This is a genomic window from Pseudomonas sp. P4_B3 (genome assembly GCF_056402295.1).
This window is the reverse complement of record NZ_JBFUHR010000015.1, coordinates 1-56,097: the sequence shown is the minus strand read 5'-3', so window position 1 is coordinate 56,097 and position 56,097 is coordinate 1. Positions and strand designations below refer to the sequence as shown.

General features: G+C 56.1%; 57 protein-coding genes and 3 pseudogenes (1 of these 60 only partly in view). 17 read left to right on the top strand and 43 right to left on the bottom strand.

The genetic code is table 11. The features are described from left to right. The 5 genes from AC1DWG_RS18550 to AC1DWG_RS18530 all read right to left on the bottom strand — a co-directional run. Positions 1-622 carry the 5' portion of a methionine ABC transporter ATP-binding protein gene (locus AC1DWG_RS18550; protein ID WP_477788144.1) on the bottom strand. Its footprint begins 359 nt before the window's first position, so 622 of the gene's 981 nt are visible here — the first part of the coding sequence; the start codon lies at positions 620-622; the stop codon falls past the left edge of the window. Then, positions 619-1,443 (bottom strand): MetQ/NlpA family ABC transporter substrate-binding protein, encoded by an 825-nt coding sequence (locus tag AC1DWG_RS18545; RefSeq protein WP_477788143.1) that lies wholly within the window; start codon positions 1,441-1,443, stop codon positions 619-621. The genes AC1DWG_RS18550 and AC1DWG_RS18545 overlap by 4 nt, the downstream gene beginning before the upstream one ends. A 28-nt stretch (positions 1,444-1,471) precedes the next feature. Continuing rightward, on the bottom strand, positions 1,472-2,509 hold the full coding sequence (locus AC1DWG_RS18540; RefSeq protein ID WP_477788142.1) for an isopenicillin N synthase family dioxygenase: 1,038 nt from the start codon (positions 2,507-2,509) through the stop codon (positions 1,472-1,474). A 1,110-nt stretch (positions 2,510-3,619) separates the two neighbouring features. Further along, a complete protein-coding gene (locus tag AC1DWG_RS18535; protein WP_477788194.1) occupies positions 3,620-4,237 on the bottom strand; it encodes a nucleoside/nucleotide kinase family protein in 618 nt (205 codons plus the stop codon). Next, positions 4,158-4,400, bottom strand: a complete 243-nt coding sequence (locus AC1DWG_RS18530) for a hypothetical protein (protein WP_477754948.1) — start codon at positions 4,398-4,400, stop codon at positions 4,158-4,160. Before AC1DWG_RS18530 ends, AC1DWG_RS18535 begins: the two co-directional genes overlap by 80 nt. A 130-nt stretch (positions 4,401-4,530) precedes the next feature. On the opposite strand from AC1DWG_RS18530, the pseudogene AC1DWG_RS18525 reads away from it, so the two are divergent. Further along, a pseudogene (locus tag AC1DWG_RS18525) lies at positions 4,531-4,632 on the top strand (cupin); the annotation flags it as partial. Between the two features lie 52 nt (positions 4,633-4,684). Here AC1DWG_RS18525 and AC1DWG_RS18520 read toward each other — a convergent pair. The 4 genes from AC1DWG_RS18520 to AC1DWG_RS18505 all read right to left on the bottom strand — a co-directional run bounded on the left by AC1DWG_RS18520 (position 4,685) and on the right by AC1DWG_RS18505 (position 8,689). Continuing rightward, positions 4,685-5,584 (bottom strand): LysR family transcriptional regulator, encoded by a 900-nt coding sequence (locus AC1DWG_RS18520; RefSeq protein WP_477765033.1) that lies wholly within the window; start codon positions 5,582-5,584, stop codon positions 4,685-4,687. Positions 5,585-5,698: 114 nt separating this feature from the next. After that, positions 5,699-6,841 carry an FAD binding domain-containing protein gene (locus AC1DWG_RS18515; protein WP_477788141.1) on the bottom strand — a complete coding sequence of 381 codons (1,143 nt, stop codon included), beginning with the start codon at positions 6,839-6,841 and terminating at the stop codon, positions 5,699-5,701. Between the two features lie 53 nt (positions 6,842-6,894). Beyond that, a complete protein-coding gene (locus tag AC1DWG_RS18510; protein ID WP_477765035.1) occupies positions 6,895-8,007 on the bottom strand; it encodes an alkene reductase in 1,113 nt (370 codons plus the stop codon). A 37-nt stretch (positions 8,008-8,044) separates the two neighbouring features. Next, a complete protein-coding gene (locus tag AC1DWG_RS18505; protein WP_477788140.1) occupies positions 8,045-8,689 on the bottom strand; it encodes a DsbA family oxidoreductase in 645 nt (214 codons plus the stop codon). A 286-nt stretch (positions 8,690-8,975) separates the two neighbouring features. Here AC1DWG_RS18505 and AC1DWG_RS18500 point away from each other — a divergent pair, with 286 nt between their 5' ends. From AC1DWG_RS18500 to AC1DWG_RS18490, 3 genes are read left to right on the top strand one after another with little or no spacing between them, the layout of a single operon-like run. Then, positions 8,976-10,241, top strand: a complete 1,266-nt coding sequence (locus AC1DWG_RS18500) for a cytochrome c (RefSeq protein WP_477765037.1) — start codon at positions 8,976-8,978, stop codon at positions 10,239-10,241. A gap of 5 nt (positions 10,242-10,246) precedes the next feature. After that, positions 10,247-10,711 (top strand): (2Fe-2S)-binding protein, encoded by a 465-nt coding sequence (locus tag AC1DWG_RS18495; RefSeq protein ID WP_477765038.1) that lies wholly within the window; start codon positions 10,247-10,249, stop codon positions 10,709-10,711. Further along, the gene (locus AC1DWG_RS18490; protein ID WP_477788139.1) at positions 10,708-12,963 is read left to right on the top strand and encodes a xanthine dehydrogenase family protein molybdopterin-binding subunit; all 2,256 of its coding nucleotides are present in this window, start codon (positions 10,708-10,710) and stop codon (positions 12,961-12,963) included. The genes AC1DWG_RS18495 and AC1DWG_RS18490 overlap by 4 nt, the downstream gene beginning before the upstream one ends. A gap of 231 nt (positions 12,964-13,194) precedes the next feature. On the opposite strand, the gene AC1DWG_RS18485 is transcribed toward AC1DWG_RS18490, so the two are convergent. The 13 genes and pseudogenes from AC1DWG_RS18485 to AC1DWG_RS18425 all read right to left on the bottom strand — a co-directional run bounded on the left by AC1DWG_RS18485 (position 13,195) and on the right by AC1DWG_RS18425 (position 26,365). Further along, a complete protein-coding gene (locus tag AC1DWG_RS18485) occupies positions 13,195-14,532 on the bottom strand; it encodes an OprD family porin (protein WP_477788138.1) in 1,338 nt (445 codons plus the stop codon). A gap of 136 nt (positions 14,533-14,668) precedes the next feature. After that, positions 14,669-16,324 carry a cation acetate symporter gene (locus tag AC1DWG_RS18480; RefSeq protein WP_477765041.1) on the bottom strand — a complete coding sequence of 552 codons (1,656 nt, stop codon included), beginning with the start codon at positions 16,322-16,324 and terminating at the stop codon, positions 14,669-14,671. After that, positions 16,321-16,683 carry a DUF485 domain-containing protein gene (locus AC1DWG_RS18475; RefSeq protein WP_477788137.1) on the bottom strand — a complete coding sequence of 121 codons (363 nt, stop codon included), beginning with the start codon at positions 16,681-16,683 and terminating at the stop codon, positions 16,321-16,323. Before AC1DWG_RS18475 ends, AC1DWG_RS18480 begins: the two co-directional genes overlap by 4 nt. Positions 16,684-16,714: 31 nt before the next feature. Further along, a complete protein-coding gene (locus tag AC1DWG_RS18470) occupies positions 16,715-17,935 on the bottom strand; it encodes an FAD binding domain-containing protein (protein ID WP_477765042.1) in 1,221 nt (406 codons plus the stop codon). Beyond that, positions 17,932-18,414 carry a VOC family protein gene (locus tag AC1DWG_RS18465; protein WP_477757014.1) on the bottom strand — a complete coding sequence of 161 codons (483 nt, stop codon included), beginning with the start codon at positions 18,412-18,414 and terminating at the stop codon, positions 17,932-17,934. Before AC1DWG_RS18465 ends, AC1DWG_RS18470 begins: the two co-directional genes overlap by 4 nt. Before the next feature lie 289 nt (positions 18,415-18,703). Beyond that, positions 18,704-19,423, bottom strand: a complete 720-nt coding sequence (locus tag AC1DWG_RS18460) for a TetR/AcrR family transcriptional regulator (protein ID WP_477788136.1) — start codon at positions 19,421-19,423, stop codon at positions 18,704-18,706. Positions 19,424-19,514: 91 nt separating this feature from the next. Further along, on the bottom strand, positions 19,515-20,432 hold the full coding sequence (locus AC1DWG_RS18455) for a LysR family transcriptional regulator (RefSeq protein ID WP_477765044.1): 918 nt from the start codon (positions 20,430-20,432) through the stop codon (positions 19,515-19,517). A 115-nt stretch (positions 20,433-20,547) separates the two neighbouring features. After that, complete coding sequence (locus AC1DWG_RS18450; RefSeq protein ID WP_477765045.1) at positions 20,548-21,759, bottom strand: MFS transporter; 1,212 nt, start codon at positions 21,757-21,759, stop codon at positions 20,548-20,550. Positions 21,760-22,292: 533 nt separating this feature from the next. Continuing rightward, positions 22,293-23,483, bottom strand: coding sequence for an MFS transporter (locus AC1DWG_RS18445; RefSeq protein WP_477788135.1), 1,191 nt, complete (start codon positions 23,481-23,483; stop codon positions 22,293-22,295). 115 nt (positions 23,484-23,598) lie between these two features. Continuing rightward, positions 23,599-23,787: pseudogene (locus tag AC1DWG_RS18440) on the bottom strand (SAM-dependent methyltransferase); the annotation flags it as partial. Positions 23,788-23,870: 83 nt separating this feature from the next. Next, positions 23,871-23,996: pseudogene (locus tag AC1DWG_RS18435) on the bottom strand (hypothetical protein); the annotation flags it as partial. A 74-nt stretch (positions 23,997-24,070) separates the two neighbouring features. Then, positions 24,071-24,688 (bottom strand): LysE family translocator, encoded by a 618-nt coding sequence (locus tag AC1DWG_RS18430; RefSeq protein ID WP_477788134.1) that lies wholly within the window; start codon positions 24,686-24,688, stop codon positions 24,071-24,073. 249 nt (positions 24,689-24,937) lie between these two features. Further along, complete coding sequence (locus AC1DWG_RS18425) at positions 24,938-26,365, bottom strand: GGDEF domain-containing protein (RefSeq protein WP_477765047.1); 1,428 nt, start codon at positions 26,363-26,365, stop codon at positions 24,938-24,940. A 359-nt stretch (positions 26,366-26,724) separates the two neighbouring features. Here AC1DWG_RS18425 and AC1DWG_RS18420 point away from each other — a divergent pair, with 359 nt between their 5' ends. Together AC1DWG_RS18420 and AC1DWG_RS18415 are read left to right on the top strand one after the other, a co-directional pair. Further along, complete coding sequence (locus tag AC1DWG_RS18420) at positions 26,725-27,084, top strand: NAD(P)-dependent oxidoreductase (protein ID WP_477788133.1); 360 nt, start codon at positions 26,725-26,727, stop codon at positions 27,082-27,084. Positions 27,085-27,231: 147 nt separating this feature from the next. Then, positions 27,232-27,420, top strand: a complete 189-nt coding sequence (locus AC1DWG_RS18415) for a CopG family transcriptional regulator (protein ID WP_477757018.1) — start codon at positions 27,232-27,234, stop codon at positions 27,418-27,420. Between the two features lie 21 nt (positions 27,421-27,441). Here the strand turns inward: AC1DWG_RS18415 and AC1DWG_RS18410 are convergent, their stop codons facing one another. Next, complete coding sequence (locus AC1DWG_RS18410) at positions 27,442-29,103, bottom strand: SulP family inorganic anion transporter (protein WP_477760240.1); 1,662 nt, start codon at positions 29,101-29,103, stop codon at positions 27,442-27,444. A gap of 175 nt (positions 29,104-29,278) precedes the next feature. Between AC1DWG_RS18410 and AC1DWG_RS18405 the strand changes: the two genes are divergently transcribed. The 4 genes from AC1DWG_RS18405 (at position 29,279) to AC1DWG_RS18390 (ending at position 32,583) form a co-directional block, all read left to right on the top strand. Beyond that, entirely contained in the window at positions 29,279-29,509 is a 231-nt protein-coding gene (locus AC1DWG_RS18405) for a hypothetical protein (protein WP_046043128.1), read from the top strand. 243 nt (positions 29,510-29,752) lie between these two features. Next, positions 29,753-30,697: a chromate resistance protein ChrB domain-containing protein gene (locus AC1DWG_RS18400; protein WP_477765049.1), complete on the top strand. Its 945-nt coding sequence runs from the start codon at positions 29,753-29,755 to the stop codon at positions 30,695-30,697. Continuing rightward, entirely contained in the window at positions 30,690-32,048 is a 1,359-nt protein-coding gene (chrA, locus tag AC1DWG_RS18395; protein ID WP_477765050.1) for a chromate efflux transporter, read from the top strand. The genes AC1DWG_RS18400 and chrA overlap by 8 nt, the downstream gene beginning before the upstream one ends. Before the next feature lie 82 nt (positions 32,049-32,130). Beyond that, positions 32,131-32,583 (top strand): chromate resistance protein ChrB domain-containing protein, encoded by a 453-nt coding sequence (locus tag AC1DWG_RS18390; RefSeq protein ID WP_477760237.1) that lies wholly within the window; start codon positions 32,131-32,133, stop codon positions 32,581-32,583. A 20-nt stretch (positions 32,584-32,603) separates the two neighbouring features. Here AC1DWG_RS18390 and AC1DWG_RS18385 read toward each other — a convergent pair whose 3' ends face one another. The 6 genes from AC1DWG_RS18385 to AC1DWG_RS18360 all read right to left on the bottom strand — a co-directional run bounded on the left by AC1DWG_RS18385 (position 32,604) and on the right by AC1DWG_RS18360 (position 37,379). Next, positions 32,604-33,740: a nickel/cobalt efflux protein RcnA gene (locus tag AC1DWG_RS18385; RefSeq protein WP_477788132.1), complete on the bottom strand. Its 1,137-nt coding sequence runs from the start codon at positions 33,738-33,740 to the stop codon at positions 32,604-32,606. Positions 33,741-33,747: 7 nt separating this feature from the next. Beyond that, complete coding sequence (locus tag AC1DWG_RS18380) at positions 33,748-34,041, bottom strand: metal-sensing transcriptional repressor (RefSeq protein ID WP_477756175.1); 294 nt, start codon at positions 34,039-34,041, stop codon at positions 33,748-33,750. Between the two features lie 276 nt (positions 34,042-34,317). Further along, a complete protein-coding gene (locus tag AC1DWG_RS18375) occupies positions 34,318-35,049 on the bottom strand; it encodes an MBL fold metallo-hydrolase (RefSeq protein ID WP_477756176.1) in 732 nt (243 codons plus the stop codon). A gap of 8 nt (positions 35,050-35,057) precedes the next feature. Further along, complete coding sequence (locus tag AC1DWG_RS18370) at positions 35,058-35,834, bottom strand: amino acid ABC transporter ATP-binding protein (RefSeq protein WP_477788131.1); 777 nt, start codon at positions 35,832-35,834, stop codon at positions 35,058-35,060. Positions 35,835-35,865: 31 nt separating this feature from the next. After that, positions 35,866-36,546 carry an amino acid ABC transporter permease gene (locus AC1DWG_RS18365; protein ID WP_477788130.1) on the bottom strand — a complete coding sequence of 227 codons (681 nt, stop codon included), beginning with the start codon at positions 36,544-36,546 and terminating at the stop codon, positions 35,866-35,868. An 11-nt stretch (positions 36,547-36,557) separates the two neighbouring features. Then, positions 36,558-37,379 carry an ABC transporter substrate-binding protein gene (locus AC1DWG_RS18360; RefSeq protein ID WP_477756179.1) on the bottom strand — a complete coding sequence of 274 codons (822 nt, stop codon included), beginning with the start codon at positions 37,377-37,379 and terminating at the stop codon, positions 36,558-36,560. A gap of 137 nt (positions 37,380-37,516) precedes the next feature. Between AC1DWG_RS18360 and AC1DWG_RS18355 the strand changes: the two genes are divergently transcribed. Both AC1DWG_RS18355 and AC1DWG_RS18350 read left to right on the top strand, forming a co-directional pair. After that, positions 37,517-38,422, top strand: coding sequence for a LysR substrate-binding domain-containing protein (locus tag AC1DWG_RS18355; protein ID WP_477760236.1), 906 nt, complete (start codon positions 37,517-37,519; stop codon positions 38,420-38,422). A 434-nt stretch (positions 38,423-38,856) separates the two neighbouring features. Beyond that, a complete protein-coding gene (locus AC1DWG_RS18350; protein ID WP_477755691.1) occupies positions 38,857-39,762 on the top strand; it encodes a LysR family transcriptional regulator in 906 nt (301 codons plus the stop codon). An 8-nt stretch (positions 39,763-39,770) separates the two neighbouring features. Here AC1DWG_RS18350 and AC1DWG_RS18345 read toward each other — a convergent pair whose 3' ends face one another. The 3 genes from AC1DWG_RS18345 to AC1DWG_RS18335 form a co-directional block, all read right to left on the bottom strand. Then, positions 39,771-40,193, bottom strand: a complete 423-nt coding sequence (locus AC1DWG_RS18345; protein ID WP_477765054.1) for a VOC family protein — start codon at positions 40,191-40,193, stop codon at positions 39,771-39,773. 69 nt (positions 40,194-40,262) lie between these two features. Further along, positions 40,263-40,982: a hypothetical protein gene (locus AC1DWG_RS18340; RefSeq protein WP_477755685.1), complete on the bottom strand. Its 720-nt coding sequence runs from the start codon at positions 40,980-40,982 to the stop codon at positions 40,263-40,265. Between the two features lie 188 nt (positions 40,983-41,170). Further along, positions 41,171-41,701 carry a DMT family transporter gene (locus tag AC1DWG_RS18335; RefSeq protein WP_477788129.1) on the bottom strand — a complete coding sequence of 177 codons (531 nt, stop codon included), beginning with the start codon at positions 41,699-41,701 and terminating at the stop codon, positions 41,171-41,173. A 580-nt stretch (positions 41,702-42,281) separates the two neighbouring features. Between AC1DWG_RS18335 and AC1DWG_RS18330 the strand changes: the two genes are divergently transcribed. Beyond that, positions 42,282-42,596 carry a hypothetical protein gene (locus AC1DWG_RS18330; protein WP_477765056.1) on the top strand — a complete coding sequence of 105 codons (315 nt, stop codon included), beginning with the start codon at positions 42,282-42,284 and terminating at the stop codon, positions 42,594-42,596. 25 nt (positions 42,597-42,621) lie between these two features. On the opposite strand, the gene AC1DWG_RS18325 is transcribed toward AC1DWG_RS18330, so the two are convergent. Both AC1DWG_RS18325 and AC1DWG_RS18320 read right to left on the bottom strand, forming a co-directional pair. Beyond that, positions 42,622-43,191, bottom strand: coding sequence for a DJ-1/PfpI family protein (locus tag AC1DWG_RS18325; RefSeq protein ID WP_477765057.1), 570 nt, complete (start codon positions 43,189-43,191; stop codon positions 42,622-42,624). A 361-nt stretch (positions 43,192-43,552) separates the two neighbouring features. Then, a complete protein-coding gene (locus tag AC1DWG_RS18320) occupies positions 43,553-44,458 on the bottom strand; it encodes a hypothetical protein (RefSeq protein ID WP_477765058.1) in 906 nt (301 codons plus the stop codon). A gap of 567 nt (positions 44,459-45,025) precedes the next feature. Between AC1DWG_RS18320 and AC1DWG_RS18315 the strand changes: the two genes are divergently transcribed. Next, complete coding sequence (locus tag AC1DWG_RS18315; RefSeq protein WP_477765059.1) at positions 45,026-46,078, top strand: alpha/beta hydrolase family protein; 1,053 nt, start codon at positions 45,026-45,028, stop codon at positions 46,076-46,078. Between the two features lie 151 nt (positions 46,079-46,229). Here AC1DWG_RS18315 and AC1DWG_RS18310 read toward each other — a convergent pair whose 3' ends face one another. Continuing rightward, a complete protein-coding gene (locus tag AC1DWG_RS18310; RefSeq protein WP_401116737.1) occupies positions 46,230-46,571 on the bottom strand; it encodes a winged helix-turn-helix transcriptional regulator in 342 nt (113 codons plus the stop codon). A 97-nt stretch (positions 46,572-46,668) separates the two neighbouring features. Here AC1DWG_RS18310 and AC1DWG_RS18305 point away from each other — a divergent pair, with 97 nt between their 5' ends. Both AC1DWG_RS18305 and AC1DWG_RS18300 read left to right on the top strand, forming a co-directional pair. Beyond that, positions 46,669-46,995: a nuclear transport factor 2 family protein gene (locus AC1DWG_RS18305; protein ID WP_477788128.1), complete on the top strand. Its 327-nt coding sequence runs from the start codon at positions 46,669-46,671 to the stop codon at positions 46,993-46,995. Beyond that, complete coding sequence (locus AC1DWG_RS18300; RefSeq protein WP_477788127.1) at positions 46,995-47,774, top strand: SDR family oxidoreductase; 780 nt, start codon at positions 46,995-46,997, stop codon at positions 47,772-47,774. Before AC1DWG_RS18305 ends, AC1DWG_RS18300 begins: the two co-directional genes overlap by 1 nt. Positions 47,775-48,121: 347 nt before the next feature. Here AC1DWG_RS18300 and AC1DWG_RS18295 read toward each other — a convergent pair whose 3' ends face one another. The 7 genes from AC1DWG_RS18295 to AC1DWG_RS18265 form a co-directional block, all read right to left on the bottom strand. Then, positions 48,122-48,250 carry a hypothetical protein gene (locus tag AC1DWG_RS18295; protein WP_477788126.1) on the bottom strand — a complete coding sequence of 43 codons (129 nt, stop codon included), beginning with the start codon at positions 48,248-48,250 and terminating at the stop codon, positions 48,122-48,124. 115 nt (positions 48,251-48,365) lie between these two features. Next, entirely contained in the window at positions 48,366-49,304 is a 939-nt protein-coding gene (gene ctlX, locus AC1DWG_RS18290) for a citrulline utilization hydrolase CtlX (RefSeq protein ID WP_477788125.1), read from the bottom strand. 234 nt (positions 49,305-49,538) lie between these two features. Continuing rightward, a complete protein-coding gene (locus tag AC1DWG_RS18285) occupies positions 49,539-50,018 on the bottom strand; it encodes an Lrp/AsnC family transcriptional regulator (RefSeq protein ID WP_007974731.1) in 480 nt (159 codons plus the stop codon). A gap of 12 nt (positions 50,019-50,030) precedes the next feature. Continuing rightward, complete coding sequence (locus AC1DWG_RS18280; RefSeq protein ID WP_007986657.1) at positions 50,031-50,792, bottom strand: ABC transporter ATP-binding protein; 762 nt, start codon at positions 50,790-50,792, stop codon at positions 50,031-50,033. A 56-nt stretch (positions 50,793-50,848) separates the two neighbouring features. Beyond that, on the bottom strand, positions 50,849-51,559 hold the full coding sequence (locus AC1DWG_RS18275) for an ABC transporter permease (protein ID WP_477765064.1): 711 nt from the start codon (positions 51,557-51,559) through the stop codon (positions 50,849-50,851). Next, complete coding sequence (locus tag AC1DWG_RS18270; RefSeq protein WP_477765065.1) at positions 51,556-52,281, bottom strand: ABC transporter permease; 726 nt, start codon at positions 52,279-52,281, stop codon at positions 51,556-51,558. Before AC1DWG_RS18270 ends, AC1DWG_RS18275 begins: the two co-directional genes overlap by 4 nt. Positions 52,282-52,340: 59 nt before the next feature. Next, positions 52,341-53,120 (bottom strand): transporter substrate-binding domain-containing protein, encoded by a 780-nt coding sequence (locus AC1DWG_RS18265; protein WP_477788124.1) that lies wholly within the window; start codon positions 53,118-53,120, stop codon positions 52,341-52,343. A gap of 530 nt (positions 53,121-53,650) precedes the next feature. On the opposite strand from AC1DWG_RS18265, the gene AC1DWG_RS18260 reads away from it, so the two are divergent. Next, complete coding sequence (locus AC1DWG_RS18260; RefSeq protein ID WP_477765067.1) at positions 53,651-54,697, top strand: ornithine cyclodeaminase; 1,047 nt, start codon at positions 53,651-53,653, stop codon at positions 54,695-54,697. 144 nt (positions 54,698-54,841) lie between these two features. On the opposite strand, the gene AC1DWG_RS18255 is transcribed toward AC1DWG_RS18260, so the two are convergent. Next, complete coding sequence (locus AC1DWG_RS18255) at positions 54,842-55,954, bottom strand: CapA family protein (protein ID WP_477765068.1); 1,113 nt, start codon at positions 55,952-55,954, stop codon at positions 54,842-54,844. Positions 55,955-56,097: the final 143 nt, after the last annotated feature.

The window sequence follows — 56,097 nt, the reverse complement described above, 5'->3', positions numbered from 1 at the left end:
GATCACATATGGACTTGACCACGTCCAGCTCATGGGTGATCAGCACGATGGTCAACCCCAGTTGCCGATTGATATCGCGCAGCAGTTCAAGAATCGAAGCCGTGGTTTCCGGGTCGAGGGCGCTGGTGGCTTCATCCGACAGCAGATAAGCCGGTCGCGCCGCCAACGCACGGGCAATGCCAACCCGTTGTTTCTGCCCACCGGACAACTGCGAAGGAAACGCCCGGGCTTTATCGCTCAAGCCCACCAGTTCCAGCAGCTCCCTGACCCGTGCATGGCGCCGCGTTTTATCGACACGCGCGATTTCCAGCGGCACCGCGATGTTGTCGAACACGTTGCGCGAATGCAGCAGGTTAAAGCCCTGGAAGATCATGCCGATGCGCTGGCGTTGTCGGCGCAATTCGAGGTCGGACAAGGCTGTCAGGTCTTCACCGTCCAGCAGAATTCGCCCGGAACTCGGTCGTTCGAGCAGATTGAGGCAACGCAGTAGCGTCGATTTCCCTGCGCCGCTGCGCCCCAGAATCCCGTAGATCGCGCCGTCGGAAATGCTCAGGGACACGTTGTCCAACGCAGGTGCCTGCCCTGGCGAGTAGGTTTTGCTCAACTGCTCGACGACAATCATGGCTTGCTGGCCACCACGGTTACCGGATCGACCGGAATGACCGAACCCGCAAAGGTGTCGGTAATGAACTTGGCCACTTCAGGTGACGTCAGGTCTTTGGCGAGCTGTTTGATCCGTGGGTCGTCCTGCAACTTTGGCGTGGTCACGAGGATATTGGCGTACGGGTTGCCTTCGGCCTTTTCCAAGCCCAACGCATCTGTGGCCGGAGCCAGACCGGCGTCCAGCGCGTAGTTGCCGTTGATCACCGCAAGATCCACATCCTCCAGTGCGCGAGGAATCTGCGGCGACTCGATTTCGAGGATTTTCAGCTGCTTCGGGTTTTCGGCGATGTCTTTGGGTGTTGCCTGGTCAGTGGCCGGGTCGTTGAAACCGGCCTTGAGCTTGATCAGGCCATTGTCCTGAAGCAAGTACAGCGCGCGACTCAGGTTAGTGACGTTATTCGGCACCGCCACCGTGCCTTTTAGTGGTACCTGGTCAAGACTTTTGTGTCGGCGGGAGTAGATCCCCAACGGTTCGATATGCACCGTTGCTGCCACCGCGAAATTTTCGCCGAGGGCCTGCTCCTGAGATTTCAGATACGGCAAGTGCTGGAAGTAGTTCGCGTCCACATCACCGTGCGCCAGCAGTTCATTGGAGTTCACGCCGTTGGGGATCTCTATCACCTTGATGTTCAACTGCGGGTCGATTTTTTGTATGTACGCCAGAATCTGCGCATGAGGCACCGGGTCTGCCGCCACGCGTAATGGTTCCAGTGCCAATGCGCTTAGAGACGCAACCAGCCCGCCCAGTACGGCCAGAGTCAATCCTGTTTTCTTGAACATGTTCGTAATCCTTGATCGAGTAAAAGGGTCAGGCGCTGAGTGCGTAGGGGATCAGTACGTCCCCGTAAAATCGCTGGGCAACATCGGGATGGGAACGCAGGCGACCTTTGAGGTAGTTCCAGCCCACGTCGCGAAACAGCGGATTGCCGGGATCGCTCGCCGGGCCCCGTGCTTTGCGCAACAGCGCCGTCGGCAAGGGGTAAAGCGGTACCACCGCGTCCAGTTGCGCACCGAGGAAAAAGGCGATCGACAAACGCTCGCTGCCCTCGGGCGGCGACAGCACGCGATGCACCGTGGCGCGCAGATAACCGTTGGTGGCCAGCTCCAGCAATTCGCCGATGTTCACCACCAGAGTGTTGTCCCGAGGCAGCGCATCGATCCAACGCCCCTCCTCTATTTCCACCTGTAAGCCGGCTTGATGATCCTGCAGCAGGAAGCTCAGGAAACCTGAATCCTTGTGCGCCCCCACGCCCTGATTGCTTTCATCTGGCGCCTGCCCCGGATACCGCATCAGCTTGATGTGCTCATTGGGCTTATCGCCGTACAACTGATCGAATGATTCTTGCGGCAGCGACAACGCCTGGGCGAAAGCCCGGAGCAAGCGCAGCGACATTCCGGTCATGGCCTGTTGCCAATCCAGCAACAATGGCTTGAGCGCCGGCAACGCGGCTGGCCATTGATTGGGGCCTTGCAGGCGTGCCCAGTAAGGGCTGCTTTCATCCAGCGATAATGTGTCCCTTTCTGCCCCCAGATCGAACTGCTCGCGCAAATCCGGTTTACCACGGGTGATCTCCGACGCCGCGCGGTTGTAACCGCGAAAATGTGGGGAATTGATCATGCCGACGGCAGTCTTCTCACTGTCCGGCAGCGCAAAGAACTGGCGGGCATGGCTCTGCACCTGTTTCAACAAATCGGCATCAATGCCATGGCCGGTCAGGTAGAAAAAACCCACATCCCGTGCCGCATGACGCAGGTCGTCAAGAAACCCCTGACGCTGTGCCGCAGTGCCATCGAGTAATGACAGATCAAGAGTCGGTAAGGAGGTGATACCTCGTGTGTGCGCCATGTTTCACTCCATGTCTGACTGAACCTAAAATCCTTGCTTGAAGCTAAACGATCTTAAAAAACAGTAATAAATATCTTTTTAGCATTAGCTTAGGTTCGCTTCACAGGCGCGGCGCAGGTTGTGTTTTGGACTGGAGGGTGGTGGCTCAGGGAGATTCATGAATGCGGGACGTGAAAATTTCTGCCCTCTCAAAGCAGCGTTCTGATCAGTCATCCTTTGAAGGGGCACGCTATTCGTCAAACGTAACGGAGTGCTTGTATCGACTTGATTACTTGGCTGGCGCTTGCGAACCAGCCGCACCTGACTCTATGAGCGTGTGCCAAAGGAAGGATTGAGCTGGCTCGACTGGCCATCCCTCTGACCCAATCAGCAACGGAAAGCTAAGTCTTTTGTTGCGAATACAAGCCTCATGCCGCTAGCTGCGTAAAGCTTTCGAGTGACTGCTCCAGCCCCTCTCTGTCGCTTGTCTCTTGTGCGTGTATTGGTCAACCGGATGCAAACGGTGGTCACCACGAACGCAAATGCCTGGTCAGTAGCAATGCAATTTGGTGGTCATGTGCGATGCAATTACACAGCAGAGTTCGCGGCGAAAACTTAATTGCAAAAAAAGAAAATATGATGCTGAAAATGGTTTGACGTTTCAGGCTTGTACGCTGCCGGTGTTATCCCTTGGTATGAAGCCAATGTTACTTCACCGATATTTGAGTGAATTTCATTGACGTGAGAGTGAGCATCGACGCCATTAATGGGGCGAACGGCTTACGGCTTGTGCGGATAAAGATGCCTACATAGAGTTTAAGCGGCTGAATTAGAACGAGATTTACCCGGTTGATCTAGAGATCCTCTCTATACTGTAATTAACCGGAAAAACTGCGAAATATTCGTTGTTTTTTCCGGCTAATTGCAAAAATTGACCGGTAACGTCTTATTATCAATAAGTTAGCGGTTTCCGGTTAATAAACGACGCTGACACTACCAATCCCCGATCCCTGTTCGAGCCAACTCAATACCCCAGCTCCAGCAAACTTCGGCTCAGAGTTCGATGACAGGCACCCTGATCAAAGCATCAGCCGGCTACCGCTGCGGCGACAAATCAACCCTTCGATCCTGCTAACGATCTATATCTACGGCTATCTCAACCGCATCAAGGCCGGCGCAGCGAACTTCGCCTACGGGGCATCGAAGGACGCTATAGATCTCAGAAATCACCTGCATCGTTGCGTCTTCGATCGTTCCTTCATTACGGCATAAAACCCAGCCGTGATCTGCAATCGCTCGCTCGAACGCCTTGGTACAAGCAACATGTTCTTCCAGCTTATGGATCACAGTACTGCTCAGCCCACGCCGTCGTGCCGCTGCCCTCGCCCATGAAATTTCAGGGGCGGTGACAACCCCGACATGCAGGTCTGGCACTCGCACGTTTCGATCGATGTTCAACTGTAGAATCTCTGCAAACGGGACTATCCGGCGAAACGCGGCATCAGACGGGTACCAGCGATCGATCAAGATAATGCTGCCTGGTGGCTGTTTAGCCAGCACGTGCTGGGAAATCCAGGTACGGCTATCAGCAAAGCGCTCACAAACCTCCAACTCCAAATTCCGGGTGGGATTTCTGACGAGTTTGTTCACAAGGGTCATTGTTTCACCCCTATAGGGATCGCTTTTTTTCTCGCAAAGTCGGATCACCTTTTTGTTGTCTGCCCTCAGTACTTTCGTAACGGCTTCCAAAAGTGTGGTTTTGCCGGCTCCCTTGGGCCCATCTAGAGAAACAAACAGCGGACGATTCATTTTTCACATAACGATTGATATACGGTTTTTTTGCCCTGTTCGTTCGCTGGAACCGCTTGGCGCGACTACGCGAATCGAGTGGAGGGCCCTTATGAACAGATATTGATGAACACTCTAACCCGGTTTCTGGCTAACGGGTCTCAAAATCCAGGGTTACAGCCGCTTATGAACATCGGTCATCGCCCATAAGTTAAATGGTGTACTGAGACAGATCCCCACTGCAGGTTCTGAGGCACGTTCATTTCAACGAATCGGATCATGAAGCATTTTTGATCCCCACTCAGGATGCCGGCTTGCAGACCTATCTTCGCGCACTGGACATTCGGCTCAGCTGAAACCATGACACCGATGACGCCCGGGCTGGCTTGCCAAATGCACAGGACGTGCTCAGGGGGCGAGTATTTCCTGAAGAAACTCAATGAACACATTGATGCGACTGGAACCACGATGATTGGGCAGGTACAGCGCATTGATACAAGTGCTCGCACTGCCAGGGTTGACCTCATACTGCTCCAGCACGCGCGTCAGGCGACCTGCGCTGACATCGTCTCGCACCAGCCAATCAGCCAATAGCGTCACCCCACCCCCGGCCAACGCTGCCTCGCGCAGAATGTCGGCGTTGTTACTTTGCAGCCGTCCCTGCACATTCAAGCGAATGATTTCCTCATCGCCCTGGAATGTCCAACTGTGGTGGCCCGTACAGTAATCAAAACGCAGGCATTGATGCTCCAACAGATCACGGGGGTGTCGGGGCAGTCCGGTACGCGTCAGGTATTCGGGACTCGCCACAACCCAACGCTGGAAATCGCCCAGGCGCTTGCTGACGATGTCATCACTGACGACCGATGAACCAAGACGCACTGACACATCTATTTGCTCGCTGAGCAGGTCACTGACCTCGTCGCTCAGCGAGAGGCTGATCTCCAGGCCGGGATGACGATCCAGCAGTCGCCCCAGATGAGGAGCGATGATGCGTCGGCCGAACTCCACCGGGACGCTGGCCCGTAAGCGTCCTTGAGCTTTGCTGCCACGGTCGGTCACGACGGAATCCGCTTCGTCGATGGCCTCGAGGATCACCACTGCCTTTTCGTAATAGTTCTGCCCCGCCACCGTGACGCTTGTGTTGCGCGTGGTGCGGTTCAACAAGCTGGCGCCCAGCTCGCTTTCCAGCCCCGCTACCTGCCGAGTCACAGACGAAGTGGAGATACCAAGTTTGCGCGCCGCTGACGAATAACCACCACAGCGTACGGTTTCGACAAACATTTTGAGCGCCAGCAACTTATCCATAAACGGCGTCCGGGATAGAAAAGGAAAGGTAGCGACTGTGCATGACCAGGCGTCGTACGTCTTGCATGGCTGTGCTCAATCAGTAGTGGATCAAGCCCGATATGAGCCCCTGAATCAGGATGGAGTGATGCCCATGATCCGATTGCCCATGCTCACCCCCCTGTCCCCCATGCGCCTGCCTTCTGCAAGTTGCTGTTTTTGCCAGGCCTGCAGGGCTTTATCGAGGTCGCCAATGTTGTCGATTGCTTGCGCCAGGAACAGTGCATTGCGGGCCGCCTTGGCCGTGCTTGCGGCGGTATGAGGTCGCGGCACAAAAGCGGCATCGCCGGTCAACAGCACACGTCCGAACACCATTTGAGGAACGTTGAGATCAAGGATCGCCTGGACAAAAATGTCCTTGGTCTGGCGAATCAATTCGCGAAAAGCCGGGTTCGCATGCCGCTCCGCCATTTCCCGTATGTAAGCCTCCTGCTCCGCAGCCAAAGCCCCCGGTGGAATGGAGTGGCTACGCCGCTGGCCGTCGCGATCAGTGAGCACGGCGTCCAGTTCCAGCCCTTGCGCGGCTTTCAAATACCACAGCCAGTTGAACCGGCGCTCGCCAGGATCAACGGAGCCGTTCAAGCCCGGCACCATGTATTCCAACATCAGCGATCCAGGGTCCTGTTGAAAAACAAAATCCTGGTAAAGCTGCGTCTTGGCGAAGTCAGGAAGTCGGTCTTCATCGACAAGTCCACGCCAAACCACATAGCCCGAATAGCTATGTTGCGCCCCGGGCAACACTATACTTCGCACAGATGAACCCGCACCATCGGCCCCCACCAGCAGGTCTGCCTGGGCACGACTGCCGTCGGCAAAAAACGCGGTCACTCGGTGCTCATTCTGAGCCAGATCCACCAGCGTCTTGCCACGGTGATAATGCTCGACAGGAAATGCAGAAAATAACGAGCCGTACAGTGTGTTCCAAGACGTCTGCGTTTGCGGAATCGGTTCTTTATGCACGACGGTACCGGCTCGATCCAGATACAAACGATCATGGGACCGGACACCTAGCGCACGGGTATGTTGGATGCCCGCATAGCGGAAATGCTGCAAGACATCCGCTTGCAGAACAATGCCACCGCCACGGCTATCCATTGCCGCGGGGGATCGCTCGAAAACATCGACTTGCCAGCCAATCGCCCGCAACGCCGTGGCGGCAAACAGTCCTCCCAGAGAACCACCGATGACCAGGGCCTTTGGTACATCCGGACTCTTCATTACCCTTCTCCTTGCAGAGTGGTGATTCCCACACCAACCGGTTTTGAGCTGCGTTATGGCAGCGCCGGATAGTCGATGTACCCCTTGGCATCGCCACCAAAAAAGCTGTTACCGTCCGCCAGGTTGAGCTCGGTACGCCCGCGCAGGCGGGCGGGCAAGTCGGGGTTGGCAATGAACGGGCGACCGAAAGCGATGAGGTCGGCACGCCCCTGCGCGATGGCCAGTTCAGCGGTTTCTCCGGTGTAACCACCCGCCAGCATCAGAACGCCGTGGAAGTCAGTACGCAGCTGTTTGATGATGGCTTCCCAGCGCGGATCATTACTTTCATCGAGCACCGTGCCGACCATCATCGGTTCCACCAGGTGCAGGTAAGCGAGATTCCATTGATTGAGCCGGGAAGCAATGTAGCCAAAGGTCTGTTCCGGGGTGTCATCGCCCATCCCCATGAAACGTCCCATCGGTGTCAGGCGCACAGCAACGCGTTCGGCACCTATTTCTTCGGTCACCGCTTGCACGACTTCGAGCAGTAGCCGCGCACGGTTTTCAATACTTCCACCGTAGCGATCGCTACGCTGATTGCTATCGCTGTTGATAAATTGGTCCAGCAGGTAGCCATTGCCCGCGTGGATTTCCACGCCGTCCATACCGGCCAGAAGCGCATTGCGCGCGGCCTTGCGGAAGTCGGAAACGATCGCTTCGATCCCCGGAATGTCCAGTTCCTGAGGTACAGGTACATCACCCCACACCCCCTCACCCTTCTCATTCAGGATGAAGGTCTTGCCGGGGACCGGCTGTGCGGTCGGTGCCACCGGTAAGCCGCCGTCGGGTTGAAACACGGGGTGTGACACCCTCCCCACATGCCAGAGCTGCAGGAAAATGCGCCCACCCTCTGCGTGCACGGCTTCGCTGACCGCTTTCCAGCCGTGAATCTGCTCGTCGCTATGGATGCCGGGCGTCCAGGCGTAACCCTGACCCTGCTGCGAAATCTGAGTAGCCTCGGTAATGATCAACGCGGCACTGGCGCGCTGGCGGTAGTACTCGACGTTCATCGATGTCGGTACGTTGCCGGGCTGCCCCGCCCGTGAGCGAGTCAGAGGGGCCATGGCGACACGGTGATTGAGGTTGAGTTGGCCGAGTTTGATTGGGCTGAACAAGTGACGAGACATGATGATTTCCTGAATGGATCGGGATTGAACAAGCGGCTCAAGCTGCCTGGTTTCGTTTCAGTATCTGGATCATTATTTCGCTGGGTTGCGCGCCACTGATCACGTCATCCGCGATCTGAATACTCGGCACCGAGCGCACTCCGGACGCCTTGATTTGCTCTTCGAGTTTCAAGACTTCAGCAGTGCCTTCATCGGTGTTGAGAAAGTCGACAATGGCTCCTCGGTCCAGCCCTGTTTCGCCACCGATATCGGCCAACACATTAAGGTCGCCGATATCCCGCCCCTCGCCGAAGTACGCCTTGAAAATGGCCTTGACCAGGAATGAAGCGTCTTTACCCGCCTGTTGCTCCCGCCATACCAACCGATGCGCTGCCATGGTGTTGGGGGTTGTTTCGACACGCTCATAATGGAAGCCAAGGCCGACGGCCTTACCGGCGTGGGTGACCTGCGCGTCCATGGCCTGGCTGCGCGCCCAACTGCCGAATTTGCCAGAGCGATAGGCTTTACGATCCATGCCTCGAACAGGCATGTCCGGGTTCAATTGGTAAGGCAGGAAACTGATTTGGCGGTCAGTTGAAAAAACCGAAGCGGCAAGCGCGCGTTCGAGATTCACCTCACCGATCCAGCACCATGGGCAGATGAAGTCGTAAGTCACCTGAATAGTGGATGAGTGCAAACTCATGACGGTTTCCTTGGTTGAATGTTTTCACATCCCCAAGGTAAGCGTCCGGCGCCCCCCGGAGAATCCGCCTGCCACGCAACGTTGCTTTTCGCAAAACGCAACGATGAGGTGATCTGCGCGCCGGCGCACTGCCGTCGATGCGCCCGGCGCAATGTAGCGTTGCGCCTTGATGGGGTACTCCATCACAAGCGCCCTGTTTAAGCTCTCTGAGCAGAAAGTCGCCGTACGCCAATCGCACGCGGCGGATTGAAAAATCTGTCGTTTACTCAGTTCGAGAGGTTAGGCGATGAAGCGCAAGACGATCATCGGTGCCGTTCTGGCGCTTGGCGTGGTGGGGATAGGGTTCGCGTTCTGGATGATGTGGAGGCCGGAAATAGCTACTGCCGGCCAGCCTCAGAGTGCCGGACGYGAAACCCTGGACAGAGGCCGGCGCATCGTCGAAGCGGGAGACTGCGCGGTCTGCCACACGCGGCCAGGAGGCGATTACATGGCGGGCGGATTGCCATTGAAAACGCCCTTCGGAACACTTTTCACCACCAACATCACCCCGGACCGGGAAACCGGTATCGGCAAGTGGTCGCTGGAGGCCTTTGAACGAGCCATGCGTGAAGGCATCGCCCGCGACGGTCACTTTCTCTATCCGGCTTTCCCGTACGTGCATTATCGAAAGTTGAGTGATGCCGATATCGCGGATGCCTACGCCTTCCTGATGAGCGTGGACCCGGTCAAATACACCGCACCTGAAAACCATATGGTTTTCCCCATGAACTTCCGTGCGCTGGTGTCTTTCTGGAACTTGCTGTTCCTGCATGGGGATCCGTTGGAACCACTTCCCGACCGGTCAGCGCAATGGAACCGCGGACGCTATCTGGTCGAAGGCGCGGGACACTGTTCATCCTGCCATTCGCCCCTGAATCTGATAGGCGGCGAGAAGAGCAGCGAACTGTTCAACGGCAGTATCGTCGACGGCTGGACGGCCCCCTCCCTGCGCGGGATGGCCGAAGCGCAACACCCCTGGAATGAAGCCCAATTGGTCGCCTATCTGACGGGCAAGGTCGCCGAAGATCACAGTGCGGCGGCGGGCCCGATGTTGCCGGTCAGCCTGAGCATTGCGCAATTGCCGGTGGAAGATGCCCATACCATCGCCCGCTATATTCTTGACCTCAAAAAAACCTCTTCGGACGTGACGTTACCGCCCTGCTCCCCTGAGGCCAAGCCCAGTGCCAAGGCGTTGCCGGGTGCGTCGCTGTTCGACGGTGCCTGCGCAAGTTGCCACGGCTCCGCCGCCCCCATGCGCGCCATTGAATCGAGGCCCGCTCTGGCAAACACCAGCGCAGTGACGGCGGACTCGCCACGTAACCTGATCCAAACCATCCTGCAGGGCATCCCGATGTCCACCGCCGCTTCCAGCCACTACATGCCTGCGTTCGCAGACAGTCTGGATGACTCCCACCTCGCCGCAATTGCCGAGTACTTGCGCAACGAGAGCTGCCCGACCAGACCCTGGACGGACCTCGACAAGACAATCAAGAGCATTCGGGCTCAGGAGTAGCAACCGTGATCACACTCGACATCAACGGCAAGACGCATGAACTGGACATCCCGCAAGACATGCCGCTGCTGTATGCCCTGCGCAACCAGGTAGGGCTCAATGGCACGAAATTCGGTTGCGGTTTGGGTCAGTGCGGCGCTTGCACCGTTTTAGTGAACGATAAACCGGTTTTTTCATGCCTGACACCCTGCGGCGCGCTGGCGGGCAAATCAGTGCGCACAGTGGAGAGTCTGGGCAGCGCCGACAACCCGGGGCCGTTGCAGAAAGCCTTTATCGACGAACAGGCGGCCCAGTGTGGTTATTGCATCGCGGGGATGATCGTACGAGCGCAGGCTCTATTGGAGGCGAACCCTCATCCGGACGATGAAACGATCCGTCGCCACATGGCTCCCAACCTGTGCCGCTGTGGCACTCATGTGCGGATCCTTGCCGCTATCAAGTCGGTCATCGCGCAGGGAGACAAGGTATGAAATCCTCTGCGCAAAACGTCGATCTGAGCCGCCGCGCCTTCGTGATAAACGGCACGTTGGTGATGGGATTCGCAATGCTCCCGGGTATCCCGCGTGCCTTCGCTGACACCGAAGTGGACACCTTGGGGACGGCGATCCTGGCGCCGGATCTGCCAGGCAGCCTGCGGGCCACGCCCAATCTGGACGCCTGGATCCGCATAGACGCGAAAGACGGCATCACCGTCTACACCGGAAAAGTGGAGCTGGGCACTGGCGTCAAGACCGCGCTCCTGCAAATCGCCGCTGAACGCCTGGAAGTATCACCTGGTCTCATCCGTTTTCTCACTGCCGACACTGCGCTGACACCCAATGAGGGTTATACCGCCGGCAGCCATACGATCGTCGACAGCGGCACTGCATTGTTCAACGCCGCGGCCCAGGTGCGTCAGTTGTTACTCGAATCCGCGGCACGCCAATGGCGATGCAACATCGACAGCCTGAGCACGCGGGACGCTGTGATCTACGATGGGCAAGGCCGCAGCATGACCTACATACAAGCGGTGGTCGGGGTTCAATTGCATCGCTTCGCATCGGCGAGTTCCCCCTTCAAGCCAGCCAGCAGTTTCACCCTGATCGGCAAATCATTGCCTCGGCTGGACATCCCGGCCAAGGTCAGCGGCGGTGCGGCCTATGTGCAGGACATGCGCCTGCCCGATATGCTGCATGCTCGCGTGATACGTCCCCCCCGGCGCGGCAGTCAGCTACTGGACATTGACGAGGCCGCCCTCAACAAACTCCCCGGTGTGGTGAAGCTGGTCCGTAACGGCAGTTACCTCGCCGTGGTCGCCTCCGATGAATGGCTGGCGGTCAAAGCGATGCGCGAGGGCTACGGCACTGCCCGCTGGACAGAAGGTAATCCGCTACCTGACTCGACACATATCCATCAACTCCTCACCGAGCTGCCAGCGCGGCGCTACCCGGTGAGCGCCAAGGGTAACCTCACGCAACCTGAGTCGCGTGCGTACAAGGCACGGGTGACCAAGCAATACCTGATGCACGGTTCCATTGGGCCGTCTTGCGCTGTGGCGTGGTTCAAGGATGGGACGCTGACCGTCTGGACCCACACCCAGGGTGTTTATCCTCTGCGCATGGGCATCGCCGAGATGCTAGGTCTGCCTGTGCAGCAGGTACGCTGCATCCATGCTGAAGGCTCCGGCTGCTATGGTCACAACGGCGCCGATGACGCCGCCGCCGATGCCGCGTTGATCGCCATGGCCCTGCCTGGCAAACCAATACGGGTGCAATGGATGCGCGAACAGGAAAATCTCTGGGAGCCCTACAGCTCGGCAATGCTGGCCGAAGTGGAAGCGGGACTGGATGACAGTGGGCGTCTTCGTGACTGGAAATACGAGCTCTGGAGTACTCCGCACAACGAACGCATCATCAATGCCGGGCGTCTGTTACCGGCGTGGCTATTGGCCAAACCTTTCACCCCTGCTCCTTCAGTCCCGATCGCCCAACCCGAGGGTGACGGCGACCGTAACGCGGTTCCGTTGTATGAGATACCCAACCTGCAGGTTGACCTGAATTTTGTGCTGACCATGCCATTCAGGACTTCGGCCATGCGTTCGCTCGGTGCCCATATCAACGTGTTCGCCATCGAAAGTACGGTGGATGAACTGGCGGCTCGGGCCGCTGTGGATCCGGTGCAGTTTCGCCTGAATCACTTGAGCGATCCGCGAGCACGGGCGGTGGTGGATCGCGTGGCCAGTGCGTTCCGCTGGCCGCAAAAAGCAACAGGCCCCGGCAGTGGAATCGGCTTCGCCTTCGCACGCTATAAAAACATCATGGGTTACTGCGCCATCGCCGTGCAGTTGCATGTACAGCGCCAGACCGGGCAAGTGACGATTGATCGGGTGGTTGCCGCCGTCGATGTGGGGCAAATTGTCAGCCCCGATGGGCTGCTCAATCAGATTCAGGGCGGCATCGTGCAGTCCGCCAGCTGGACGCTCTATGAACGAATCCTCTATGACGCCGGTGGCCTGCATAGCTTCGATTGGAGTGGCTATCCGATCATGCGTTTTCCCGAGGTGCCGAAACAGGTCGAGATCCACATGATCGATCAGCCGGATCAGCCATTTCTCGGTGCCGCGGAAATCGTCCAGGGCCCCATGGCCGCAGCGCTGGGCAACGCCATCAGCGCTGCCACCGGCAAGCGTTTGCTTGATCTTCCGCTGGCTCGACGTGGCTGGCAGGAAGCGTTGGGATCATGAGCGATCCTGACGTGCTGAATCGGTCGCCTATCGCACACTCGGAATAAAAAAAGGCGGTGAAGGATCACTTGCACCGCCCTACCCCAATCAAGGGAAATGTTTCTCTTCTATAAAACATGCCGTTGGAAGAGAACGGCATGTACACGCAACACTCCTGAAAGCGCTGCCTGTCAGTTAAGCGGGCCGCTAACCCGCTGAATATACTTTCACTTCCGTTCTATCGGATAACGCCTAAAACAATGCCAATTGGTAATTAATGATTATCCGATTTTCGTCTTGTTGGCGGGTGTTTGGGATGTTGTTTCGTACCATTGCGTTTTTCCACATGACGCTAATGCCTTTTAACGGTCCAGATTGCACGACATAGGCCAGCGTTATATCGCGTTCCCACTCACTGGAATTGCTGGAAGCGATGGTATTGATGTCATCACCTTTAACGTATACAACCCCTGCCGTCGCACCGGGCAAGCCCAGTTTCGCGAAGTCAAAAGCGTAGCGTGCTTGCCAGGACTGCTCGCCAGCGTGCACGAACTTCTGAACCTGCATTTCCGTGATGGTGTAAGTGGTCGGACCGTCACCCTGGTTTAAATAAGGGAAATCGCTTTTTCCGTTGCTGACCTCATAGCCGGCTCCGAAGGAGTGACCGGCAACGGCATAGGTAAATAATCCACTGAACAGGTTATTGTCGACTTTGCCTTTTATCGTGTTACCGCCGTAGTAGCCTGTCGTAAAGTAAGCAGGGTCATGGCCGTTTGCACCATCATCCTGGCTATTGAAATATCGAATATCACTGGTCAGAACGCCCGAACCTATTGCCCAGTTATGAATCAGCCCTAGAAAGTGTTGCTTATAGAAATCTTCAAGGTTGCCGTAATAATATTGCAAGGTCAGATCTTTGGTCAGTTTGTAATCGCCACCCGCATAAATGAATTTATTGCTGAAGCGACCGGTGACAGGATTGTTGGCACCCGCAATTGACATGTTTTCGTTATTGCTGGAGTTCCGGCCCTTGACCCCGTCAATTTGCCCTCCTACCAGGGTCAGATCCTTGATGTCCGCGGAGGTAACCTGGGTTCCCTGCCAGGTTTGCGGCAGCAAACGCCCGTCATTACTGAAGATAACCGGCAGTTTCGGGACCAGAGTACCAAGCTTCAACTCGGTCTTGGATATCTTCACTTTCCCGGTCAATCCCAGGCTGGAAAAATCGTCAACCGCATGGTTGCCGTCGCTTGGAAACACCACACCACCGAAGTTGGTACCCGTTGGATTGCCATGTTTGCCGGCGCTTGAATCGAGCTTTACGCCCAACATGCCTAAAGCATCGACACCGAACCCTACAGGGCCTTGGGTGTATCCGGAGATGAATTCCAGCTGGAAAGCCTGTCCCCATTCCGCTTGATAACTTTGATTGGCGGCTTTCTGCGCGGGTGTTGCAGAGTCACGATAATCGCTGTTGATATAGTAATTACGCAGTTTAAGCGCAGCCTTACTATCATCAATGAAACCAGCCGAATGGGCTTGCTGCGCCAATACACACATGGCAGCCGCAACGGTAAAAGAACATTTCATTTATGCGCACCAAAGTTGAGGTTATTATTTTTGTATTAACTATTCAGCGATTTTTCAGGCACAAATTTCCAAACAGCGCACGGAGCATGAGCGCTGTTATTCATAAATTATTTATTGCAGGCAGCCACTACATGGATCAATCAGCTTTGAGTTGAGCCTTCCATGTTGCCGGCGTACCCAGTTCAGAGTCGACCAACTGATTTTCGAATCGATTGCGCTCACTGATGGCACTGGCGGAGCGATCGGTAATGGAAAACCAGAAAATACCGATGAATGCTACGGCCATTGAAAACAGGGCCGGATATTCATAAGGGAACCAGGCTTGCTGATGATGAAGGATCTTGACCCAAACGGTTGGACTGAGAATGCACAGGGTGATTGCCGATACCAGCCCCAACGATCCGCCAATTACGGCGCCACGGGTCGTCAAGCCTTTCCAGTAGATCGATAACAACAGTACCGGAAAGTTGGAACTTGCGGCGATGGAGAACGTTAAGCTCACAATAAAGGCGATGTTTTGCTTTTCAAATGCAATCGCCAGGATGATCGACAACACACCCAGTACGATGGTCGTAACACGAGAGACGCGCATTTCGTCACGGTCGCTGGCGGTGCCGCGGCGCAAAGCATGTGCATAGAGATCATGAGAAACAGCTGACGAGCCAGCCAGGGTCAACCCTGCGACTACCGCCAATATCGTCGAGAACGATACCGCACACATGAATCCCAGGAAGACATTACCGCCGACGTTATGGGCGAGGTGAATGGCAACCATGTTAACGCCACCCAATATTCCACCTGATGCATCGTGATAGGCAGGATTGCTCGCAACCAGGGCGATGGTGCCAAAGCCAATGATGACAATCAGCGCATACCCTATGCCGACAAGACCGGAGGCATAAAGAATGCTTTGGCGCGCGGCTTTAACGTCACCGACCGTGAAAAACCGCATGAGAATATGTGGAAGACCCGCCGTACCGAAGACCAGTGCCAACCCCAGGGAGATGGCGGATACTGGGTCGGTAATCAAACCTCCGGGGCTCATGATTGCCCCATGGGATGGATGAACCTGAGTGGCTTGAGCGAACAATTGGTTCAGGCTGAATCCGAACTCGGATAACACCATGAGAGCCATGAAAACACATCCGGTCAGCAGTAACACTGCCTTGATGATCTGAATCCAGGTAGTTGCCAGCATTCCGCCAAAGAACACATAGATGACCATCAGCGTACCGACGAGCAGTACAGCCGCGGTGTAATCAAAGCCGAACAGCAGTTCCACCAGTTTTCCAGCGCCTACCAGTTGAGAGACCAGGTAAAGCAGCACGATCACGATAGAGCTGGACGCCGCAAAAGCTCGTATGGGTCTTTGCTTCAGCCTGTAGGACAGAACGTCCGCCAGGGTGTAGCGCCCAAGGTTGCGCAATGGCTCCGCGATCAGGAACAGAATGATCGGCCAGCTTGCAAGAAAGCCGATTGAGTAGATCAGCCCATCGAAGCCACTGGTAAAAACCAGGGCGGAGATGCCCAGTAACGACGCTGCGGACATGTAGTCTCCGGCGATGGCCCAACCATTCTGGAAACCGGTAATTTTGCCGCCTGCCGCATAGTGATCGGCAATACAATTGTTTTTACGCGCGGCCCATCGTGTGACAAATAGAGTGAATACGACGAACGCCAGGAACATGCCTATGGCAATGGGGTTATGTTTGGGCACCGCGGCAGGGACATCGCTCGCGTATACAGTTGCCGAAGTAAGGATGGCCGAGAAGGTAATAAGAAGACGCTTCATTTTTTGAAGCTCCTGATGATTGTCTTTATTTTTGGGTCGTAGCAGGTGTTAGTGCGCCATACGTAGACAGCAACGAGAAGAACCGTAAAAGCGAGCATTGCGAAGCCAATCGGCACGCCCCACGTCATGGGTTGACCTTCGGTGATAGGTGTACCCAAGCGGGCAGGAATAAAGGCCAGCGAAAGAATAAAGCCGAAATATACCGCCAGCATGAGAGCAGTCATGCTCCACGAAAATATTCGTCGCTGTTTTACCAATGCACGAAACTGCGGGTTTTCGAGAATCGGATTTTGAATAGTGTCTTCAAGCTGTTCAGCGGACACGGCCGGGCCACCGCCTTGCGGATATGCATGTTCCATGGTTCTCTCCTGCGAAGGGCGTGTAACTGAATTAAAACTTCACGGGCACTGCGGTTTCACGCATCACGGCTTCTGGAGTCCGGTACAACTCAGCCATTTCGCGCTCTTCCTCGCTTTTCAATTGCGCCTGCATATACGCGCCAAGATGCCTGGCGTGCTGAACTATCGAGGCGCCGAAACGGCAGCGTTGTTCGCTGTAGTCCACCAAGGCATCTTCAACGGATGCATGTCGCTCAAGTGCTTCGACGATTGCCAAGGCATCACCGGCCGCCTTGGTGACACCCATCCCGCAATGAGGACGGACCACAAATGCAGCGTCGCCGAGCAGAGCGACTCGTCCGAAATTCATCTTCGGCACTTCCAGGTCGTAAATCGGCTGGAACAGCGGTTGCGTTGCTTTCTTCACGACTTCGGCAAACTGCGGGGCAAGTAGCGTATCGGCGGACTTATACATATTGGCGAGCACATCACGACGTATCAGTGCCGGAGGAATTCCACCTTCAAACTGTTTACCGCTCTCATCCCGGAGCAGATCCTTCAACTCATCGTCGCCGCTGGTGCGGTACCAGACAAAATTGTAACGACGCTCTCCTGCAAGGGTGCTGTTCGACTGGCCAGCAACTGGATACCCCAAAATTTGCTCGCGCGGGGGTAAACAGAACGCAAATTTATCGAAGAGCGATGCGTGGGCGGAGTCGGAAAGAACACCTTCATCGACCAACCCGCGCCATGCGATATAGCCGGCGTATTGTAGGTGTAAGTCAGGTAAAAGCTGCTGGCGAATCGTCGACCGGAATCCATCGGCAGCAATAATGATGTCCGCTTGATGAGTTGTGCCATCAGCCAATGTGACACTGGCATGGGACTCCGTGCTTTCGACCGAGACGACGCTGCCACCGCAACGATAGAGCGAGTCTGGAAAAGCGGCGCGAAGAACCTGGTACATCTTCCCCCACGCAGTCAGCGTTTGCGGGAGCGCGTTCTCGAGTACGACATCGCCGTCCTGGTCCAAAGTGACGCGCAACAGCACATCGATACCTACCGACGCATCGAGTGGGATACCCGCAGCAGCCATCGCCTCGAACAATTCAGGATGTGTAACGATCCCTGCGCCACGTCCAGCGAGTTCGTCCGGAACACGTTCGAAGACTTCTACATCCCAACCTTTGCGTAGCAACATGTTCGCTGCAAACAGACCTCCCAGCGAACCACCTACGACAATAGCGCGTCGCTTGTTCGACATATTAATCATGGCTGCACCTCCACAGTCGCAGCGGCATAGGCGGTGTAGGAACCGACGGCTTCAATCTCGGAGGCCGGGAAGTTGAGTTCGATGGTGACACCTGAAGGATCTTCGATGAAGACCTGATGCAGGCCCAGGCTCGGAACGGTGCGATCACGCCAGGCAATGCCTTGCGCTTTGAAGACGCTCCAGAACTCAACCAGGCCTGTTACCAGAAAAGCAATGTGATCAACGGTTCCAGTGCCCTTCAACGGGATTTCTTTGTCGCCGAGATACTTCTTCAAACCCTCGGGGTTGGAGGGATCGATCCCGATAATGTGGACCGTACCAAAGTCTTGCTCATCCCCTCCCATGTACAACCACACGCCAGGAAAGTCGAACGGCGGCCGGTAACCGGGGGTGAAACCGAGCACCCTTTCATAAAATTGGCTGGACTTTTCCAGGTCGAACGACCGGATCGAGTAATGAGCGAGTTTTCGGACTTGCATGGTGCCTCCAACTGTTTTTGTAGTTATTTATCAGTTGATAAACAGTAAGGCCTGACGAAATTGAAGTAAATAGCCGGAGGACCAAATTTTTTGAGGACTGCCCCTGAGCCACGTCGTGGTGTCGTCTCGGCAGGGCGAGTTCCAGGTGTCTGGAAAGGGCTTTTCAGAGCGAAATAGCGGGGTGCGCGCCCTCCCACCACCTATCCAGCTAAAGGCTGAAACAGGTGATGAGTGGTCGACAAAAAAGAAGGGTGGCAGCAGGATGTCATTAGGTGGGCAAGCGGAAAAATCAATTCAAGCGAGGCATTTCGCCGAGGTCGTTGTCGACTTGAGCCAATACATGGGGACCGCCATTGAGGAACGCATCGACCATCTGCTCTATCAGCGCGTCAATGTCCTCGGTCACTGGAAGATCGTAGATCCATTTGCGCACGCCAATATAGAAAATGCTGGCATGCAAACTCCAGATCAGTTCGAGCTCTTTTTCATTGATCGTTTCACCGGAGGAAGGCGCCAGACCATGGGCATGGCGAATTTCCGCAATAACAGGAATGAAGACTCGCTCACGCAATTTGGCCAGATACCGATCGTTGATGCCTTCACGGGTCAACCCGGCGAAAACGAAAATGCGAATCCATTCTCGCCGCAGAATCACGTTTGCGTATGAGGTATAGAAACGAACCAGGCGAGCCTGAAGGGGCTGCGAACGATCCTTGATCATCGTCTCCCAAGAGGCATCCCACTGATATACCTCGTCGTAAACACGGTCAATCAATGCTTCTTTGCTGGGGAAATAGCGATAGAGCAACGGCTGGGTAACGTCCAGTTGCCGCGCCAGCTCACGAGTACTTCCCGAGAATCCGCACGTCGCAAAGTGCTCGATGGCTTTCTGCACGATCTGCTTTTCCCGGACCTCTGGCGAAAGGCGCCGAGTCGCCGCTTTGACGGTACCCTGTGAGTTCGCTGATTTTTCCGGCGCTTTCTCGTCTACGTTTTTTGAGTCTTGCATAACGCCTCACTAGAGCTTCATCGAGGCATCATACAAAACAAAAGAATGCGCTGGCTATGAACCCGCCCCGGCTTCTGAGGACGCCAGCAGATCAATTCCTGGGGAGGTGTTCAGGCCCCAGTAATTCACAGATGAAATCGATAAAAGCATTGACGCGTTTGGAGCCGCGATGATTGGGAAGATACAGCGCGGAAATGGCCGAACTTGCATCGTTGGGATTGATCACAAAAGACTCGAACAACGACGTCAAGTTGCCGCTGTCGATATCATCGTCGACAAGCCAATCAGGTAACAGCGCCACCCCACCGCCGGCCAGTACAACTTCGCGCAAAACCTCCGCATTGTTGCTTTTGAAGCGGCCTTCAATGGGTACTCGCGTCTCCTCACCGTCCTTTTGGAACGTCCAAACCTGCTGCTTTGACCCGTAACTGAAGCGCATGCACTCGTGCTGCAGCAGGTCCAGAGGCTGTTCGGGAAAGCCATGCGTATTCAAGTACGCGGCGCTGGCAACCGCCCGACGCCGAAAATGACCGATGGTACGACTGACCACACCATCCATCGCTGCTGCCGATCCCAACCGTATCGATAGGTCAACGCGCTCGCCGAGCAATTCGACGATGTCGTCAGAAAGTGTCATGTCCAACACCAACTGCGGGTAACGCTTCAACAGCGAGGCGATATGCGGAGCAATGAGACGACGTCCAAGCGCCACCGGCACAGAAATACGCAGATGCCCTGCAGGGACTTCCCCACGGTCAGTGACTGAGGCATCCGCTTCGGCCACAGCATTGAGCACCTCCCGCGCTTTCAAATAGTAGGCGGCACCGGCATCTGACAATGAGATTTGACGGGTGGAGCGGTTAAGCAGGACAGCGCCCAGTTCAGCCTCAAGCCCATCGATCATCCGAGTTACAGATGACGTAGCCATGCCTAATTGTCGTGCGGCAGAAGAAAAACCCTTCGAATCCACCGCCTGGACGAACATTTTCAATGCGAGCAGCTTGTCCATGACACTCCTTGAGTTACCGGGCGCTGATTGGGAACGGTGCGCCTATTTCACTGATTGGATTTGATAACGAACTTGGGGCGCCCTCCCCAATCACTTGTCCAGGCGACGGATTTACTCAGTGGGTCTGCCCGCTTCTACGGGACACCATCAAGAACGCGGTCAGAGTGGCCAGTGACAATGCACTTCCGACGGCGGCAATCGCCAACCAGCTGAAGTGTTCATAAAGCGAGCTGGCCACCGAGGAGCCGATCGCCCCGCCAATGAAGATGCTGATCATGTACAACGCATTCAGACGGCCTCGGTTGGCAGTGCCCAAGGCGTAGACGGCTCGTTGCCCAAGCACCATGTTCATCTGCACGGCAAAATCCAGCGCGATACCCGTAACCGCTAACCCGATCACACCGTAAAAAGGATTGATGAAGGCCGGCAGGAAACTCACTGCGCCCAATATCATGGCCAACTGTGAGGCTCGTCGAGTGTACCCTGCATCGGCGAGTCGACCACTGATAGGTGCGGCGATTGCGCCGATGGCGCCGACCAGAGAGAAAATCGCAATCTGACTTTGCGTGAGGCCGAACTCCCGGCTCAACACCAGGGGGACAGCAGTCCAGAACAAACTGAACGCGGCAAACATCAACCCTTGATAGAGCGCTCGCTGACGCAATACAGGCTCGCGGCAAAACAGTTGTCCAAGGGACTTCAGCAACTGACCATACGACGCGCGATGGGTCGGTTGCCATTTCGGCATGGTCATCCCGATCACCATGGAGATGACGAGCATCAACGCAGCCGCGCCGATAAATACTGCCCGCCAACCAAAATGGTCAGCAACCAGGCTCGACAGCGGCCGCGCAAGCAGGATCCCCAACAGCAAGCCCCCCATGATCCCTCCCACCACTCGGCCGCGAGACTCTTCCGGCGCCAGATGCGCGGCCAATGGAATCAGCATTTGCACGGAGACCGAGCTGAAACCGATGAGTGCCGAGACGACAAGAAACACACTCGGCTGCCTGGCCAAACCAGCGGCGATCAGGCTGAAGATTGTAACCACGATCGTCGCGATCATCAGTCGGCGGTTTTCCATGAGGTCCGCCAAGGGAACCAGGAAAAACAATCCGAGTGCGTAACCAATTTGAGTCAGCGATACGATAAAGCTAGCGCTGCCATTCGACATGCCGATATCCGGGGCGATCAAGCTGATAATGGGTTGCGCGTAATAGATGTTGGCCACGATCGCACCACAACAAAACGCAAAGAGAAGCACCATTCCCCTCGTCATTGAAGCTTTTGTTATCGCCGCTGCTGTGCCGCTTGTTGAAACGCTCATGCCATGAACTCCTGAGGTTCGACAGCGGTGACTTTCCAATAAAGGTCACCCGCCTGATGTTTGTCAGGTCACAAAATAGGCGGCACGCCCCACCGAGAGAATATGGACATGGCGCAACGTCATGTTGCGTCGTGCGCAAAAGCTGCCTGGGCGCAATCAACGCCTCCCGTGTGCATCATTGGCGTAAATAAGCGGGATACTTCATTGCCCGCACTCACCTTTCCAGGTCGATGCCCATACGGCACCTGTCCTTCATGTGATTGACCTACCCCCCCCCCTTTTCAACGCCCATCGACAAGCCGTTCGTGTTGAGCGCAGACTATTATTAATCGGTCGATTATTAATGCTTTCAACCCAAAAACACTCCTCTCCCGTCTTAACCGCTTCGAGTGTGGGTCGTCGATTTCGAGCTCACGAACGGGCGTACTTCACCGCTTTGGATAGGCTCCGTTTTGGAAGTGCGTGCCTATCATCCCCTATCCCTTGTCACGCTGACGTCGACACAGACCGATGTGAATACACCACGGGACACCTTACTGCTGCTTGAACAACAATATGAGCAGAGCCGTTGCGGCAAGCAACGCCCCCATGAGGAACGTGCTGCCTGCCCCAAAGTGCTGCCATAGCCAGCCCGCAAGAACACTGGCGATCAGCATGCATACACCACTGACCAAATTGAAAATACCGAATGCGGTGCCCTTGAGCGCATGGGGGGCATTGTCGGCCACCAACGACGCAAGAATGCCTTGACTGAACCCCATATGAAGCCCCCACAAGGCAACGCCCAGCATCATCATGATTACAGAACTGGATTGAGCCAGTAGCAGATCCGCCAAGACGAGCAAGACCATCCCTACATAGAGCAACTTCGCTCGACTGATCCGATCGGATAGCCAGCCGGCCGGGTAAGCGGACAACGTATAGAAAAGCGCCATGACCACCATCACCAGCGGAATCCAGGCGACCAACAGGTCTGTCTGTTGCGCTCGTAGTACCAGAAATGCCTCGCTGAAACGAGCCAGCGTAAACACCCCTCCAATGATGACGATCCACCAATACCCGGAAGAGAAGTCGTCAAGGACTCTCCAGTGAATTGGAGATCGAAATGTGTGTTCGGTCGGGAGGTGTGTGGGTTCTTTTACTCCTGTGACAATGAGAACCACCGCCACTGCTGCCGGAATAACTGCAAACCACAGGACTAGCTGTATATCTGCGAGCCATAACATGAGCACGATGGCCAGAGCAGGGCCAAGAACAGCCCCGACGGTATCCATCGACTGCCGCAGCCCAAAACAGGCGCCACGGATTTCTGGTGGCGCCACATCTGCGATCAGAGCATCTCGTGGTGCCCCTCGAATGCCTTTGCCAATTCGATCCAGAAAACGCGCTGTAAAGAAAACTTCAACCGAGTGAGCGAGAGGAAAAAGGGGTTTGGACAACGCGGCTAAACCATATCCAAGCAAAAGCAATCCTTTGCGCCGCCCGATAAAATCGCTGAAAGCACCGGAGAAAATCTTGACGAGCATGGCGGTCGACTCGGCAATCCCCTCGATCACCCCGACGGTCAATGCACTCGCACCCAATGTCGTAACCAGAAACACCGGCAGCAAGCTGTGTACCAACTCAGAAGACAGGTCCATGAAAAGGCTGACAAAACCCAACGTCCAGACAATGCGAGGAATACGAAGACGCTCGGCGTTGGTGTGTGGACTTTCGGTACTCATATTTTCAACCTGAATCGTCCTTGCTGCTGTAGACACACATGACCGGCAGCCTGGGTCGGTTTCTGCCCGTCACGGTAGGCAGAAACCGGCCAGAAACTGTCTGTCGCGTCCAGGTTCAAACCATTTTGCACGTCAACCAAGCACTCCAGAACAGGCTGCGGAAGAAACGAGTCGCGTCCCCGAATCCGGCGTCGTGTAACAGTGTTTGAACCGCCGCCTCAGAATGTGGAGGGTCAGCGCCTTGGAGGATTTTCCCCAGCTTTACCTTCACTTCATCCGGGCTGGCTCCATGCTCCCAGCGCCGGACTCGCCGCTCCGTGCTCGGTGTGCGCTGCGGTTTAATGGCGCAGTCGGAGCCGACGTTGGTGACCTCATGCGCAACGATCAAATGTTGAGTTCGTCGACGAAAACGTCGACTACACGCACCGGATTGGTGTCGCTGACGTAATCGTCGAGGCTCGACGGAAGCAAGGTGCCTTGACCCCGATGTTCACCTTGAATAAAGCGCTTCATGGGCGATCCTTGCGATGAAATCCTCAGAAATCATAGCAAGGGTATTCGGGCTGGATAGATACTCAATCGTAGACTTATTGAACCAGCTGCCGGATCCCTAGAGACAAAATCAAACCACCGCATAATCGATCAATAGCTTTTTTCCTCCTTCGATACGCTGAAGCGATCTCAGGTTGCGAAAGAGCGATTGCGACCACTCCATACCAAGTCATCGAAACCACCACTACGACTGCCAGCATCGACAAAAACGTGCTTGGTGAAACGTGGGTGGGGGCTGCCGCTGAGAAAATAGCGGCATAGAAGGCCATGGATTTAGGGTTGCCAATGTTCGTAACGACCCCCTGAATAAATGACTGCCGAAAGTTTCCGAGGACAGCATTATTACAGGGGGCAAGCGCGCTCTTCCCGGCCTTGAGCAGCAGTCGGAATCCAAACCACATCAGATAGGCTGCCCCCAGAATTTTTACGATCAGCGCCGCCCAAGGGAACGCAGCAAATACAACGCCAATACCTGCGATTGCACAGGTGGCCCAGAATAAATTGACCAATACGATGCCTGCTACCAAGGCCAAAGCTTCTGACCGCGTAGCAGCTACCGCTTTGTGGACTACTGCAACGAAATTTGGCCCTGGAATAACGACACCGGCCAGGTAAACCAAAAAGACTGTCAAAACGGCGGGACCATCGATCATCTGCATTCCTTGCGAGTGTTGTGGCTAGGGACGGTCTTTCAGATCAAGGTCTCCCGCGGACTCAACGTACAACGAAATAATCATTCGATACAGGGCTTTTGAGCGTAGTTGTGTTTTTACACGCTCTCGGCCAAAAGCGGTCGTATGTTGTGAATGGTGCGCTCAGAATGTGGAGATCGAACAACGCCCGATCCTGTGACGCAAAGCTGGGTATCGGTGCCGACGCTTTCAGCGACGTCGAGATAATGGTCAGGGCAGAGGTTGGAGGCTGGTTTTGACGGTAGTGACCACACGGTTACGGCCTTCGTGTTTAGCGTGATACAGGCGTTGATCGGCTGTACGCAGAATTACCTCGATAGTGTCGCCGTCGCGGCCAGATTGCGATACGCCGATGCTAACTGTGACCACGGTTGACCGCGGCAGGCCATGAGAAGAACTATTTGCAACGGTGCTTCGCAGACGCTCAGCGATTACGTGCGCGCCCTCAAGTGAAGTCTGAGGTAGCAGTATCATGAATTCTTCCCCGCCCACTCGGGCTACGCCGTCATATGGCCGGATCGAATCGAGGCATATCTCCACGAAACTCTTCAGGATGTCATCGCCAACCTGATGCCCGAAGCGATCGTTGATGGACTTGAAATTATCCAGATCGAGTGCCAACACGGAGAACGGCGCACCGCCGCGCGCGGTCCGGCCAATTTCGGCTTCGACTCGCTCCATGAACCGACGCCGATTATCAGCACCTGTCAGTGGGTCGGTCGCCGCAAGGTGCCCGAGTTCTTGATTGGTGCGCTGGAGTTCCTGCAGGGCGCTCTCGGTGTACGCCATCGCTTCGGCAAGACGCACCATTAACTCCTCTTGGCTGTAAATCTTCGAGAACGACCGCGTGGTGAGGAACGCTTGCACTACCCCATAGCTCAACATGAAGAATCCACCGGCGAAGATCGCATGAGCGAGCCACCACATATGGTTCCACGGACGTGCAAGGATGAAGGCGAAAGATGACAGCGCGAACGCGGTAACCGAGATGACAAAAATCATCATCAGCGGCGAACGGATACGGCGCAGCAGGAGCATTATCACGGTCAATGTGGAAAGAACGAGGGAACCACCTTCCATCGAGAGGCGCACCGCGAGATTGCCGGCGATCGACGAGTACGCAACGTACGCCACTGCCACGTCAACCAGCAGGAACAGTCCTATCCAGGTCAACCACGGGCGGGCCTTCATTCGTTGGTCCGCGACATCTGGTGGGCGGTGGTACGACAGCATTCCAACTAACAGCAGAATCGACATGACCAGTCGAGAGGCCGGTCCATAGAGCAGGAAGAGCCAGATATTGTGGTGCGCTTGCCCAGTGAACGCACCATGCAACGCGTAGATCAGTACAAAACCGAGAAAACCAAGCGTCATCCATCGCAGCAGCGGATCTCCCGATGACTGATAGCAGCGCCACGTTACGTAAGTAACAAACAAGCCTGCCAAGGTGGCTGTCGTGATCGCAACGATATGGAACAGGTGATTCTCGAATGTAAGGCTGGGGTCTTGAAAGAAGTATAAGTAGCCAATCAGATAGGCCGGAACCAACGCAAATCCCGCGAGCACCAAGTAGGCGTAAATCTTGACTATGAGGCGAACGGCTTCAGGTGGCTCGCCGGTGGCGATGAGATTGCTCATGGCTCCCTCCAATTTTAAATCCATTTAGCCAACACCGGTCCGGTGTTGGAGGCGCCTACATGCCAACGGTCCCTCGCATCATTACGCAGATATGGGATGGACCGACCTATGGAATTTCAATTTTAGACTCCTTACCAACTTCTGCTGCACAAGCAGGTAAAAATGTTCACGCGAACGCAATCATCTAACAACGAATGTCTCGTTATTCTCATCGGCCAAGGGTTAGCTGTCCTTCCTGAAAATCAGGTGGACACCATCCCTGGACTAGCGGAGTCAGCCAGATGACTTTGCCGGACGCGTACAGTTAATTGCCCCAGTCTCCCTAGCCACAGGAAGGTGGCACCGGTAGCGGACCGGCCATGCCAAACGACCTTCCCCCCGCCCTGCTCCACCGCCTTAAACAGAACATCATGGCCCTGGGTTGTGCCGTTGAAGAGATCGGTATTTGGATCGATCAGCGCGGCTCGACGATTGATCGTGAGTTGAACCTGATCTTTCATCCGGATGCGCTATCGCTGGTCAAGGCCGTCGATATCGTGAGTCTCCAGGTTCCGCTCTACCCCTCCAAAGAAGATCTACTCAACAAAAACACACTTGCCCAAATGAAGCGAAGCACCGACCTCATCAATTGCGCACGCGGAAAACTGGTGGAGCGCGATGCTGTCGTCCGGGATTTGGAAGCCGGACATATGGCAGGGGATGGGGATTATCCACGCTGAGTCGAAGCAGATCCGACTCATCACCCACCGTGAGAGCCAAATCTTTTCTTGTGGGTAAAGTCGAAGTAACGAGCAGCACAGTGACAGCACGGGACAAGGCAATTACAATTTGATTAACATCTAGCGACTTGAGCGATTGAATACCCTATGGAAAGCAAGACTGCGCGCCTCACTGTGCTCATTGATCCCGTCAAGAAAAAAGCCTTCGAGGAACTCTGTGCAGCACAAGACCTGACGCCTTCGCAGGTAGTCCGTCAACTGATTCGTGACTACCTGGACACCCACGGTGCCAGCTATTCGACCAAAAGTAAGCATGCTGCCACTACCAAGTCATAACCTGATACGGGCGGTAAGCCCCTAGAGGGTCGACGGGCCCTCTGCAATACTGACCGCTTTAGCCAGCGCGGTGTTGAAGTCGGCGTGGTAATGCTCCGTGCCGATTTCTTGCAAGATACCTACCCTATCGAGCTTGTGGAGCACCTTCGTGTTCGCTTCGCAGAGTTTCACCACGATGTTGCGTTTGTGCAGTTGCTGAATGACCTCCTCCAGTACCTGCAAGCCAGTGATATCCATAAACGGTACACGCTTCAAGCGAATAATCAGCAGACGTGGATCGGTATGGGTCTGTGCCAAGACTCGCTCGAAGGTCTCAGCCGCACCAAAGAACAATGGCCCTTCAATCGTATAAATCAATGTCCCTGGCGGCAGGCGAGTGTGGCCATTGGCCCTCAGCTCTTCTTCAAGCTCGTGCTCGATTACCTGTTGCACCTCCACAGATGAGGCCATGCGGCGCATGAAGTGCAGCATCGCAAGAATGACGCCGATATTCACGGCGATCACCAGGTCACTGAACACTGTGAGGCTGAAAGTGATGAGCAGAATAGCTACGTCTGCGCGTGGAGCCCGCTGGACCATGCGTTTGAAGTGCTTCAACTCGCTCATGTTGTACGCGACCACGAAAAGAATGGCGGCCAGAGCGCACAGTGGGATGTTTGAGGCCAGAGGTGCCAGAAACAGAATAATAAGCACCAAGGTGACCGCGTGCGTAATGCCGGCCAGCGGGCTCGTGCCGCCGTTACGGATATTGGTTGCAGTACGGGCAATGGCTCCGGTAGCTGCGAAACCGCCAAACAATGGCGTGACCAGATTAGCCACTCCCTGACCGATCAGTTCCTGATTGGAATCGTGCTTGGTGCCCGCCATGCCATCGGCCACCATTGCGGACAGCAGCGATTCGATTGCTCCAAGCATGGCGATAGTGAACGCCGGACCAATCAAATCGATGACGCGAGACAACGTGATTTCAGGCAGGCTCAACGCTGGAAGGCCTTGAGGTATGCCCCCAAATGCACTGCCAATCGTGGCTACCCCCTCGAAATGAAAGGTTGACTGTATCGCTGTAGCTACTGCCATTGCGACTAATGGGCCAGGTACCCGTTTGAGTCCGGGAATTCTGGACGCGGTTGTGACCAGCAAAAGACTAAGTACCGCCAGCAGGGTCGTGGCCATGTGAAGATCCGGGAGCGCCTGGAGCAAATGCCAGATCTTTTCATGGAAATGCTCTCCACTGATCTTCGGTAAACCGAAAAAGTCTTTCCACTGTCCGACCCAGATGATCACGCCGATGCCCGCAGTGAATCCGACTATCACCGGGTCAGGGATAAACTTGATGATTGCACCGAGGCGGGCCATCCCCAGCAATAACAACATGACCCCCGCCATCATCGTGGCGATTTGCAGACCGTCAACACCATGCTTGGCCGTGACCCCCGCCAGAATCACGATGAACGCACCTGTCGGCCCGGCAATCTGCAAGCGGCTTCCGCCAAAGAGTGAAACCAGCAGACCACCGATGATTGCGGTGTAGATGCCTTGCTCAGGTTTGACGCCAGATGCAATGGCAAACGCCATTGCAAGGGGGAGCGCCACGACCCCGACGATCACGCCAGACACCAAATTGCGGAGCCAATGCTCTCGCCCCAACAACCCCGCCTTCCATGCCTCACCTATTGCAATCATGGCTAGCTCCTGAGTGGATGCATGTGCATAATATTAACATACAGTGATAATTTAAATGCCCTTGATCCACCGCTTCGTGCGGCTGGAGATGTTTATAGTGAAAGTTCAGATGGAGCTGGGCGGGCATGCACTGCAAATAGAGAATCTTGAGAGCGCGCGTAGCGTGGTGACTGACATGAATCGTAAAACCGTGAAAAGCAAACACGCCGAAGGCGTGACCTTTGACACCCATGTGATCGCGAATCCGACCAACCCCAAGGAGTGGATCGTGTTCTTCAAGAAGGACGCCGGGAGAAGTTATTTCCTGGTTGATGACAACGAGGAAGTGGAGTCTTTCGGGCATCTGGATGACCTGATCGCCGAGCTTCGAGACTTGGGCCTCAAGACCGCTGAAATCCATTTCTAAAAATCAATGCCTTTCTGGTAGTGCCCATATCGCACACCCTGCTTACTCCCGTCTCAAGCCAATTCGCCAAAATTTCCGTCATGAAGGCAATGCTGTTCAGTTAAGGAAATTGTAGGAGCGAGCTTGCTCCTACAGAGGACCACATTCGCTTAACTGAACAGTATTACGTCATGAAGGGGGCTTTTCGACCGCCCGAATCAGCGCTACTGTAAACATCACTACAAAAAAACTAGCGAGCTCTACATGTTAAACTGGCTAGCGTTGATTCTTGGCTTACCGACAGCGAATGCCACCGAGCGCATGCGCGCTTGGCGTGCACTGAAAGCTTCTGGTGCGGCGGTTCTGCGTGATGGCGCCTATCTGCTGCCGGATACCGGTGTCTGTCGTGAAGCGCTCGCAGCTGTCGAACGGGACATCCTGGCCATCAATGGCACCGCATTTATCCTGCCTGTCATGGATCCTGACGGTGAGCGTTTTGTCGGGTTGTTCGACCGCAGCGAGGACTACGGCAAGCTACACGCAGAGATCGAAGAATGCCGTGGGCAGCTCAATCCTGAAAACGCATTGGCCCTCACGAAACAGGTTCGCAAACTGCGTAAAACCTACGACCTGCTGACCAACATCGATTACTTCCCAGGCAAACCGAAGCAACAAATCGACGCTGCTTTGCAGGAGTTGGAGACAGCAGTCAGCAGAGTCCTGTCCCCAGACGAACCGCACAGCCACAACATACCCATAACGGTGCTCAACCGTGACGACTTTCAGGGGCGACTCTGGGCAACCCGCAAGCGTCCTTGGGTTGACCGCCTGGCTTGTGCCTGGCTGATCCGTCGCTTCATTGACCCCAATGCTCAGATCCTCTGGCTGGACACGCCACAGGACTGTCCGGCCGATGCGTTGGGCTTCGATTTCGATGAGGCGACTTTCAGTCATGTCGGCAACCGCGTGAGCTTCGAAACCCTGCAAGCCAGTTTTGAGCTTCAAGAGTCCGGTCTGAACCGCATTGCGGCCCTGGTGCACTACCTCGATATCGGAGGCATTCAGCCGGTGGAGGCTGCCGGTGTCGAGCGTGTGCTGGCAGGACTGCGCGAAACCATTACCCACGACGACCATTTGCTGGTCGCTGCGAGCGGCATTTTCGACGGTCTGCTCGCCGGGTTTGTGAAAGAGGAACAACCCAATGAGTAAGGATTTGGCACCAATGGTTGAAGACGAGCTGTTGAGGCCGGAAGCGATCAGTTTGCGTGAAGCGTTCCGGTTCTGGTTGAAGCTCGGCTTCATCAGCTTCGGCGGGCCTGCAGGACAGATCTCGATCATGCATCAGGAGTTGGTAGAGCGGCGGCGCTGGATATCCGAGCGCAGATTCCTGCATGCCCTCAACTACTGCATGTTGCTCCCTGGGCCAGAGGCTCAGCAGTTGGCAACCTATATCGGCTGGCTGATGCATCGAACCTGGGGCGGGGTGATTGCGGGCGTGCTGTTTGTGCTGCCCTCTTTGTTCATCCTGATCGCTTTGTCGTGGATGTACATCGCCTTCGGCGAAGTGCCTGTGGTTGCGGGGCTCTTCTATGGCATCAAGCCCGCCGTGACCGCCATCGTCGTGCAGGCGGCCCATCGAATAGGCTCTCGGGCATTGAAGAACAATTGGCTATGGGCGATAGCGGCAGCCTCATTCACCGCAATCTTCGCGTTCAATGTGCCGTTCCCTTTAATCGTTCTGGGTGCCGCACTGATCGGTTATGTCGGCGGACGCCTGGCACCCGAAAAATTCAGAGCCGGGGGCCATAGCGCCGCAAAAAAATCCTTCGGCCCGGCCTTGATCGATGACGACACTCCGTCCCCGGAGCATGCCCGGTTCAGCTGGTTGAAATTGGCATCGCTCGCACTGATTGGCGCCGCACTATGGGCATTGCCAATGGGGATTTTGACCGCACTCTTTGGCTGGGAAGGCACTTTGACCCAGATGGGCTGGTTCTTTACCAAAGCGGCGCTGCTGACGTTTGGCGGGGCCTACGCGGTACTCCCATATGTGTACCAAGGCGCGGTTGGTCACTATGGCTGGCTAACCCCGACACAAATGATCGACGGATTGGCGTTAGGCGAAACCACACCAGGGCCGCTGATCATGGTGGTGGCTTTCGTCGGCTTTGTCGGGGCCTATGTCTCGCAAGTGTTCGGTGCCGATCAAATGTTTCTGGCTGGGGCTGTCGCCGCCTCCCTGGTGACATGGTTCACCTTCCTGCCCTCGTTCCTGTTCATCCTCGCGGGTGGCCCGCTGGTGGAGTCGACCCACAACGAACTCAAGTTCACGGCACCGCTAACTGCCATTACAGCGGCAGTCGTCGGCGTGATCCTCAATCTGGCGTGTTTCTTCGGTTATCACGTGCTATGGCCGAAGGGCTTCAGCGGCAACCTCGATTGGCCCTCAGCCCTGATCGCCATTGCAGCGGCAATTGCCTTGTTCCGCTTCAAGCGGGGCGTTATTCAGGTGCTGATGACCTGCGCACTCGTCGGCTTGGCAGTGCATCTGTTGCGCTGAAAACACGAGCTGGTTAACAGTCTATGGCGGGCACCGGGCTCGCCAGATCACCCAGCCTACCGAGCTAGGCAGGAGGTGTTCCATGAGGTGGATTACCCGTGAACGACCCAAGATCGACCGCATCGCCTGCCCTTGGTTGATCGCTCGTTTTATCGATCCGCAACCCGAGTTTTTGTATGTGCCCAGCGCTGATGTGCTGCGGATAGCCGCAGAGAAAGATGCTGCACCTTACGACATTCCCGGCGTTGAGCTGACCCATGAGGGCGAGTTGTGCAGCTTCGATGCATTTCTAAAGAAGTACCGGCTCAGTGAACCCGCCTTGCAGCATCTGGCCAGGATCGTGCGCGGCGCTGATACCTCTCGCCTGGATCTAACGCCGCAATCGGCCGGGTTGTACGCCATCTCACTGGGACTGTCGAAGTGCTTTGCGAATGACCATGAGATGCTGGTACACGGCCTGATCCTGTATGACGCACTCTACGCATGGTGCAAGGAATGCCAAGGTGAAACGCATAACTGGCCTGCGCAAATGTGAAGAGTCCCGGTTACACAGCGTTATGCGGTCAGGCCGATCCAGCCATGGAAGCCTACGTACAGACCTACACCGATGATCAACAGACCGGACAGGTATGGCGCACGACGAGCCACGGTGCCCAGCCATGGCCAGCGATTGGACGCCTGTTTAGCGCCAATGGCCGCCGCCACTCCCACCGCCACCAAGGTAATCGCCAAGCCAATGCTGAAGCACAGAACCAGCATCCCACCCAGCGCCACTTCTTTAACCTGAAGGCACAGCAGCAGTACGGTGATGGCCGCAGGGCACGGAATCAAACCGCCTGTAAGACCGAACATGACGATCTGGCCTGTGGTGACCTCACGGTTGGTAAAGCGCTTGCGGATGTCGTTGGCATGCGCACGTTCATGCGCATCCTGATAGCCATCAATCGACAACTCCAGGCCTTCCGGCCCGGAAGGCGCATGCCCGTGATCATGCTCCTGATACTCCAGATCGTAATCATGGGAATGCCCCGCATGCCCAAGACTCAAGCGAGCACTGAATTCATGCGGTTCCGGGATATCGACTGCCGACTCCAGGAAGCCTTCGCGCTCGACAAAAGAGAAGGATTGCGTGCTGCCGTCTGGGCGAGTCGTCATCAGGCGAACATCTGAGGCAGCCCAGGCATGTCCGGTCAATGTTTTCAGGCGCCAATGCGGTGGCATGTCTACTTCGAATATCGACAGTTCGACACGGCCATGGCCGGTATCGATTCGGTGGGTTCCATCATGATGGTCATGGTCATGTTCGCCGTGGTGGTGGTCATCACCTTGCTCGAACTTGAACATCTGCTCACCGCGCCAGGTACGCCACAGCATCCAAAGCGCAATCACGATGATCAGTGCGCAGGACGCCATCTGGAAGTACGGCTCAGTGGTTTGAGCGTCGAGGCCTTGGCCCAGGTACATGCCGCCGATGGCGACCAACCAGACCACTGCGGTGTGCGACAGCGTCGCGGCCAAGCCCAACAGAACGGCCTGTTTGACCGAGCCACGGATGGCCACGATAAAGGCCGCCATCATGGTTTTTGAATGGCCTGGTTCCAGGCCATGCAAGGCACCGAGCAGAATGGCGCTCGGGAAATACAGCCAGGCGTGAGCCCCGCCTTGTTGCAGCAGTTCAGCGAAATTGGGCATGTCAGACCTAGAGGTACTTGGTGATTTGCTTGAAGGCTTCCAGTGGTGCGCGCTCGCCATTGTTCAACGCCGAGACAGTGTCCTCCAGGCAGTGATCAATGTGATCCTGTATGAGCGTGCGCTTGGCTTGGCACACCGCTTTTTCAACAGCATGCAGCTGCTGGGCAATGTCTACGCACTCACGCCCCTCTTCGATCATGGTGATGATTGCGCGTAAATGGCCGTCTGCCCGCTTGAGGCGTTTGATGATCGCCTCATGACTTTGGTGGACGTGTGGGTGCGCGTGTTCGTGCTCACTCATGATTTGAGTCTTCGCGATTAGAGAATTACGCGAATCTTATCCCCCCTGGGGGGATACAAGCAATCTAGAATCCGTCTGCACCTGGGTATAGATCCGGGCGGTTAATTTCTGGCTACTGCGACAGGCAGTTATGGGTCGGTTTCAGCCCATCGCAACAGGCGATAATCGGCCAGAAGCTGCCCTTCATGAACGGCAGCAATGGCCAAAAGTGGGCAATCGTTTACGGTGAAACGATGCTCCAGACGGATATAACACTCTATTCGATAACCCGCCCGATCAGATCGTTGCCTTGGCTGATGTGCCGTGAAGATATTGCCTCGCAATAGCCTTCATCTGCTCGGAGGACATGACTGCGCCATGTCCTCCGTGAATGCACTGCACCTCCAGATCGATCAAGCGTTGCATCGTCTGACGGTAAAGAGCCTGGTTCGAGCAGGGCAGGTTATCGACCAATCCACCGATGTAGATGACATCACCACTGAAAAGCACACCTGCAGATTCGTCGAGTAGGCCGATGGAGCCATGAGAGTGACCGGGTAAATGAAGTACCCGTAGCTGTTTGTCTCCCAGATCGATGATGTCTCCCTCCTCTACGGTCTGGGTCAATGGAGCCGGCCTGATGCAGTAGTGCTCCGGCGACCAGTTCAGGCAAGGTGATTGCGTCACTGCGCCCGGCAAGCTGCGAAACACATGAGCCAAGGTGTCCTGATCAACCATGCGGGCAAAATCTTCCGCCTCAGCTGGGTGCCCGAGTCGTGTTTCGAACTCATGGAAACCGCCGACATGGTCGGCATGAATATGGGTCGCCACCGCAATAAGCCGCTTACCTTCTTCTAGAGCCAGGGCTGGCCGTAACGGAACCAACCCCATGCCGAAATCAATCACCAGATCGGCATCGCGCCCTCGCACGTGAAAGAGGTTGGCGGCAAAGTAGCGGTGCACATAAGGCTCGCTCAAGCACGTGATGCCATCGCCCAGGTCCTGCCTTTCGTACCATTCATCCCTCATGGAGCACCTCAATGCAGAAGCTGGCCAAGAAAGCGCTGGGTTCGTTCGTGGCTCGGCTGGGTAAATATTTGATCAGGCGAACCACACTCGACGATTTGACCTGCATCCATGAAGACAACTTTGTCAGCCACCTTGCGAGCAAAGCCCATTTCGTGGGTAACACACACCATGGTCATCCCCTCTTCCGCCAGTTGAACCATGGTGTCGAGCACCTCTTTGATCATCTCCGGGTCCAGCGCTGAGGTTGGTTCATCGAACAGCATCACTCGGGGGTTCATGCACAAGGCTCGTGCAATGGCAACTCGCTGCTGTTGGCCTCCCGACAGTTTGGCGGGATAGCAGTGGGCTTTGTCCGGGATGCGTACCCGCTCCAGGTAATGCATGGCCAGTTCCTCTGCTTCTCGACGAGGCATTTTGCGTACCCAACGTGGAGCCAGGGTGCAGTTTTCAAGAATAGTGAGGTGAGGAAATAGATTGAAATGCTGAAACACCATACCCACTTCACTACGCACCCGGTCGATGCGTTTGAGCTGGCCGGTAAGTTCCACGCCGTCGACGACGATGCGTCCTTCCTGGTGTTCCTCCAGGCGATTGATGCAGCGAATCAGGCTGGACTTGCCGGAACCGGAGGGCCCGCATATGACCACCCGTTCGCCCTGCTGGACATCCAGATCAACATTTTTCAGTACTTGGAACGTCCCGTACCATTTGCCAAGCCCCCGAATTTCCACCGCAGTTGGCTGAGTCTTGGCAAGCGCGACTGGCGTATCAATGGACAGTTTCATGGTGTCTCCTGTTTTGCCCGAAAAACCGCCCTTAGCGGTAGCCATTGGAAAGAACGCGCTCGACGCGCATCTGCAGGCCCGTCAATACCGAGACCAGCAACATGTAGTAAACCAACGCAGCGCTGTACCACTCCAGGAACTGAAAACTCGTGGCAATTGCAAACTGGGTGGTGGTCATCAATTCATTCAAAGAGATGATGGTCGCCAGGGAAGTCGCCTTGAGCAGCGAGATGAACTCGTTAACCAAAGCGGGTAGCGCAATACGTAAGGCTTGCGGCAACACCACCAGCATGAACACTTGCCATCGATGCAGGCCCAATGCCGCTGCGCCTTCGCGCTGGCCGCTGCTCACCGCAGCAAATGCACTGCGAAATATCTCGGTCAGATAGGCGATCTGTATCAGCGTCAGAGCAATGAATGCCGCCAGAAAAGGCGTGAACCAGCCACCACGAAAACTGGGGAACAGTTGCGGTAGCCCATTCCAGATAAACAGCAAGACCAGCAACGCCGGAGCACCACGGAACAACCACACATAACTGGCCATCGACCAGCGCACGCCGCTCCGCGACGAAGTTGCACAGGAGCCGGTGAACAGCGAAACACCCATCGACAACGCCATCACGCCAACCGACAACACAAGGGTCAGCAGCGCCCCTTTAGCCAGCGGCCAGCCGAATACGGCGTCCAGGAATAACGAAGAATCAAACACCATGACGCTCACCCTTACTGCTGAGCCAATTGGACGTCTGTCGACTGGGTTGGCAGATTCCACTTGGCGAGCAGCGTTTTCAGTTCACCACTTTGCTGCAAGGCACCCAGCGCATTGTTGAGTTGTTGCAAATCGGCAGTGTTCTTGCGCAGGTATAGTCCAAACAGGTCAGCGTCTGGATAGGTGTAGGTAATCTGTAGTTGCCCAGGTACCTGGGTACTGCGATAAGCCGCCGTTGTATCCTGGGTGATCGTCGCTGTTGCTCGCCCTACGAGAACCTGCTGGATGACCGCCGAAGCCGACGGGTACGTCTGCATGCTGATGGGCTTGCGACCGTTTTCTACCAGCTGTTTGTTGAGAGCCTTTACCGTGTCCTCGTAGGTGGTGCCCGCCTCGATAGCGATCACCTTGCCGCTCAGATCTTCCGGTTTGCGGGTTTGCTCATCCCGTGCCGACGTCACCATGACCTTGGACGATTTGAAGTAGCCAACACCGTCGTAGCGCTTCAAACGTTCGCTGGTAAGGGTCATGCCGCTGGCAACGACATCACAACGTTCTGAGTCGAGAGACGGCAACAGACCTTTGAAATCGCCCACAACCAACTGGAGTTTTACGCCCCAGTGTTTGGCCAGCGCAGCCATGACATCCACCTCAAAACCAACCATCTGGGTGTCGCCGGGCTTGGCGTAGAACTCCATCGGTGGAAACTCGCCGGCCGTACAGACTTTTAATGTGTCGCCCTGAGCGAACGAAGGTTTCGTGCTGCTCAGATCAGCTGCAACGGCCAAGCTGCTGGCCATACCCAAACCCAGAAAAATTGCGGCTACTTGTCTCATGACATTTCTCTTGTTGTTTTAGTGGTTTAGAGGAGGAATGCGGTAACGCAGGGCAATGGTGCTGGCGACAAAGAGGGCAAACAAGCTAAACTTTTTATAGGGTTATTCTTTAGAAAAACTGAAATATAGGCACGGCAATGGCGCTCCCACCTCTCCATAGTTTTCGGGTATTCGAATGTGTCGCACGACTGGGGAATATTGCCGCGGCGGCGGTGGAGTTACATGTCACCACGGGCGCAATCAGTCAGCAGCTTCGGGTTCTGCAAAGTGGGCTGGGTAAGGAGTTATTCGAGAAGCAAGGTCGACGACTGGTCCTGACCGACAATGGCCGTCTCTTGCAACATCGGGTAGCCAACGCGATTTGCGAAATCCAGGATGGGGTGCGACAGCTGTCCAGTGAACATGAGGGAGAACGGCAGAAAATCGAACTGACGCTTTCTATTCCCAGCGTGCATGGCGTCACTTGGCTTGCCACGCGGCTTTTCGCGTTCATGGATGACAATCCGCACATCAAGTTGAATGTCATCACCGCAAGTTACTTCAATACAGTTGATTGGCGACGAGCCGATCTGGCCGTGATTTACGGCGTCCCTCCCTGGCCTGGCTTCTGGTGGCGATTACTGCACGGCATCCGCATGACACCCGTATGTAGCCCCCAACTATTGCGCGGCCCCAAGGCCATTCGAAGCGTGTCCGACCTGGCTCATTATCGATTGCTTCATGAAGACGATGGCGCCCAGTGGCGACGCTGGCTGTCCGAGGCACGCTTTGGACAATCGAGTGACTCGGATATTTACTTCGATGATTTCGGCATGGTTCTGCAAGCTGCTCGCGATGGGTACGGCGTGGCACTCAGCGACGAGGTTGTGTCCGCCCGCGATCTGGATGAAGGCCGACTGGTACAGCCTCTCGCCCTTGCCGTGCCAGCTTTGCAGAACTATTACTGCGTGTGCAGCGAAGGTAATCGCGATCGTGAGGAAGTGAGCAATTTCATCGAGTGGTTGATTGCGCAATCGCGACTACCTGTTACGCCTCAGGTGTAAATTGCTTTTCGTAGGGAGTCGGATCATACGACAGCATGACGGCTTCAACCCGCTGACTTCGAGTGTGAGCGTCCGTATGGGATGTGGATTCAACCAGTCGATGTAACACTCCTGTTTACACAGAATCCAGTGTGTTGCATCCACCGGCTGAATCCACGGTCGAGTACTGCCTCTACCTCTCTGGGGGCGCTCAATGCAGCTGAAGTGCGGACCCGCCGAGAGCTTGGCGCTGATATTCGTTAACAGCAGCAAGCAGCGCTGTAACCGTCCGGGTAAGACACCTGTCGTTTCCCGCCACAAGGGCGCATTGGTACTAGCTCCTGAAATTGCGGTAATGCTCCGGGAGTAGTCACCCTGCTCCTGTAGAGTGATCTGTCATCGCTTACGACAGTTTGGTACGCTGTCCTGACGCACCTGACAGATTCGAGCCCATGCTGGAAGAGCTACGAAGAATCGACCTAAATCTATTGCTGACCCTTCATGCATTGTTGTTGGAGCGGCACGTGACTCGGGCATCGGTTCGACTGCATAAAAGCCAGCCAGCTGTCAGCCATGCCCTGGCTCAACTTCGAGCGCACTTTGACGATCAATTGCTGATTCGTCGCGAAGGGCAATTGGTGCTCACCGCCAGAGCTCAAAGCTTGCTAGGGCCTCTTGAACAGGCGTTAAGGCACCTCAATGACTTGCTGGGGGCTTCTGACTTCGACCCCAGCAGCTCTCAAGCACGGTTCCGGCTATCGCTGTCCGACTATGCCACTCGCCGGGTACTGCCTGGCTTGGTACGGCATGTTCGCAATGTAGCGCCTGGAGTGGATCTGGCTGTCAGCCAAGCGAGTCGTGAAACCATGATGGCCCAATTAGCTGATGGTGAGCTCGATGTGGCGCTTGGTATCTTTCCGGAGTATCCGGATGGCATCCATGTGCAGGAGCTTTTCCCGGAGCATTTTGTCAGCCTCGCCGACGAAAGCGCCCTACCGGAATGTGGCTGCCTGACGCTAGAGGAATGGCTGGAGCGTCCGCATGTGATGCTTGCCCTTCGGCCTGATGCGAATGACGAGATCGAAAGAGTGCTGGCAAGCATGGGACTGCGTCGAAGAATCGCTGTGGCACTTCCTCATTGGAGCGCCGCAATCGAACTCATTGCCGGCACAGACCTTATCCTGACCGTTGCGAGCTGGGCCGTCAGTGGGCTCGACAGATATCCAACACTCCGAACGTTCGATGCTCCTCTAGATCTTCCCGTCCTGTCCTATCAACAAGCATGGCATGCCCGTAAAGACGCAGACCCTGCCAACAGGTGGATCAGGGAAGCAATCTTGAAGTGCAGCCAGAGCACCTGAATCTTGACTTAAGCAGCTCCCGACTCAGCGGGGCCTTTGAGCTCAACCTGATTACCGTCAGGATCGAAGCAGTAAATCGATAGACCAACGCCTTCGGCCCCGTACCTAGTCACCGCCTTATCAGCAACGATGTCAAAAGCTTGCAAGTGGGCAAGGATCGCCTGCTCATCGAAGGGTTCGACTCGAAGGCAGAAATGATCGACATTACGTCGTTCTTTCCCTGGCGCCCCGCCGCCCATGGCACCCAAGGGGCCATTAACGTCCACCAGATCGATCATCGAGCTTCCCGCTTTAAGGTGGATCATGGCGTACTGGTCATTGCGCTTCTTAATTGAGCATCCGAGAACCTGGGTATAGAAATCGACACTCCGCTCCATGTCCTCAACTCGCAGGACAACGTGGTCGATGTGCTGAACTTTGAAAATAGACATTCAATCGTCTCCTGAGGCAGAAAGCGAACCTCCGTTGCCAAATGGTACGGAGGCTCGTGAGCGTTAGACTTAGTGAATCTTGTCGAACAGAGTTGGCATGTCGCCTGAGAAGTCCACCCAGGGATTGGTGTTCAACAGATACGCATGGGGCGCAGTAGGCTCATCGTAGTGGACTACGAACTCTTCGGGGCCGTGAGCATATGCCACGATCAAGCCCTGTTTCGCATCCATGTATCCGGCGTGAATGCCCATGCCTGGATAACTCAAGCGAATCGCTGTTTCCTCACTGGCTGGGCCAACGGTGAGCCGTACTACAACTCCTTCGGGCAGCACGAACATCCAGGTGAAGGGGCCGCCCGATACGACGGTCATCACTTCATCGATACCTACACCGTTCTCGGCCATGTTGACGTGGAAGCGACCGAAGCTCTCCAGAACGCCGGCACGGTGTTCGTCAGGGATGGCCAGCATGTCATAGACCTTGGGATAGGGGGCAACGCCAGGCTGATGGGTGGAAAGAAGGCCGCCACGTGGCGTCTCGGGCACACGCCCAGCCAGTTCGATCTGCTCAAGCAACTCTGCGCGGTTCAGGCTGAAGAGCCTGATCAGTTCTTCTTGCTCGGCCTCGGTGACAGTGCGGGACTGCGATGCTTTCAAAATGGGTTTGGCTGCGTCCGGAATGCTCACGGTGCTTGCACGAACACCTACGCTCCGAAGCACGGCGTTTACTTCTTCAAGGCCAACAGCGTTCGGACGGCCATCACTGAATTGCAGTTTCACGATATTCATAAATAACACTCCGATCTTTCTACGAAAATATAGTGCTGAACTTCCGTTCATATGCACCTCATGTCAGCCGAGAAAGATTTCTCGGCTATTCGCACACAAGCCGCGTGCGTTGGTTCGACTAGAGGGTCGACCTGAATAAAAAGGGCTGGCTACCAAGAGCGACCACCAGCCGAAAGGGAGGCTCTGGTTTATTTGAGGTTCGCGTTGACCGTTGCGGTCTGAATCAACTTTCCGGAATTAGCGGGCTCTTTGTTTGAGCCCACTTGAACCACGATCAATCCGAAGAAGATGATCAGCATCCCTGCAACCCGAACCAAGTTGATTGGCTTCGCGGTCAGGCCGAGGAGGCCAAAGTGATCGATTAGCATCGCGGCTATGACCTGACCCACCATCACGAACAAGATGTAGTTCGAAGCGCCAAGCTTTGGGGGCAGGAAGGTGGCCATTGCGACGTAAATGGCCCCGCTGAATCCGCCTATCCAGAGCCACCAAGGCCCCTGCAACGCTCCCGCAATGTTTGGCTGCGGTATGCGAAGAACCACGATGGTGGCGATCAGCACAGCTGAGCTGACGATCAGCGAAGTAAGGGCAGCCCAGAGTGGATGACCGAGCTCGCGGCCAAGGGCGCCATTGCTGGAGGCTTGTAAAGGAATCAAGGCGCCGGCAATCAGAGCCAGGCCCATTGGAACAGTTGCAAGAATCGAGATCTTCCCAAACATGACCGTAACCTCTCGTGTTTCGGTGTGGATGGGGAGATATTGATGTATGGGTATTATGAATGGAAATCGACAATACGCACACGTCATATTCGCCTGACGAATGCATCGCGTTAAGTACGTGCCTAGGTGGGCAAGCTTCTCCTCATGCCAATTTTGGTTAAGCGGGTATCGCTTGGTTGATGTCATTCCAGTGATACCTACTGAGACAGGGTCAGTACGTAACGGTGCCCGTTTCTATTCCAGCACAGTGTCTTCTGGCTTCAACATCTACGACAACAAGGAAAAGTGTCGCCTTCCCCTTTCATTTCCAACGCGAGCGGAAGCAGATGCGGTGTGTAACGCGAAAAACTCAAAGCAGTTATTCAGCTCAATGGATTGATCGCGAATACCGAAAGTGGCTTACAGGTCACTAAGAAAGACTAGCGGACACTCGGGCCAGACAATCGATCGTGCCTATTGTGATCAGCCATTGAAACGCACCGCACTGACTGACGTTAGCCCCACGCTCAGGAAGCAATCGGCCGCCGTCATAAATCACCATCTAACTTCTCCCCTTTCGTATTAGATCGATTGGCAGATTATGGTTGAGGTTCCAGAAACTTTAGATCGCTATTGGCCGATTTCTGCCTATGCTGACAGGCTGCTGGGTCGTTTTCAGCCGGTCGCCACAGGCAGAAATCGGCCGATTCTGTTGAAAAAGTCGGTTCGCCCAAACAGCCTGGTCATTGACTGGTTAAAACGCCTTTTTTGCACACTGCTACGTGAAATCCGAGTCCGGAAGCCTCTGCCAAAAGTAAAGATTTCAATCTCGGACGCGTACTTTTCCGATGCGCAAACCATGGCCGACTTTTTCAACAGAATCGGCCAAAAGCAGCCACTCGAACACATCACCTGATCGGCTGTTTTGCAGGACGACGTGGTCACCGATGTTCCGCTGCCAACATTGACCTGAACTGAGAAATGATCTCTGAAGATAGCCCGGCACCTTCGAACACTGCGCAGGTGAAGCTAACGGGTGCTGGGCCTGGAGCAGTTATGATGCGGTCTGCAACCACAGCTACTGGACTGCTTCGATAAAGCGTGCGCCCTTCATAACCTACGGCATTTTTTTGTAAGAAGTCAGCGCTGTTCGAGGTATGAGGAACCGTGTCGAGAAGCCCGGCCCTCGCAAGTGCCAGCGTTCCCCCACAGATACCGGCAATTGTCGCTCCACTTGAACGACTAGCATGAAGAAAGTCTCGAATATCCGGTGCTTCTGCACGTTCCCAGACCATTCCTCCAATGACGACGACAACGTCCGGTTTCCAGTCCAGACATTGTTGCAAACTGCTATCGACAGTTACAGCCAACCCACCCTGCGAGCGGAACTGCCCCGTAGCAGAAGCGAAAAACCTGACGTCGATCCCGTAAAACGGGGACGCAGTTCCAGCAATGAAAGCATATTCCCAGTCCGCAAAACCGGGTGTCAGTATCAATCCCACTCGTGCCATCAGTCAGAATCCTCCATGAATGCCAATAACATATGGCGACAACAAACATACATCAAGGGAAGGGCTGCTTTGGGTCCAGGCTGTGTGAAAACACGYTGAATGCGTTGAAGGCTGAGAGTCGCGAGGGTTGCCTGTGGAATCAGCGGGGTGGAAGCGCGAATTACCTTGGTCAGCTACATAGATGTTCGTAATGCCGTTTGGGCCGCGTCAGCGGCCCAAACGGCTACTCACGGGCGAACAAGCGGCCGGATTTACGCCCTGATCGCCTCAAGCAGTCCTGCGATGCCGAAGATGCTCATCATTCGTTTGAGGTTGTAGGCCAGCACGTGAAGGCTCATCTCGGTGCTTACCGGCGCCAGCGTTAGGGCTCTGCTGGCCGCAGATAGGGCTCGATAAAGCCGCAGCCAAGGATCTCGTTCAGGCGTTGTGCATCGTTCATTCGGCGAAACAGTCCAATAGTCTTCCACGGCGCGTGACCATCGACATTGGGCGCTCCCAATCCGGCCAACAGGTCGGCGATCAGTATTGATCGGGTCTCGAAAGAGATGCGTGTCAGCCCGGTGCTATTGCCGACGCCGGTATGGGCATGAGCCCCGGAAAAGGCGATCAGGCTCCCCGGAGCGATATCGACGGCAATCCCCTCCCGCGGGTCGATCGCTTCCAGCAGATGCGGAATGGCTTCGTCGGCATCCACGGCATTGCGGCCGTCTCGATGGGATCGCTGCAAAATGGTGCGCATATCGAAATCTGCGCTCGAATTACCCAGCGGTCGCTGCCAAAGGCCTGGATACAAGGCGACGGTACGCCCTGCCGCGATGGGATAGATGGGCGCCCACCAGTTGGTTTGTGCATAGATATTCGACCCCCAGGTATCGCGGTGAAACGCGATGGTGGCCGTCGTGCGGGCACGCGGTATCGACTGCCCTGGCTCGCAATGCGGCTGAAAACGCAAATGCAGGCGATCGCACGCCAGGGTATCGGGAGCGATGCCAAGGCTTTGCACGACGTCCTGCCAGCGCTGCTGGACCTCAGCCGAGCCTGCGAAGTCGTTCTGAATTTTCGCAAAGCGCTCAGTCTGTTCAGGGTGGCTCAAATAGCGATGGATCTGTTGCGGCGACCAGGGATGCAGCGCGTCTTCGAGGAACGCACGCGTATATTCCACCAGCGCCGTCATGGGCTGCAGGTCAGTGAAGCGAATGATCTCGCCAGCATAGATCCGGTCATGCAATTGGCGAGCGGTGCTCGGTATGGCAAGCGAGCTGTACATGACTGGAAGTCCCCGGAAGGTGCGCCCCTGACTTTAGATCCACGCCGATTGTGGCGAAAGTGGCAGGTGGGGTGAAAAAGCGCGGATCAGGCCCTGGGGCCGTGAGCAACAGGCGACCTTCAAGCCATGAATGGGGCGCTTATGGCAGTTCTTAGCAGGCAGTTAACGGCCGATTCTGTTGAAAAAGTCGGTTCGCCCAAACAGCCTGGTCATTGACTGGTTAAAACGCCTTTTTTGCACACTGCTATGTGAAATCTGAGTCCGGAAGCCTCTGCCGAAAGTAAAGATTTCAATCTCGGACGCATACTTTTCTGCTGCGGAAACCATGGTCGACTTTTTCAACAGAATCGGCCAATAGCGGCCCTTCGGACTTGCCCCGAAAGCCCGGCTGCTGACCGGTCAATGCAGATAACGAAAACTATGCATGTCAGTCGGAGTATCGGCTTTAATGTCGGTGCAGATTCACCTGCTCACGGCGCTGGCTTTCTATAATTTGCGAGATGTGATGCACGCTATCAGTGGGTTTCAGGTTCTGAACCCCTATCTAAATCAAGGAAGACAACCCCATTGAAAACAGCTCTCGGCGCCCTGCTTTTAACCTGTCTGACGACCAGCGCTCTCGCTGACGTCAACTCTGTCGGCTTCCAATCCTCCACCCTGCCGGACCCACACAATGAGCGACCGCTGGAGATGGTCGTCTGGTATCCCAGTACAACGACCGTCACCCCACAGTTGATCGGCGACGATGTGGCGTTTGTCGGTGCTTCTGCGGTTCGCAACGCGCCACCCTCTGCTGGCGAGCACCCATTGGTGGTGCTCTCCCATGGATTCAGAGGCAATTGGAACAATCAGAACTGGTTGGCGAGTGCATTGGCCCATAAGGGTTACATTGTCGCAGCGGTCAACCACCCCGGCACCACGACCCATGATCGCAGCCCGCAAGCGGCGGCGCAGTTATGGCAGCGGCCCATTGACCTGCATCGGGCCATTGAGGCGGTCACCACTCAACCTGAAAAATTTGGCGTGGTCGCAAAGCGTCAAATTGCTGTAGTGGGCCATTCACTCGGCGGCTGGACTGCAATGGAGATCGCCGGTGCTCGTTTCGACCCGGCCCTGTTTGCCCGTGACTGCAAACTCCATCCGCAGTTATCCAGCTGCACAAATTATCAAAAGATCAACCCTGAGAGTACTCCGGCATTAAAGGCTGGTCTGGCCGGCGATTTGCGCGATCAACGCGTCACCGCTGTGGTTTCTTTGGACCTGGGACTCTCTCGCGGGATGACCGATGAGAGCCTTGCGGCACTGCCGGTGCCGGTGCTAGTTATCGCTGCCGGCGCACCGTCGGTGGAACTGCCTGCTCAGTTGGAGTCCGCCAACCTGGCCACACGCCTGCCCCAAGCGTCCAGCCGCTATATCGAGATCAGTGACGCCAGCCATTTCAGCTTCTTGCCGATTTGCAAACCAGGTGCAGTGGCATTGCTCGAAGAGGACATTCCTGGCGATGGCATCATTTGCGGGGATGGCGACAATGCTCGCCCGCGCGAGGTAATCCAACAGCAGGTTACGTCACTGATCACCGAGTTTTTGACGCAGTCCGCGAACAACAAAGTGGAGCTCTAGGATTGCTGGCACTCGGCAACTCAGCAGACCTGAAATTTGCGTAGGAGCGCAATTTTTGTGTCGAATCCAGCCACCTATTACGATCAAAAACGTTTTTACACAGCCTCGGCCAATAGCAGCCTCTCATGTGAGGCTGCGAAACCTCGGGGGCTCAAGCATCTGGATTGAGCGTCTCCCTAAGTTCCGCCCATTGCAATAGTGCATCCAATGCCGGACACAGCGCCTGGCCCCACTCTGTCATGCGATATTCCACTTTAGGCGGTACTTGCGGATAGGCGGTGCGATGCACGATGCCATCCGCTTCCAACTGGCGTAACTGCTGAGCGAGCATCTTCTGGGATATCTCGGGGATTAGCTTTTCCAGCTCGGAAAAGCGTTGCACCTGGCCACCGAAGAGGTGGAACAGGATCACCAATTTCCAGCGGCCTTCGAGTTGCCGGAGCACTGCTTCCACGCTGCAGGCCGCGGTCGACGGGGTATAAATCTCTCTCATATTTACCTAACTTACTTTTTCGTGGGTTCTTGCCATTTGGTAAGCCTACAGCGAGCATGTGGGTGAAACCATCCTCACATCAGCGAGGAAATACGCCATGAAAATCGAATTGCCTGAATCAATCGCCAGCTACCTTGCAGCCGAAAAAAATACCGACATCGAGATACTGGAGCGCTGCTTCGCCACAGACGCCACCGTGCGCGACGAAGGCCACACCTACAAGGGACTGGAGGCTATCAAAGCCTGGAAGCAAGCCTCGCAGGCCAAGTATCAATACAGCATCGAGCCATTGAGTAGCTCGCAGAAAGGACTGACCGTCACCCTGCTCGCTCGGCTAAGCGGAAACTTTCCTGGTAGCCCCGTCGAGCTCACCTACACCTTTGTACTCGACGACAGCAAGATCGCATCCTTGGAGATCCGCTGATGAGCATCGCACTGGAACTCGAAGGCCGCCAGGCATTGGTCACCGGAGGAACCAAGGGCATTGGAGAAGCCGTCGTCAGCCGCTTACGCGAGGCTGGCGTAAAAGTCCTGGTAGCGGCGCGTTCGCGTCCCGAGCACCTGCCCGAGAACATCTTCGTCTCGGCGGACATCACCACCAGCGAGGGATGTGCCAGCGTCATTGATGCCGTCCATGATCGTCTCGGCGGGCTCGATATCATCGTTCATGTCGCAGGTGGATCATCGGCTCCCGCCGGTGGCTACGCGATGCTCGATGACCAGGAATGGCAGCGGGCTCTGGACCTGAACCTGCTCTCGGCAGTTCGCCTCGACCGAGCACTACTGCCCATGCTGCTCAAGCAGGGTTCGGGCGTCATCATCCATGTCACTTCTATCCAGAACCAGCTGCCGCTACCTGAATCCACCCTGGCGTATGCCGCTGCCAAGGCCGCGCTTTCGAACTACAGCAAGGGTCTTTCCAAAGAGGTCAGCCCCAAGGGCGTGCGTGTGGTCCGGGTGTCACCGGGATGGGTGGAGACGGAGGCCTCAGTCGCCTTTGTGAAGGAAATCGCGAGGCAGAACGGCACCGATTATGAGGGTGGCCGCCAAATCGTGATGGGCTCGCTGGGAGGTATCCCGATCGGACGCCCCGCCAGGCCAAAGGAAGTCGCTGATCTCATCGCATTCCTTGTCTCGCCGCTTGCGAGCTCCATTACTGGCGCCGAATATGTGATTGATGGTGGAACAGTTCCGACCGTGTGACGCTGTTCTTTAGTCAGCATGAATTGTGGCGTGCCCCGTACCGGCTTGCCTCCACTTTTCTGAGTGAAAGACAAAGCGTGAAAGTGAAAAAAGTAAATCTGTGTTCTGTCGCTTGAGCGTCTGCAATGGGTCGGTTTCAGCCGGTCGTGGAAGGCAGAAGTCGGCCACAAGCAATCGTTGGGCAGTGGCAAACAGGTGCCCCGTGTAGAAATCGAGCAGGAGGCGGATTTGCATCCGCCGTCCTCTCACACCGTACGTACGGGTCCGTATACGGCGGTTCAGGCTATGCGGCTAAGCCGGTTTATCATATCCAGAGCCGCCCGAAGTCCAGCCGGCGCAAGCTCCATTCACCGCGCTCCCCCCGCACTCAAGTCCAACGCCTTGGCGACTTGAGCGTCGACAATCAGCGTACCGACTGCAACTCGCGCCACTGCCGCAATGATCCGGCAATCGGCAAACTGACGGTTATGGATCAAACAAGAGTGCCGTCCCAGAGCTTCTCAGAACGGTGAAACCCCCTCTTCGTCCGAGTAATCGCGCATTTGCGCAATGACCTGGTCACCGAAGCGCCGGCGAAACTCTGGCGGACGATCATCGCACTTGTTCCTGGCTGGACGAATGCCTGGGCAGAAACACCTCGGCCAGCATGCAGCGCGCGCTGCCGCCACCGATGCGCTCGATGGTGTCGATGTTCACCGGCAACGGCGTGGTGTGAGCTTCGATCAAGCGACGCTGATCGGCGTCCAGCGATTGCCAGGCTGTGCGCGACATCACCAGCAACGGCTCGCCCGCTGCGTTGTGCACTTCCAGCATGTTGCCGGCAAAGGACTCCAGCTGCGCCCAGTTCAAGGCGATGACCTGTTTACCGCTGGTTTCGAGTCGGTTACGCAGCGCCGCACTTTCGCCCGGATGGGGCACGGACGCCAGGCAAACCACCGCCACACGGGTGCCGACACTCATCATGACGTTGGTGTGATAAATCGCCACGCCCTGGCGGTCCACCGCGTTGAACGCACACAGTTCATAGCCCAGATGGGTGACCAACTGATCCAGGGCCCGTGCGTGGGTGCGCGTGGAATAACCGGCGTAGCAGATCCGCTGTTGCCGATCCAGGACCATGCTGCCCGTGCCCTCGAGGAAAACCTCCTGCTCTTCGAGGCTGGACAGGTCCAGCAACTGCTCGACCCGGTATTCACCCAGCAACCCGTCGAGTACACCTTTGTCCCGCTCCAGACGCCGGTTGTGGCCCTGCATCGGATACAGGACCAAGGTGCCATCCGGGTGGCTGCTCCACCAGTTGTTGGGGAAGATCGAGTCCGGGGTATGCGGCGCTTCGCGATCGTTGTGCACCAGGACTTCAACGTCGTGCCGACGCAACGCGTCAACATAGCCATCGAACTCGGCCAGGGCCTTGAGTTGTACGTCTTCGGCAACGGTTGCCGGACGCTGGAAACGGTTGTTCGCCGCCGTGTCCTGATTGAAGGAAAAACGTGTCGGGCGAATCATTAATACCGTATTGGTGGTTTGCATGGGCACAGACTCAATGAGGGTCGAGAGAGGCTCATTGTCTGTTTCGAGGTGGGAAAAACCCGGTTGATAAAGGCTTTTGCGCTGATGAAAACGGCTGAAGATTGCTGGTTGCCCAGCCGATTCGGTGAGGGCCGGAAAGCAAAAGATCGCAGCCTGCGGCAGCTCCTACTTTGGAATGCGTATCCTTGTAGGAGCTGCCGCAGGCTCGGGCCGCGTTCGGACGATCTTTTGATCTTACTCCATGGTGGTCTTGACCATCGCCAGCTCCGGGTGGCTGACCAGTTTGTCGATGTGCAAATCCGGGTCGTCAAACCAGACCTCGGTCAACACCCGGTAATGCTCCATGTCACGGCAGCGCATGCGCAGGCTGTAGTCGAACGCGCCACTGATCAGGCGACATTCCAGCACCTGCGGGCAGGCCCGAACCTTGGCTTCGAAGGCCTTTTGCGCCGCGCGTCCGCTTTGGTTCGACAACGCCACCAGCACTAGCAACGACAAGCCCGGCGTCAGTTTCTTCTCATCGAGAATCGCGCCATAGCCGCGAATGACCCCAAGCTGTTCCAGCTTGCGTACCCGTTCCAGACAAGGCCTGGGGGTCAGGTGCACGCGCTCGGACAGCTTTTGGTAGGTGATGCGCCCTTCGTGGCGCAACACTTCAATGATTGCCTGATCGATACGATCAAGCACGATCGACAGATCGCGGATATCCGCCATGTACGCCTTGCCTCACTTCAAACGACCCGATAGAAATTGCTGCAAACGTTCACTGTTTGGCCGGTCGAGTATCGTAGCATCGCCCTGCTCTTCGACCCGCCCCTGATGCAAGAACAACACTTGGCTTGAGACCTGCCGGGCAAACCCCATTTCGTGGGTCACCATCAACATGGTCCGGCCTTCTTCGGCCAGCGCCTGAATCACCTTCAACACTTCACCCACCAGTTCCGGGTCGAGCGCCGAGGTTGGCTCGTCGAACAACAGGATTTCCGGTTCCACCGCCAGGGCACGGGCAATCGCCACCCGTTGCTGCTGCCCGCCCGACAGAAACGCCGGGTACTGATCGGCCACCCGTTGCGGCAAGCCGACCTTGTCCAGATACGCCCGTGCGCTCTCTTCGGCGGCCTTGCGACTCATACCCAGGACTCGACACGGCGCCAGTACGATGTTTTCCAGCACGGTCAGGTGGCTCCACAGATTGAAATGCTGGAACACCATCGCCAATCGCGTGCGCAAGCGCTGCAACTGCTTCGGGTTGGCGACACGCATGCCACCGACGCCCTGACGGGTGAGGACTCGCTCGCCATCCAGAGCAATAGCGCCTTCGTCGGCCCGTTCCAGAAAGTTGATGCAGCGCAGCATGGTGCTTTTACCCGAACCGCTGGCGCCGATCATGCTCACCACGTCCCCTGCCCGCGCGTTCAACGAGACGCCCTTGAGCACTTCGTTGTCACCAAAACGTTTATACAGATTTTCAACCGTGAGTTTGTACATGCGAATACTCCTGGAGCGGCACACTTATCGGCGCCGCTCTGGATAAATGATGGAAATCAGTGGGCCGGACCGAGAAAGCTCAGCCAGCGCTTCTCCGCCAGGCGGAACGCGCCGACCAGCCCGAACGACAGCACGAGGTACAGCAGACCGGCGATACCGAAGGCCTGAAAGGTCATGAAAGTCGCGGCGTTGGCGTCCCGGGCGACTTTCAGGATGTCCGGAATCGTTGCGGTGAACGCCACCGAAGTCGCGTGCAACATCAGGATCACTTCGTTGCTGTAGTACGGCAGCGCGCGGCGCAGCGCCGAAGGCAGGATCAGTTGCAGGTACAGGCGCCAGCCACTGAGGCCATAGGCATGTGCCGCTTCGATTTCACCGTAGGGAATGCTGCGGATCGCTCCGGCGAAGATTTCCACGGTGTAGGCGCAGGTGTTGAGGGTGAACGCCAGCAAAGTGCAATTCATTGCGTCGCGGAAAAACGCTTCGAGCAATGGCTGCGAACGGACCACAGCAATGCCGTAGATCCCGCTGTAGCAAATCAGCAACTGGATATACAACGGCGTGCCGCGAAAGATGTAGGTAAACAACTGAACCGGCCAACGCAAAACGCCCAAGCGCGAGACGCGCAAAATCGCCAGGGGCAACGACAGGAAAAAGCCCATGGCAATACTCGCCACCAGCAACCACAAGGTCATGGCCAACCCGGTGAGGGTCTCGCCGTCGCTGAACAGAAAGGGCTTCCAGTATTCGGCAATCAACTCGATCATCGCGCCATCCCCCGTACACCCTGGTTGTAGCGCCGTTCCAACACGCGCAAAACGTAGTTCGAAGCGCTGGTGATCAGCAGGTAAAGCGCTGCGGCCAGCAGCAGGAAATCAAGCATGTTGAACGTGCTTTTGCCGGCCTCCTGCGCGATTTTGACCAGGTCCGACAAACCAATGATCGATACCAGCGCCGTGGCCTTGAGCAGCACCAGCCAGTTGTTGCCAAGGCTCGGCAAGGCGAAACGCATCATTTGCGGGAACACCACGAATCGAAAGCGCTGCCAGCGGTTCAGGCCAAAGCACGCCGCGGCTTCCTGTTGCCCGCGCGGCACACTCAGAATCGCCCCGCGAAAGGTCTCGGTGAAATACGCACCGTAGATGAAACCAAGGGTGATGATGCCGGCCACGAACGGGTCGATTTCCATGTACGACCAGCCCATGGCCTCGGTCAGGGCGCTGAGCCAGCCTTGCAGGCTGTAGAAAATCAGCAGCATCAGCACCAGGTCGGGCACGCCACGGATCAGCGTCGTGTAAAAGGTCGCCGGTAGATTCAACAGCTTCAGCGGCGACAGCTTGGCCGCCGCGCCGAGCAGCCCCAGCGCCATGCTCACCAGAAGCGCGAGCGCCGACAGTTTGAGGGTGACCCAGGTGCCGTGCAGCAACAAAGGGCCATAGCCTTGCAGGGCCGAAAAGTCGAGCCCCAGAATATTCAGGAAGGAATTCACGCCAGTCACCTGTCTTGATGCGCCCCGGTCGCTGCGACACAGCGACCGGGGCGCGAGGATCAGTTGTTGTAGAGGTCCAGGTCACCGAAGTGTTTCTGCTGGATCTGCGCGTAGATGCCCTTGTCGTGCAGGGCCTTGATGGCGGCATTGAGCATGCCTTTGAGCTCTTCGTTGTCCTTGCGCACACCAATGGCGATTTCCGACGGTACCAACGGGTCGCTGATGCCTTCACTGTTCTGGAAGTCCGCACCTTGTGGCGAGGTCAGGAAACTCATCTGCGCTTGCAGCTTGTCCTGGATCGACGCATCGAGACGGCCATAAACCAGGTCGGCGTAGACCTGATCCTGGTTCTGATAGGCCCGCAGTTTCACCCCGCCCGGCCCCAGCTTGGCCTTGGCGTAGGTTTCCTGAATCGTGCCCTGCATGTAACCGATGGTTTTTCCACGCAGTGATTCGGCGGTAGGCAGCAGTCCGGAGTCTTTGCGGGTGACGATGGCGGTCGGTCCGGCGTACAGGCGATCGGTAAAGTCGATCTGTTTTTTGCGCGCGTCGGTAACGGTCATCGACGATTCGATGGCATCGAACTTACCGGCCTTGAGCCCCGGAATCAGCCCGTCGAAATCATTGCTGACCCACACGCAGGTCAGCTTCAGCTCGGCACATATCGCATTGCCCAGATCCACGCCGAAGCCCTGGACCCCACCATCGGCCGTGGTGGATTCAAAGGGTGGGTAGCTTGGGTTGACGCCAAATCGCAGCTCCTTCCATTCCTTGGCACTGGCGCCCGTGGTGCAGCAGAGCAACGCGAGTGCCGGCAAAGTCAGCCATTTGATGTTCATCTTCTAGAGTCCCGGATTATTTTGATTTATAGCGATCCGGCGCTTGCGTCGGACCACACTTTTTTGACAGGGGCAGAGAGTCGATGCGGTCTTCACCGCAGCCGTTTTTGTTGTTGTTTTCGACTGGAAGCAGCCAGTCGTCGGAGTTGTACTCCATCTCAAGCGGCGAACGACAAGCGCTTGAAACGGACCATCAGAATGCCAATTGCCGGGACGGTGCTGGTGTCGTAACCCCGGGTTCAAACAGCGTGCCTGTGCTGAACGAATGGCTTTCACAGCCGATGCTGTCGTCGCAGCAAGTCACTGTGTCCCCGCTTTAAGGGAGCGGCACAGGAATGTGCTTGTCTTTGCGGCCTTCTTCATTTGCATGACGATACTGCGGTGACTGTCACTTCGCCGATTGCGCTGTGCGCTCGCTGTTTTTCGACTTCTCTTGCTGTATCCACGGTCAGTATTGGCCGAAATCTTCTCTGAATTGCCTCGACAATAGTCCAGACCGGCACACCAAAAATCGCCCAAAGGAACCCAATATGACCCGTTACATTGACGTCAATGATCTGAGCTGCCTCGTCCAGGAAAAAGGCTTGCCTCGTTGCCTGATCGAAATGGCCGAGTACATCCGTCAAGACTACGTACGCTGGCCGGATTTCGAAAAATGCGCGCGCCTGGCGAACCACTCACCCGAGGGCGTCATCGAGCTGATGCCCGTGTCTGATGCAGCGCTCTACGCCTTCAAGTATGTCAATGGACATCCGAAGAACACCCACAATGGCATGCTGACGGTCATGGCCTTTGGTGCACTGGGAGACGTCGATACTGGCAAACCTGTGTTACTGAGTGAAATGACGCTGACGACCGCCATTCGCACCGCTGCCACATCTGCGCTCGCAGCCCGCTACCTCGCCCGACCGGACAGTCGCCGAATGGCACTTATCGGCAATGGCTCACAAAGCGAATTTCAGGCCCTGGCATTTCATACACTGCTAGGCATTACTGAAATCAGTCTCTACGACATCGATCCTGCCGCGACGGCGAAGCTGGTAGCCAACCTGCGGGCCTACCCCGCCATTCAGGTGACCGTTGCCAACACCGTCGCGCAAGCGGTAAGGGGGGCCGATATCGTGACCACGGTCACGGCCGACAAGGCCTACGCAACTATTTTAACCCCTGAGATGATCGAGCCCGGGATGCACCTCAACGCCGTGGGTGGCGACTGTCCAGGCAAGACCGAACTGCACCGGGACATCGTCGAGCGTGCGCGGGTCATGGTTGAGTACGAACCGCAAAGCCGCATTGAAGGCGAAATACAGCAGATGCCCGTTGACTCACCGGTTATCGAGTTCTGGAAAGTCATCAATGGTCAGACCCAAGGTCGCCAGCATGCCGGGGAAGTCACCTTGTTCGACTCGGTCGGCTTCGCCATCGAGGACTACTCCGCCTTGCGCTATGTGCTGGATGTTGCACGAACGCTCGACATTGGCAGCGACATTCAGCTGGTACCACAGCTGCAGGATCCCAAGAACCTGTTCTCGTTGCTGCAGCCTTCAGCAACTGACGATGTAAGGCTTCGGGCTTAATACCTAAACGCTGCGCCCCTGTGGGAGCGAGCCTGCTCGCGATAGACGTTAACGATAACGCGTGTTTCTGAATAAACGCGCCGTCCTTCAGTCCATCGTCGGAACGCCGCCCGAAGCAATCGAGTGTCGAGCCGCCAAAGGGGCTCACCAACGCAACTCAAAGGCATTTTTCGCACCCGGCTGGATGCTGCTGCCCAAACGTGCGCACTCGCGAGAAAGGGTGTCGTGCAGCCATTGACGGTCATCCCCTTCGGCGCGACAGATGCGAAAGCGACACAGGCGGGTGGGTATCAAGTCCAGCGACTGCAGGTGCCCGCCCGGGTCAAGCGAGGCAAAGTATAGAAGCCCCAGGTCGCCGCGAAAGGCTGTGTAGCCCTCGATGCCTTCGTAATCGTTCAGAAGATCACCGCAGCCATAGAGAATCAGGTGGTCGCGGTACACCTCGATGCCTTTGACGTGGTGTGAGGAATGCCCGTGCACCACGTCAACTCCGGCCTCGTCGATCAAGGCGTGGGCGAACCGGACTTGCTCGCGCGGGATATCGAACCCCCAGTTGTCGCCCCAGTGAATGGAGGCGACCACCAGATCCCGCGGTTTTTTGCCCTCGAGAATCCGTTTGGCCACAGGGCGCAGGCTTTGCATCGACAGATCCTCCAGCCGCGCGACGCCCGCGCGCTTATCCGTGGCGGCCCAGTCTGACGCTATGCCGCTGTCGGGTGCGCCGAGGCCAAACACCAGCAAGCGCCGCCCGCCAGGCAGCAGCAACACGGCGGGCGCTTCGGCAGATTGCCGGTTGTGCCCGGCGCCGGCGCTGCACATACCATTGCTCGCCAGGGTATCTAGCGTATCGGCCAGGCCGGCAGCCCCCCAGTCCAGCACATGGTTGTTGGCCAGCACGCAGCAGTCGATGCCGGCTGCGCTAATGACCGGGAAGTTCTCCGGGCTCATGCGGTAATTGATGCCCTTTGGCTCCGGTCGTCCGCGGCGGGACACCGCAGTTTCCAGATTGATGATGCGTGCGTGTGGCTGGCGAAGCTCGAACTCATCCAGCGCAGCGCCCCAGACATAGGTGAAATCGACTGGGCGGGGAATCGAACCATTGACTCGTTCTGCCAGCCGGACGTAATCGCCGGCATTCTTGACGTAAGCTTCGTAAAGCCGCGGATCGCCAGGATGCGGCAGTACTGCGTCGATGCCGCGGGCGGTCATGACGTCGCCGCAGAGAAACAGCTTAAGCGTATCGGTAACAGCTGCCATGGCACCCTCCCGAATATAAGTCGGGGGGGATGTTTCCATCCCCCGGCTTATTATTGGTTCTTCACGCAATCCCGGGGAGCACATATAACGAAATATCTGTAGGGGCTGCCGAAGGTTCGGGCCGCGTTCGGACGATCTTTTTG

Excerpts from the sequence above, each read along its gene's own strand:
- AC1DWG_RS18545 (WP_477788143.1), bottom strand. The coding sequence starts at position 1,443 with ATGTTCAAGAAAACAGGATTGACTCTGGCCGTACTGGGCGGGCTGGTT.
- AC1DWG_RS18540 (WP_477788142.1), bottom strand. The coding sequence starts at position 2,509 with ATGGCGCACACACGAGGTATCACCTCCTTACCGACTCTTGATCTGTCA.
- AC1DWG_RS18520 (WP_477765033.1), bottom strand. The coding sequence starts at position 5,584 with ATGGATAAGTTGCTGGCGCTCAAAATGTTTGTCGAAACCGTACGCTGT.
- AC1DWG_RS18515 (WP_477788141.1), bottom strand. The coding sequence starts at position 6,841 with ATGAAGAGTCCGGATGTACCAAAGGCCCTGGTCATCGGTGGTTCTCTG.
- AC1DWG_RS18510 (WP_477765035.1), bottom strand. The coding sequence starts at position 8,007 with ATGTCTCGTCACTTGTTCAGCCCAATCAAACTCGGCCAACTCAACCTC.
- AC1DWG_RS18505 (WP_477788140.1), bottom strand. The coding sequence starts at position 8,689 with ATGAGTTTGCACTCATCCACTATTCAGGTGACTTACGACTTCATCTGC.
- AC1DWG_RS18490 (WP_477788139.1), top strand. The coding sequence starts at position 10,708 with ATGAAATCCTCTGCGCAAAACGTCGATCTGAGCCGCCGCGCCTTCGTG.
- AC1DWG_RS18485 (WP_477788138.1), bottom strand. The coding sequence starts at position 14,532 with ATGAAATGTTCTTTTACCGTTGCGGCTGCCATGTGTGTATTGGCGCAG.
- AC1DWG_RS18480 (WP_477765041.1), bottom strand. The coding sequence starts at position 16,324 with ATGAAGCGTCTTCTTATTACCTTCTCGGCCATCCTTACTTCGGCAACT.
- AC1DWG_RS18475 (WP_477788137.1), bottom strand. The coding sequence starts at position 16,683 with ATGGAACATGCATATCCGCAAGGCGGTGGCCCGGCCGTGTCCGCTGAA.
- AC1DWG_RS18470 (WP_477765042.1), bottom strand. The coding sequence starts at position 17,935 with ATGATTAATATGTCGAACAAGCGACGCGCTATTGTCGTAGGTGGTTCG.
- AC1DWG_RS18465 (WP_477757014.1), bottom strand. The coding sequence starts at position 18,414 with ATGCAAGTCCGAAAACTCGCTCATTACTCGATCCGGTCGTTCGACCTG.
- AC1DWG_RS18460 (WP_477788136.1), bottom strand. The coding sequence starts at position 19,423 with ATGCAAGACTCAAAAAACGTAGACGAGAAAGCGCCGGAAAAATCAGCG.
- AC1DWG_RS18455 (WP_477765044.1), bottom strand. The coding sequence starts at position 20,432 with ATGGACAAGCTGCTCGCATTGAAAATGTTCGTCCAGGCGGTGGATTCG.
- AC1DWG_RS18450 (WP_477765045.1), bottom strand. The coding sequence starts at position 21,759 with ATGAGCGTTTCAACAAGCGGCACAGCAGCGGCGATAACAAAAGCTTCA.
- AC1DWG_RS18445 (WP_477788135.1), bottom strand. The coding sequence starts at position 23,483 with ATGAGTACCGAAAGTCCACACACCAACGCCGAGCGTCTTCGTATTCCT.
- AC1DWG_RS18430 (WP_477788134.1), bottom strand. The coding sequence starts at position 24,688 with ATGATCGATGGTCCCGCCGTTTTGACAGTCTTTTTGGTTTACCTGGCC.
- AC1DWG_RS18425 (WP_477765047.1), bottom strand. The coding sequence starts at position 26,365 with ATGAGCAATCTCATCGCCACCGGCGAGCCACCTGAAGCCGTTCGCCTC.
- AC1DWG_RS18420 (WP_477788133.1), top strand. The coding sequence starts at position 26,725 with ATGCCAAACGACCTTCCCCCCGCCCTGCTCCACCGCCTTAAACAGAAC.
- AC1DWG_RS18415 (WP_477757018.1), top strand. The coding sequence starts at position 27,232 with ATGGAAAGCAAGACTGCGCGCCTCACTGTGCTCATTGATCCCGTCAAG.
- AC1DWG_RS18410 (WP_477760240.1), bottom strand. The coding sequence starts at position 29,103 with ATGATTGCAATAGGTGAGGCATGGAAGGCGGGGTTGTTGGGGCGAGAG.
- AC1DWG_RS18405 (WP_046043128.1), top strand. The coding sequence starts at position 29,279 with ATGAATCGTAAAACCGTGAAAAGCAAACACGCCGAAGGCGTGACCTTT.
- AC1DWG_RS18400 (WP_477765049.1), top strand. The coding sequence starts at position 29,753 with ATGTTAAACTGGCTAGCGTTGATTCTTGGCTTACCGACAGCGAATGCC.
- chrA (WP_477765050.1), top strand. The coding sequence starts at position 30,690 with ATGAGTAAGGATTTGGCACCAATGGTTGAAGACGAGCTGTTGAGGCCG.
- AC1DWG_RS18390 (WP_477760237.1), top strand. The coding sequence starts at position 32,131 with ATGAGGTGGATTACCCGTGAACGACCCAAGATCGACCGCATCGCCTGC.
- AC1DWG_RS18385 (WP_477788132.1), bottom strand. The coding sequence starts at position 33,740 with ATGCCCAATTTCGCTGAACTGCTGCAACAAGGCGGGGCTCACGCCTGG.
- AC1DWG_RS18380 (WP_477756175.1), bottom strand. The coding sequence starts at position 34,041 with ATGAGTGAGCACGAACACGCGCACCCACACGTCCACCAAAGTCATGAG.
- AC1DWG_RS18375 (WP_477756176.1), bottom strand. The coding sequence starts at position 35,049 with ATGAGGGATGAATGGTACGAAAGGCAGGACCTGGGCGATGGCATCACG.
- AC1DWG_RS18370 (WP_477788131.1), bottom strand. The coding sequence starts at position 35,834 with ATGAAACTGTCCATTGATACGCCAGTCGCGCTTGCCAAGACTCAGCCA.
- AC1DWG_RS18365 (WP_477788130.1), bottom strand. The coding sequence starts at position 36,546 with ATGGTGTTTGATTCTTCGTTATTCCTGGACGCCGTATTCGGCTGGCCG.
- AC1DWG_RS18360 (WP_477756179.1), bottom strand. The coding sequence starts at position 37,379 with ATGAGACAAGTAGCCGCAATTTTTCTGGGTTTGGGTATGGCCAGCAGC.
- AC1DWG_RS18355 (WP_477760236.1), top strand. The coding sequence starts at position 37,517 with ATGGCGCTCCCACCTCTCCATAGTTTTCGGGTATTCGAATGTGTCGCA.
- AC1DWG_RS18345 (WP_477765054.1), bottom strand. The coding sequence starts at position 40,193 with ATGTCTATTTTCAAAGTTCAGCACATCGACCACGTTGTCCTGCGAGTT.
- AC1DWG_RS18340 (WP_477755685.1), bottom strand. The coding sequence starts at position 40,982 with ATGAATATCGTGAAACTGCAATTCAGTGATGGCCGTCCGAACGCTGTT.
- AC1DWG_RS18335 (WP_477788129.1), bottom strand. The coding sequence starts at position 41,701 with ATGTTTGGGAAGATCTCGATTCTTGCAACTGTTCCAATGGGCCTGGCT.
- AC1DWG_RS18330 (WP_477765056.1), top strand. The coding sequence starts at position 42,282 with ATGGTTGAGGTTCCAGAAACTTTAGATCGCTATTGGCCGATTTCTGCC.
- AC1DWG_RS18325 (WP_477765057.1), bottom strand. The coding sequence starts at position 43,191 with ATGGCACGAGTGGGATTGATACTGACACCCGGTTTTGCGGACTGGGAA.
- AC1DWG_RS18320 (WP_477765058.1), bottom strand. The coding sequence starts at position 44,458 with ATGTACAGCTCGCTTGCCATACCGAGCACCGCTCGCCAATTGCATGAC.
- AC1DWG_RS18310 (WP_401116737.1), bottom strand. The coding sequence starts at position 46,571 with ATGAGAGAGATTTATACCCCGTCGACCGCGGCCTGCAGCGTGGAAGCA.
- AC1DWG_RS18305 (WP_477788128.1), top strand. The coding sequence starts at position 46,669 with ATGAAAATCGAATTGCCTGAATCAATCGCCAGCTACCTTGCAGCCGAA.
- AC1DWG_RS18300 (WP_477788127.1), top strand. The coding sequence starts at position 46,995 with ATGAGCATCGCACTGGAACTCGAAGGCCGCCAGGCATTGGTCACCGGA.
- ctlX (WP_477788125.1), bottom strand. The coding sequence starts at position 49,304 with ATGCAAACCACCAATACGGTATTAATGATTCGCCCGACACGTTTTTCC.
- AC1DWG_RS18285 (WP_007974731.1), bottom strand. The coding sequence starts at position 50,018 with ATGGCGGATATCCGCGATCTGTCGATCGTGCTTGATCGTATCGATCAG.
- AC1DWG_RS18280 (WP_007986657.1), bottom strand. The coding sequence starts at position 50,792 with ATGTACAAACTCACGGTTGAAAATCTGTATAAACGTTTTGGTGACAAC.
- AC1DWG_RS18275 (WP_477765064.1), bottom strand. The coding sequence starts at position 51,559 with ATGATCGAGTTGATTGCCGAATACTGGAAGCCCTTTCTGTTCAGCGAC.
- AC1DWG_RS18265 (WP_477788124.1), bottom strand. The coding sequence starts at position 53,120 with ATGAACATCAAATGGCTGACTTTGCCGGCACTCGCGTTGCTCTGCTGC.
- AC1DWG_RS18260 (WP_477765067.1), top strand. The coding sequence starts at position 53,651 with ATGACCCGTTACATTGACGTCAATGATCTGAGCTGCCTCGTCCAGGAA.
- AC1DWG_RS18255 (WP_477765068.1), bottom strand. The coding sequence starts at position 55,954 with ATGGCAGCTGTTACCGATACGCTTAAGCTGTTTCTCTGCGGCGACGTC.